The organism is Methanobrevibacter sp. AbM4 (assembly GCF_000404165.1).
GTDB classification, from domain to species: domain Archaea; phylum Methanobacteriota; class Methanobacteria; order Methanobacteriales; family Methanobacteriaceae; genus Methanarmilla; species Methanarmilla boviskoreani.
Genome location: NC_021355.1, coordinates 1,464,558 through 1,522,228 on the forward strand (window position 1 = coordinate 1,464,558; position 57,671 = coordinate 1,522,228).

The window sequence follows — 57,671 nt, forward strand, 5'->3', positions numbered from 1 at the left end:
CTACCTTCACTAAAAATTCAATCTCATCATCAATTTCATCCATTAACTCACTATTCATATAATCACTAATAAAAAAGTTTTAAGATATTTACTCAATAATTTAATTTTAATTTATTAATTAATAAACCTTATAAAATCATTATATAAAAATATTTTACAAAATTCAGATTAAGATAATATTTAAAATATATAGTGTTAAATGCTTTTTTTTATAATTTCAGGTAATTCACTTCTAAAAAAAGATATAAACAACCCATATTATAATGATTAACTAAAGCTAATAGAATATTTATGGGTAAACTAATTAAATAAATCAAATTGTAAAAAATAAGTTTAAATAAAAAAATGAAATTAAAAAACTAAAAAAAAGCAATAAAAATAATCTTATTTTAATGAATATAGATAAAAATGAGACTTTAGTATTAAAAAAGATAAAGAGTTAATAAAACTATTCTTGTTTTATTATTTTAATCAAGTTAACATTACCTCTATCTGAAAATCCCACCATGATTTTATCTTCACCAATATCTGCAACTTGGAAATTATCCTCCTCATGAACCCTTACAGGATAATCTTTACATGCAACATAAGCTTCAAATGCCCTTTTACCATTGACGTCATAATCCCTTTGAAAACTATCAAAGATTACTTGAAACTTATCAATAGAATCTATTTTAGGTATTTTATCAGATTTGATAGTTACAAAAAATACAAAGTCCCCAACATCTACAGGATAATATGCATCATCATCAAACAAACCAATAACGGTCATTGCCAAATAATGAACCTCATTGATTTCCGCTTTAAACATTGATGTTTTAAATTGGGGAATATCATATTTCTCACCAAACTCTTTAACCTTAACAGCCTCTGAAATTAATGATTCAGGCAATCCTAAATCATCATTATCCCATGCCCATGAAAACATGTCTGATTCTTTAGACAATATTCCTAAAATTTGAACTGGAAAAGTTAAATCCTCTGTAAAACTTAGATATCCCTTTTCAAGATCCAATTCACCTTGTTTATCTTCAATTAAATCAGCAAGATTTTCCTGTTTATCTAAAGCATATGCTCCAAATTTAGTAAAAATACTTTGTAAAGTATCATCCTCAGTAATTTCCAATGGTGAACTACTCATATAATCCCCTCATTAATAAAAAAAAAGTTTAGAAAGATAGTTTTGAGATTCTTTCCATAGCTTCTTTAGTGTTTTCATATGTATTAAATGCTGTAAGTCTGAAATAACCTTCTCCAGAAGGACCGAATCCGGAACCTGGAGTTCCTACAATATTTGCCTCATTTAATAATAAATCAAAGAATTCCCAGGAAGGCATATTGTTAGGAGTTTTAACCCAGATATATGGAGAGTTGATTCCTCCAGATACAGTTAAACCTAAGTCGGTTAAGCTTTCCCTAATTAATTTAGCATTTTTAAGATAATAATCAATGTTTTCCTGGATTTCTTTCTGTCCTTCTTCGGTATAAATAGCCTCTGCAGCTCTTTGAACAGGATAAGATACTCCATTAAATTTAGTAGTTTGTCTTCTATCCCATAAAGCATTTAAAGAATGTTTGTTACCTTCGGAATCTTTAACTTTAAGTGCTTTAGGAACTACACAGTAAGCACAACGAGCACCAGTAAATCCAGCGGTTTTTGAAAAACTTCTAAATTCGATTGCAACTTCTTTCGCACCATCAATTTCATAGATACTGTGAGGAATATTATCTTCAGTGATGAATCTTTCATATGCTGCATCAAATAATATTAAAGCTTCGTTTTCTCTTGCATAATCAACAAACTTAGCAAGTTGATCTCTAGTTAATGTGGAACCTGTTGGGTTATTAGGATAACATAGATAAATAATATCCACAGGTTCACTAGGAAGTTCAGGTTCAAAATCATTTTCTGCAGTACAAGGAAGATATACCAATCCTTCATACATTCCATCATCTTTCATTGGACCAGTTCTACCTGCCATTACATTAGTATCAACATATACAGTATAAACAGGATCAGTAACTGCTATTGTGTTTGAATTAGCAAATAGCTCTTGAATGTTACCGGTATCACATTTTGCTCCATCACTTACAAAGATCTCATCAATGTCCAAATCCACACCTAAAGGTTCGAAGTCGCCTTTAACAATTGCTTCCCTTAAAAATTCGTATCCATGTTCTGGACCATATCCCCTAAAAGTGTCAGCTTGACCCATTTCATCAACTGCATCTTTAAAAGCTTTTATGACAGCTTTTGGTAAAGGTTTAGTTACATCTCCAATACCCATTGCAATTACATCTTTATCAGGATGTTCATTTTCATATTTTTCAAGTCTGTTTGCCACTTCTGCAAAAAGATAATTACTTTTTAATAAAAGATAATTTTCATTTACTTTTACAACCATATTATTCCTCTTGAATCTTTATAATATTAAATTTAAGATAATATTAAAAATAACATAAATAACTAAGAAGTTATAAGGCTATTTAAAAAAATCTTCATTTTAAATAATTTAAAATTTAAGATTAAAATAAATTATACTAATAAAATATTATAGTTATAAATATATAAAACCATACTAATAAAATTTTTATAATAAAATCAAATTAAAAATAACTAATCTTAATAAATAATATATATTAATAATAATATAATTAAAAATGATTTAATTATTTTTTTATTCAAATAAATATTTAGAGGATAATATGTTATTAAAAACAACATTATTACTGATAAACATTGCTATAATCTGTGTTGTAGCCTGTTTAATAGTAAAATTATATTATAGAGACGAAGAGAAAGGTAAAATCGAAACACATGAAAATATTGAAAGGAAACTTAAAAGTAGTACCCAAGTACCAAAATTTGAAGACACCCCCAAAAATAAAAAACAGACCAATACTTTACTATCAAATAAAGATAAAATCTTAAAAACCACAAGCAAAGCAACAAGTAGAATAACAGGTACAAGAAATTCAAATAAAGTTAATGATGAAGAAGCCTTAAATAAAGAAATAGAAAGTTTAACCATTACAAGACCAAAACCGAATAATAATACTAGAAATTTAAACTCTAAAACCAATAGCATAGCTGATACCGCCAAAACCACCGAAAACAAAATAAACAAAACCCAAAACAACAACATAGCAAAAACCACCAAAAGCCAAGAAACCAGAAAAATAGCTAACACTGCCAAAACCACCGAAAACAAAATAAACAAAACCCAAAACAACAACATAGCAAAAACCACCAAAAGCCAAGAAACCAGAAAAATAGCCGACACTGCCAATACTACCGAAAACAAAATAAACAAAACCCAAAACAACAACATAGCAAAAACCACCAAAAGCCAAGAAACCAGAAAAATAGTAAATGAAAACCAGAATACCATAAAAGATAAAAATCCAAACAAAATACAAAAGCCACAGGAAACTGAAAGAAAACCAATAAGCATCAATGTAAAAAATGCCGAAATTTCAACTGATGCTGAAAATAAAAAAGAGGATAAGGTTGAACCTAAATTAAAAACAACAGCAACTGAACCTAAAACAACCATTAAAGAAACCCCAAAAGTAAAACCTATTATTAACAAAACAAGCCAAATTAAGGAAAGTCCGAAAGCTGAGGCAAATACCGTTAAAGAAGCAAAACCTATTAAAACAGAGGACAATGAAATTGAATCTACAAATGTTAAAACTAACTTAAAGACAGAACCAAGTCTTAAAGTTGAACCACCAATAAACAATATTGAAGAGGAAACCATTAAGACCAATATCCCGGAAGAAGTTAAAACTGAAACCACCGAAAAAGAAGCAAAAACAAACAAGGAGGTTAAAACTGAGACTACTGAAAAAGTTAATAAACCTGAAATTAAAACCAAACCAAGCATAAGCCAAGACATAGACATCAAACCTACCATAAAAGAAGAAACAAAACCTACAAACAAAACCATAACAGAAAAAGAAACAAAAATCAAAAAAGATGCAACAATAAATAAAGAAGCTGATGAAATCAATAAACCTGAAATTAAAACCAAACCAAGTATAAACCAAGACATAGACATCAAACCTACCATAAAAGAAGAAACAAAACCTACAAACAAAACCATAACAGAAAAAGAAACAAAAGGGGAAAATAAACCAGATGCCGAAGAGAAATCAAAACCATTCGAACTTAACATTAAAGATAATAGCTTAGCTGAAGGCATAGCAAGTAATATTACTCAAGAGCCAATTGAAGATAAACATCAAAGCATCATTGATAAAACTAGAAAAATAACAAATCCTGAACCAATAAAAACAGAACCAGCTACAATTGATGATTATGCAAAAGAAAATGAAGAAGAGAAAGACAATGAATTTGAACAATCTGCATATAATGATATTATAGATCCATTTGAAAGTGTTAAGGGTGCATTTAAGAATATTAAATCATCCATTGTAAGAGACGATAGTGAAAATGGAGAAAACTTAGGAAATACTAATGAGGCAGTTCTTGAGGAAGTTTTAAACAATAATAAAGAGAATTATGAGGATGGAATCACCTACAATGATAATGTTGTAAGTATAACACCATTACATGATCCTGAAGAAATCAAAAAATATGAAGAGAGCATTAAACCTGATTATGATACTCATGACGTATTCGATAATATAAATGGAAATACCGATGAATTAACTCCAGAGGAAATTGAATACTTTGATAATTTAGAAAAAGAATTCAATGAGGAATTAGATAAAAATGAGAAAAACAAACCAAACTATGTTGCAGATAAAACCGATGATATGAAAATCACCGTTAAAAAGTCTGATGACTTGTCCAATCTTAAACCTTCTGAAAGATTCCATAAAAAATATGGTGGAAAATCCGATGAAAAAAAATCTGCACCTAAATCATTAAGACGAAAAGAGCCTGAACAAGATTTAGTAATCAATCTCCAGGGTACAGATCACATATTAAAACGTGGAGTCAGTATTATTTACCAGTACAAAGGTGAAAAATACGGTAGTTCTATTCACAGCATTAATGGTAACAACATTAATGTCACATATAGGGGTAAAAAGATTTGGATTAAACCAGAAGATATTACTAAAGTATTTTAAATAAAAAAATAAACATTATCCTCTAATACTTTTTAATATCTTTTCTTTTAATTCTTAATTTTTATATTATAAACCAAATAGCCAAAAAAACTTATTTTAAAATCTTTATTTTATAATCAAACATGATTTAACTAGTTTCCTTAATAAACTTAAATTGAAATTAAACATGATTTTAACTAATTTTCCTTTAACAAACTTAAATGAATAGTTAAACTTAATTTAACTAGTTCCCTTAATAATGCAAAACTTATTTAAAAAATATTTTAAGTTAAATCTAAATTTAGGGATTATTTAAACTGATTTTCTTAAATAACCAAATTATTTTTAAACAAATTCAATTTAAACATTGATTTAAGTTAATTTCCATATTAAAAAAATAATAATTTTTAAAGGGATTTTAAAAAATATTTCAGATTTAAAAATTGTAATATTGACTTTATAAATAGTAGATTCCTAGTTTTAAAAATCAATTAAAAAAATACCCATTTTATAATTAATTAAAACAATAGTTTAACTAAATAGAATTGCATAAAAAAAATATCTTTTAAATATATAATTAAAATATTAAAAAAAATCAAATACAAGAAATAAAACCGGGAAAAGCTTAATTAAAATATATATGTATTGAATAAAAAAAAGAATTTTCAAATCAATTAAAAAAGGGAATTGATTTGTAAAGGGTAAAATAAAAAAAATTAATAAATCTGATTAAAACAGGTTAATGAAAAGATGAATTAAAAATAGATTATAAAAAAAGAAATACACAATAAAAATTGATTAAAAAGATAAATTATATTTATTTATGGGCATAATAAAATACTAATTTATCATCTTTAATCTCGTCAAGGCGAACAAATCCGAATCTTTCAAATTGAATTACATCATCAACCTTAAGATTCTTACAATCCTTCTCACAGAAACCTTCAACAACTGAAGCGTCATCCATTACAACCTCAGCTTTAATAGCCTCCTCTGTAGGAACAAACTGAATGATTCTAGCTTTAATTTTACGGGCATCTTCAAATGATGCACTGTTAAACTTAACGGTTCCATTATCAATATCAATATTAATTAAATCCATTAACCTGATATGTCCATCTTTAAAGTCATCCCCATCAATATAAACAGAACCATTAAAGTCCAATGTTCTGTTTCCTCTTTCAGGAAAGTCCGGATGTAATTCCTTTTCCAATGTGAAATTAGAAAATTCCTCAGGACAATCTTCAACATCTATTTTTACAGGGTTTTTAACAAAGAAATATCTATTTGCCTTATCTTCAATAATATTTCTATTTAAACCATAGATCTTTTTCCAACTTACAGCAGAATCAGACATTTTAACTCCAATTTCCACCATCAAATTCCAAATAGCCTCCGGTTGGATACCTCTTCTTGCAATAGCCCTTAAGGTTCCAAGTCTTGGATCTGTCCATGAGGAATATTTTCCGGATTCAATACCTTCTTTAGCCTTGGAGGTACTTAATGGAATATCCTCCATTTTAAGTCTTCCATAATGGATAAATTCCGGGGTGTCCCATCCCATATGTTTATATAGATATTTTTGTTTTTCACTATTTGCAAGGTGATCTTTTCCTCTTAAAACATGAGTCATGCCCATTAAATGATCATCTACAGATACGGAGAAGTTCATCATGGGATAAACTCTATATTTTTTACCTAAACGTGGATGTTCCTCATCAACAATACGGAAAGCTACCCAATCACGAATAGCAGGATTTTTATGATTAATATCAGTTTTAATTCTTAAGACTGCGGAACCTGCCTCCATTGATGGAAACTGTTCCCATAATTTTAGATTTTCTTCCACACTCTGATTTCTATGTGGACAAGGTTCACAATTATCTTTAAGCTTTTTAAATTCCCCACCGTCACAGGTACACATATATGCTGCCCCTCGTTTAATTAACTCTTCAGCATATTTATAATAGATTTCAAAACGGTCGGATTGGAAGTAAACCTCGTCAGGTTCAATTCCTAACCATTTTAAATCTTCCTGAATCATATCATAAGCAGGAGGATAGACTCTTTTAGGATCTGTATCTTCAATTCTTAAGATAAACTTTCCACCATACTTCTTAACATATTCCCCATTAGGTACTGCTGCTCTTGCATGTCCTATGTGTAATGGTCCACTTGGATTTGGTGCAAAACGCATAACAACATTATCATGAGAACCTGGTAACTCATCCAATCCCTCTTTCTTAACTTGTTTTTTCTCATGAATCTCCAAACCTAATTTATCCATTTCAGCTTGTTGTTCTTCTTTAGATAATTCATTAACTTTAGCTACAACTTTTGCACTTAATGGACCTATCTCTTTAGCACGGGATCTAAGTTCTGCTTCCTGAGACATAATAGAACCCATTACAGCTTTAGGACTAGCACTACCTTTGTGTTTTACAGCATTCATTAAAGCATGTTTATATACAACTTCTTCTAATTCATCCATTATATCACATTAAATAAGTATTCTTTTAAATTGATAAAAAACTATACTGAAAATACTAAATTAAAATAAAATAGTAATAAATACAATTAAAAAATCAGCATATTTTAAAAATAAAAATTAATATAAAATCACAGTATTATTTTTGAATCATTAAATATATAAATTTTTAATTGATAATCTAGAAAACTTTAAGGAAAAATTAAAATCATTATTTTTAAGATTTAATTCATTAATAAAAAAATAAAAATTAATATTTTATTATAATTATAAAAATAAACTAATAAATGATTTTAATTTATAAATCATATAATAATTTGAAATATTAAAGTGATAATATGACAGACAATAAGAGACATATTGAAAATCCAGAGGACATTGACTGGGCTTATTTTTGGGGTAAAAAATTAGAAAGTAAGAAAGATCGTCAGAAAAATTGGGATAAAGCAGCACCAAACTTCCATAAAAGTAATAAAAGGGATGATTATAGGAAAACCCTGTTAAACAGTTTAAAAATAACAAAAGAAGATACTGTACTGGATATTGGTTGTGGTGAAGGTTCCATCACCATTCCAATAGCTAAAAAAGCTAAAAGTGTTACAGGTCTTGATTCATCAAGCGGAATGCTTAAAATTTTAAATGAAAAATGTAAAAAAGAAGGGGTTGATAATGTAACCACTATTCAAAAACCAATAGAAGAAATATCAATTGATGAACTTGGTCACTTTGATATAATTGTCGCATCAAGATCACTTAACAGCATCATACCAATTGAAAGAGTATTGAAAACCATTAATGAAATGGCCAACAAATATGTTTATATCACCTTATTTGGACCAGATAACTGGAGAATAGAAAGGGATTTCCAGGAATCTATCGGAAATAATCCTAAGGATTTCCCTCCATACACCTACATGATTCAGATACTATACAATTTAGGTATTTATGCCAATGTTGAAAGACTTTCAATAACCTCCCACAGAGAATATAACAATATTGAGGAAGCCATGGACAATGGCAAATTTAGAGTGGACCTCTTAAGTGATGAGGAAATTGAAAAACTTAAAACCTATCTTAAAGATATACTTAAAAAAGATTCCAAAACCGGAAAATTATATAATGAAAAGGATGTTGCAGATTGGATATTATTATGGTGGAAAAAGGATGGAAAATAGGATTGATTAAAAATATAACCAGTACTTAATATTAATTTAAGAATCTAATTCCCCATCACCATATTTTTTAATTAGATTTGAAGAATAATTAGAGGCATAAATCCATCCGATTAACGCACCTGCTAATTTACCGATAACAACTCCAAACCATACACCCCATACTCCATAGCCTAAAACAATTCCAAGTAAAACAACAAAGAATGCAGGGAATATAATCTCCCTGAATATTGTAAGGCATAGGGAAGTTGGACCCTTTCCCAAACTTTGGAAGAATGAACCGGATAAAAGACCCAATGGCGTTGCAATGAAAAATAAAAAGAATACCTTTAGAAAATTGGATATTGGTTCTATGAGTACTCCTGTATTGGATGAAAAACTAAAGACCGTTGCTATCTGACTTGAAAATATAAAAACCACAGCACCAATAGCAACAGACATTATAATTCCGAGTTTCATTGAATAATTCAATACATTCTTCAATCTTCTAAATTTACCGGCACCGAAAGAGGAACCTGCAACTGCAATAGTTGCCATTGATAGACCAACAGACGGAACAATACCAAATAAAACTACTCTCATACCTGCAGTATATGCTGCTACAGCATTATTATCTGCAACCATAGTTAAAACTGAGTTTACAACACTAAGTAATGCTGCAATACACATCATTTCTAGTGCTGCTGGAATTCCAACCATTAGAATATCTTTAATTACAGAACCATTTGGTTTCAAATCCTTTTTATAAATATTCAAATAGGTATCTCTTTTAATAAGCATCCAATATAATATTACAACGGCACTGATTCCTGATGATAAAACCGTGGCATATGCAATACCTGCAACACCTAAGTTTAATCCCCAAGGTAACATAAAGACCGGATCCAATATAATATTTATTACCGCAGTTAAAGTCATGACATATAACGCTCTTTTTACATCACCTTCAGCTCTTAAAACACCAGTCAATATTGAGGTAATTATAATAAATATACATCCTGAGAATATTACGGTACTATAATACAAAGCCAAACTAAGAACTTCACCACTTGCACCAAGACCTATAAGGATTGGTCTTTGAAAAAGCAATATAAATACTGAGATAATAATCGGTATTATGATCCCTATAAGGAATGACTGACTTGCCCCTAAATCTGCCAAATCCTTCCTTTTTCCTCCAATTTTACGTGCGATAAAGGATGATGCACCTGCACCTAAACCATTTGCCAAACCATTTACAACCATAAACAGAGGGGTTACAAATCCTACCGCTGCAAGAGGTGCAGCTCCAAGGACAGATACCCAGATACCATCTATTAAATTGTAACTCATAGTAATAAGCATACTCAAAATCATTGGCCATGCCATTTTACGTACAGCAACCTTATAATCACCCATCATCATTCTAACATTTTTATTTTCCTCAACCATTTAAACACCAAAAAACAGATTATAGCAATTTGAAACTTTTTAAAGTTAAATCTTTAATTAGATTATTTAATTTGGAATCCTCAGATATTCCCATATACGTTTCCCATTCCCCATTGATTTCTTTAATTTTAGGAATAATTTCTAAGGATTTATCTGTTAATTCAATGATATTTCTACGAAAATCCTCATTATCAGTTTTACGAATAATATATCCCTCATTCTCTAGTTTTTTTAAAGACTTGGCAACAGAACCCTTGCTTAAGTTAAAGATCCTTGCTAAATCATTTTGACTTAAATCATCAAAATAATTCAATTTTACTAAGAAAAGTGATTGAATAGAATTAATATTATATTTTTCAAGTTCTTTATTAAGATATTTGATATAATTTTTAGACAAATTAGTAACTAAAGCCATAAAAGGCATTTTATCTATAGAACTACCAATTATTTCATAATTATCCATAAAAACACCAAATTAAATAATTTATTATTTAGTTATATATCCTAAAAAAATATAAAGGTTTCCATTGAAACGTTTCATTGGAAAATAAATTGCAAGAATATTTAAGAAAGTTGTAATAATTCCAATTTTTAGTTTTGAAGAGACATTCAAGAAATAAAATTGATTTTAATAAAGTTTTTCATATAATATCAGCCATTAACAGACATCCCATTTACAAATTCTATATAAAAGCAATATACGAAATACTCAATATTTATTACATCATATGAAAAAAATTGAAAGGTATAGAAAAAACCAGAAAAATATTAAGAAATATTTAAAGATGAAAAATAGCCAAAAATAATAAAAATAACTAAAAATAACTAAAAATAAAGAAAAATAGCCAAAAATAATAGAAAATAGATAAAAATAATAAAAATAACTAAAAATAACTAAAAATAAAGAGAAATAGCCAAAAATAATAGAAAATAGATAAAAATAATAAGTTTTATAATAAAGTAGAAAGAATTTTATAAATTATAAAAATATAGGAAAAAATAATTATAGAATTTAAGATTTTCTTTCAATTACAAAATCTGCTAATAAAGCAAGTGCATCTTTACTTGAAGAATCAGGTAATATATTAAGTATTTCCTTTGCTTTGTTTACATTTGAAAGAGCAACATCATGAGCATATTCAATTGAACCATATTTATTAAATAAATCAATTGCAATATCCACATCTTCTTGAGGAGATTCAGGATCAGATAAGATTTTAACCAGCTTTTCTTTATCCTCTTCATTTGCTTCGGATAAGGCTTTAACTACCATTAAAGTCATTTTACCCTCAACAATATCACTACCTACAGGTTTACCTAAATCCTTTTCATCACTAATAACATCAAGATAATCATCCTGAATTTGGAATGCTAAACCGATAAGTCTACCATATTCATACATTGCATCAATTACTTCAGAATCCGCTCCACCTACAATTGCTCCAGCCTTACAAGCCCCAGCAATAAGTGCAGCTGTTTTCTTGAAGATCATTTCCATATATTCCTCTTCCTGAACATCGAAATTACCTTCAAAACCCATATCCAAAGCTTGACCTTCACAGATTTTAACACATGCGTCTGCAACAACAGCCAAAGACTCAGCAACACGGTCTGCGGAAATGTTATCTTCTTTAGAAGTAATTACTAAACCAAATGCTTTTGAAAATAAAGTATCTCCAGCTAAAATAGCTAATGGTTCACCCCATACAGTATGTACAGAAGGCTTACCTCTCCTCATATCATCATCATCCATAATATCATCATGGATTAAGGAGAAAGTATGAATCATTTCAAAAGCCGCAGCAGTTTTAAGTGCATCTTCCCTGTTTCCACCAACTGCTTGACTTGAAAGTAAGGTTAAAGCAGGCCTTAACATTTTTCCGCCTGCCTCAGTTAAATAAACTGAAGATTTTTGTAAATCTTCAGGATCAATACTAGACAAATAATCCTCAATTACTGCCTTTACATCTTTAGAATAATCAGTTAAAATTTCAGTTACATCTGACATAAAAATCCTCCATTATAATTCATTTCCTATATTTTTCTTGATTAAAATTAATTTTGAAATTCCTCAACCAAATTATAAAAACTATGTAAACATTTATAACAATAATATATCTTTATTATATGATTAATAATCTTATCTTTTTTTAAAAATAAAATTAAAAAAATTTAATTTTAAACAATACCTCTAAGCTAATGAATTAAAATATTAACAATATTAGAATAAATAAACCTATTCCTCATCAGTATCATTAAAGACTTGTGCTTGTGCATTTCTTAAAATATGCACATTACTACCAATCCTATATCCTTCCTCTTCTGCAAGTTCCCCATATGCAGTTAACATGTGAAGATCTCCGTGAGCAGGAATGATATGTGCAGGTTTAACCATTCTTAAAAATTCCCTATGGTCTTCCCTACCTGCATGTCCGGATACATGGGCATTAGCATAGATTCTTGCACCAGATGCTTTAAGTCTTGCTTCCATTATATGCCTATTTGCAGCATTTGTTGGATTTGGAATAATTGGTGCAGAAATAATCACATTATCTCCTTTCTTAATATTAAATGGAGTCTTACCACTTGCAATTCTTGGAAGTAATGCATCGGGTTCACCTTGATGACCAGTAGTTACAAGTAAATATTTAGAACGATTTTCCTCTGCTTTTGCAAGTGCCCTATTTACTGCCTTTGGAGAACCATGAATAGATGAATTCTTAGGTAATTTCAATATTCCCAGATTCTGTGCAATTCCTAAAAATCTTTCCATAGATCTTCCAAGGAATAAAATTTCCCTATCACTTTTCTTTGCAATATCTGCAATGGTTTGAATCCTTTCAATATGTGATGAGAAAGTTGTAACAATCATACCGGTTTTTTCTTTTAAAGGTTCCCTCATTAAATCCTCAAGTATAATTCTTGGAACACGTTCTGAATAGGTTTTTACTTGTTGTGTATTTGCCGCATTTGTAGTTTCCACAATAAGTGCAAGTACTCCCTGTTTACCTAATTGTTTTAGTCTTTCATAATCAGGTGGGGGAGATACTTTCTGGTGATTATCAAATTTAAAATCAAGTGCGTAGATAATAATTCCTTCAGGAGTGTGTAAAACTGGGAAAACTGCCTGAGGAATACTGTGGGTAGTATGGACAAATTCCAAAGTAACATCCTTAGATAATTTTAATTTACTGCCTGGATTTAAAACCCTGATAGGATTGTTAACCTTAAATTTACGTTCACCTTTAATTTGCTTTTTAATAAGTGCAGCGGTATATGGTGTTCCAATTAATGGAGCATCATACCTATGTGCAAGTTTTGCAACAGCACCAATGTGATCAAGGTGTCCGTGTGAAAATACAATAGCTTTAACCTTTCCATCAACATCCTTCATTAAGGTATCATCAGGGATGACTCCCCTTTCAATTAAATCCAAACTATGCATTCTGTCAATATCCGTATCCTCATGGATATTGATCCTATCTAGATGTATTCCCATATCAAATATGATTACATCATCATTAACTTTAACGGCAGTCATGTTTTTTCCAACTTCCTCATAACCGCCAATTGCTATAATCTCAACCGTCAATATTTGACCTCCTACTATATTTCCTAGTGTTAAAACCCCTATCATTAAGCCATTCTTTAGTTTCACCCCTAATAACAAGATCAGATTCTTTTAAATCCTTAATACTTCTTGCTCCAACTAAAAACATAGCCAATTTTAAAGATTCGTTAAATTTATTCACATAATCAACAATTGCATCATGGCCTTTATATGCAGCTTTTAAAAACGGTAAAGCCATTCCAACAGCATCTGCCCCAAGAGCAATAGCTTTTGCAGCGTCCAATCCAGTACGAATACCTCCTGATGAGACAACAGGTATACTAACTGAGGAACATACCTCAACAGTACTGATTGCAGTAGGAATACCCCAATCCCAAAAAGCCTCTCCAAGTAACCTATCATTTGTACGATAGGTTTCTACAGCAGCCCAACTAGTTCCGCCGGAACCTTGAACATCTATGAAGTCAACTCCTGCTCTTTGAAGTTTTGCAGCATCCTCTGCACAGATACCTGCACCAGTCTCTTTAACCATGACCGGAACATCTACCAAATCACAGATCTCGGAAATAGATTGCACATATCCCCTAGCATCTACATCCCCACCAGGTTGAATTGATTCCTGAAGTGGGTTTAAATGAATAGCTAAAATATCTGCATCCAACATATTTACAGCATCCTCGGCATATTTCATCTGAGGAGCACCAATATTACCTAAAAGTAATGCATTAGGTGCATAATCTCTTGCAACAGTATAGGTAGATGTTAATTCAGGATTTTCGATTCCTGCTCTTTGACTTCCAAGGCCTAAAGCAATGTTATTTTCTTCTGCAGCAATGGATAATTCCTTATTGATTTTTTCTGCAAAAGGATGTCCTCCAGTAATAGCTGAAATAAATAAAGGAGAATCTAATTTTTTACCGAATGCTTTTGTTGAAATATCAATATCTGCTTTATTAATTTCTGGAAGTGCCCTATGAATTAACTCAATATCTTCAAAACCAGTTGACTTCTTATAATTAACATCATAATTTTTACAAATTGAAAGATGTTCTAATTTCCTATCTTGAATCATTAGTTTCCTCCAAAACTAAAAACATATATAGCCAATATACATTATTAATTATTAAAAAATAAGGGTGTTAATAGACAATCAGAATTTGATTACATTAAACATGCAAAATTATAAAATCTTAAAAAAGATCATTTATATAAAATTCTCCAATTAAATCTTTATAAATAAAATTATTAAAATAAGACAAGTATTTTAATAAGCTATTTTTATAATAAAAGACCCTATTAATCCTTACATAAACATAAATGTTGTTATAATTTATATTAAATTTTAAATTCCTTATTTTACCTAATATAAAAAAATAAATTCTAAAAAATCACTTATTTTTAAAAAAAAGATTGACCTCTTTAAAAATAAAATTCCCTGACCTATGATTTTTATGTTTCGACCATGTTTTTAAAGCTAAAATTAAATATTTTAACTGTATTATTTCCCTTAAATCATTTTTACATTAAATTCAACTTAATTATAAATTACTAGTTTAAACAAAAAACCATAGAGTAATCCCACATATTTAAATAATTAAGTAAAATAATAATCTAAAAATTATAACTGTGTAGTTATTTATAACTAATACTATATAATTATAATGTATTATTTTATAAAGGTATATAAAAAAAACAAAAACTAGAAAAAATAAATAATAAAAAATAAAAAAATTACTATTTCTTAGAGATTTTGGTACCTTTGACTTTCTTGTTTTGGAGTGATGCTGCGATTATACCCGGTTTATTAGCATTGACAATCTCGGAGCTAACACCAGAATATGCAAGATCTAAAAGTTCCTTAACCTTACCTACCATACCACCAGTAACATCAACATTAGTGGTGGACTCTATTTGTGTAATATCATCGATTGAATGTACATTCTCAATCAATTTAGCATCAGAATGTTTTTTAGGATTTTTATCATAAACACCATCAACATCGGTACCAAGTACCACTCTATCAAAACTCATTCTGCTTGCAAGGTTCTGAATAATCTGATCACCGGATATTACTACAAACTTCTCATTTGTATCCAATACAACATCACCATATAGTACAGGTACAAAACCCAACTCCAAATATCTTTTAATTAAATCCAGATTACAATTCGTTATTCTTTTATTAGTAGTGGTAATAAAGGAAGAAGGCGGTAAAGATACTGCAGGAATATCATGTTTCCATAATGCCTCACAGACATATGTATCCAACTTTCTTCCTGCAACCAATGTTTCTGTAAAACCAATCCTTTTTTCTGGAAGTTCCTCCTCACTAAAAGCCTGGCCAATCTTATATTTGCTTGCTGGTGGATGGGCAAATGATCCTGCACCATGAACCAGAACCAATCCATCCTCTAATTGGGGATGGATATTCTCTTCCATAAAGGATTGTTTAATCTCTTCACATACCCTATTTAAATTGTTATAATCAACTTTAGCAACAGATGAATCTTTATCTGTAATTATACTCCCACCAATCTTAAGTATTATCAAGTTATCACCTTTAAATAAAAAAATTTACACCAATTGAAAATTTCATAATTAGCTCTCTTAAAAACAATATTCCTTTCCAAATCAATAAATTTATTAAATATATAATAAAAGTTAAATCTAAGAGAAAAATAGTTTAGATAACTATTAATCATCTAATTGGCATAATCAATTAGATTATTATTAATAGTTTTTGAATTTTTCTTTTTAAATATTACCTTATTGTCTTTAATAGATATATTTGCATTTGATTTAGAGGGGTTCTTATGACTATTAACTTTTTTCCTGTTAATTTTAGGACTGTTTTTTACATGTTTATTAGGGTTAACCTTAACGGCAATATCCTTGTTATTTATTACATCACCGTGTTTATTACTTTGTTTATGATTATGGTTTTTTAGATTATTACCTTTATAGGATTTATCCCTCCTGTTTCTAGAGATAACCTTAGAACTTACACCTTTTCTAGAAAATCTAAGTTGAACTGTGGAATCATATACTCCAATGGCATTAGAAACCTGTTCCACCTTATTAGGACATAAAGCTACAATACTTCCACCACCACCAGCACCGGTGATTTTAGAACCGATAGCTCCAGCACCTCTTGCAATATAAACCATACGAGATAATTCCTTAGTATTGACACTGATAGAATCCAATAAACCTTGATTAATATTCATTAATTCTCCCATTTTATTAACATTGCCTTCCTCAATAGCCTTCTTAGCCTCATCAGTTAATACACCCATAGTCTTTATGATTGGATCCATAATTGAGGGATATTTAGTCTTTAAATTCTTTACATTCCTAACCATACGACTAGTACTACCATATTTAGATGTAACACCAATAACAAATGGCGCATTGATATTTGAATTGATTCTTTGAAGTTTTTTATTACGACTTAAATAGATTAAACCACCATAAGTAGATACCAATGTATCCAAAGGACTTGCCTCACCCTGTACCTTAAACTCTACTTGATGGGCTTTCTCTGCAAGACCTTTTTTGTTAAAGTAAATATTGTGATACCTGTATAAAGCCGCAAGTGTTGCAACTGTTACAGCAGCTGAGGAACCTAAACCAGAACCAATTGGAATATCAATTGACAAATCAATCTCAATTGGTGAATGATCATGAACCATATATAAGGCTTCTAAAATATATCTAATAATTCCGGGTTTACCTTTCTTCAACACATATTTCTTATTTTTAGTATCTAATTCAGCTTCAAATCCTAGATCTTTGGATTTTAAAATAGTTTTATCCGTACTGCTATCTTTAATACGAACAGTAGCCCTTTTATTTACTGCTGTTGCAATTGCAGGTTCACTATAAACAACAGAATGTTCTCCAAACAAAATCGTTTTACCTGGAGCAGATGCTTTTACTTCCATTTTCAAACTCCCTTACATTTATAAAACAATTTAAAAATAAGAGTTAAAAAGATAAAAAATTCTATTACTAGTTTATTTCTATATTCCTTAAATAAAATGGAATAGCCTTAAATAAATTAAATTAAAACATAATTAAATAATTCAAATAATAGAGTGTTTATTTTCAAGAAATATTATTAAAAATAATTTAATAAATCTTAGACCGATTATATTCCCCAATAATCAGTTAAAAACCATTCCATAATAAATACAGTCAAAGATATACGCAAATACCCAATCATTCAATACAAATAACAAATATTATAAATATTTCAATTAATCTTTTAAACTTGTTTATTTTTAAATCCATAATGATTAATCTAAAATTTATCCATTTTATTCATCCGGTTTTCTTTAAACTCAATCTAGATTAATCTTTTAAATTAAATAATATCTATAGAAAAGATACCATTATAATTTTATTCCTAAGATAACTATTTTCTTAAAAATTTTATAATCAATTAATTTAAGAAAAATAATCAATCAACTTATGTTTTGTTTTTTTAAAAATTTATAGTATTCTATTTTCTTATAAAAATCTTAGACAAATTAAAGATTAAAAAATAGAATATAGGTTAAAAATATATGACACCATTAAAAGGATTCCATTTCTAATAAATTAAAAACAGATACTGAATATTATTTAAATCTTTAAATTCAAGGCCCTCAGTACCTATAAAAAAAATATAGCATATTAAAACTTAATAAAAAATTAAAAAATATAATTAAGTGGATATGATTAGATTAAAAGATATCTAGTGAAACTAATCAGATTTAAACACGCCGGCACCATATCCTACTACAGAACTATAATCCCCACTAACATCACCACTGGTTTGATGTTTTAGAATATCCGCTTTACTAACACCACATTCTTTAGAATATATAATGTTAGAGGCAACAGTTCCATAACCGCACATGGTTATGTTATATTTAGATACATCATCAAGTAATTTTTCATGGTTCATGTTTGCAATATCATTTAAAACTATTTCATCTTTAATTAAAGTTGTATCTTGACTAAGAAAATGTGATAAATCAGTACTTGAAATCAATAATATTGACGAAGATATTTCTTCCACAGATTCCCTAATACTATCTGCAATATCAAGTGATGTTTGAAGATTTTGAACATTTATACATATGGGAAGTATTTTGAAATCGTCTGAAAAATACTGGAGAAATGGAAGTTCAACCTCAATACTATGTTCCCTGTAATGGGCCTGATAATCCACATCTGCATATTTGGAATTCTTAATAAAGATATCTGCTAAATCACTGTCCACCTCAACATTACCTAATGGGGTCTCCCACATACCCTCGTCAAAAACTGAAACATAACCACTACCGAAACCAGTGTGGTTTGGACACAATATTATAAAAGTATCTGGAAAACCATTTTCTACAAGCTTGCTGAAACTATAAGATGCAACTGGTCCTGAATAAATATATCCTGCATGAGGAACCATAATACCTTTTAGATTTGAGTTAAAAGATTTATTTAACTTTGGAATGGAACCTACACCAGATTCACATAAAAATGAATACTCAATACTTTCCTCCAAATCTCCAGGATTTGAATAATAAAAAGATCCTGCAACTGCCGGTTTTCTTAACATGTTTTTATCCTCCCAATATCATTTAATTAAATAAAAATAGTATATTTCAAACTAATAAAATTTAGTAATTTTTTCATATTAACTTTAAGGACATAGAATAAAGAGGTATTTTAAAAAAATAAGTAAAAAAAGTGACAAATAAGAAAAATCAAAAAACAAGCTTAAAAAATATGCAAAGAACCAGAAAACAACAAAAAAAACGAAGAAAACAGAAAAATCCCGAAAAAACCTAAAACAAAAAAAACGAAGAAAATATAAAAAACAATACAATGAAAAAGTCGATGGTACAAAAACAGGGGATAATCTAAAAAGTAGATAAATAGTTAAAAATAAGGAAAACGGAAAATATACTAAAAAGCCAATTAAATTATAAAAACAAAAAAATAGAAGAATAAAAAATTAAAAACTTAGTTTTTAACTTTTAATTCGAAGTCAGATGGTTCTAAATCGATTTCACCATCTTCAGGAATGACTCCTTTTTCCCTTAAGATTTGTCTTGCAAGTAACCAGTAAACTAAAGCAATAGCTTTTTTACCTTTGTTATTTACAGGAATACATAAATCAATGTAACTGAGTAAGTTCTCAGTATCACATAAACCTACTACAGGAATTCCATTTTGTTTAGCTTCTAAAATAGCCTGATTATCAGATCTAGGATCAGTTACAACAATAACTTTAGGTTCAATAAATTTATGATATTGTGGATTTGTTAAGGTTCCAGGAATAAATCTTCCAGGAATAGTTTTACATCCAATAACTTCTCCGAATTTTTTAACAGGAGCTTGACCATATAATCTGGTAGATACAACTAAGATATCCTGTGGATCATATTGAGCTAAAAATTTAGCTACTTTTTGGATTCTTTCATCGGTTTTTCTAATATCTAATACATGTAAACCGTCTGATCTTACACGGAATATGTATTTTTCCATATCACTAGTTTTTTGTTGAGTTCCAATATGTAAACCTGCTGCTAAGTAATTATCTAATTGTATTAAAAGTTCTGACACTTTATCACCTTTATTTTATTATATGTAATTTTAATATCTTTTATCAAATTCATAATTGATAAGCTAAATTTGACTATTATTAACGAGTTTGTGTGAAGTTAATCATTATCAATAACTTCTATTGATTCCTCAGGACACACATCCATACATACTTCACATAAGCTACATTCTTCGGGATTAACAACTGTAACTTTATCGCCGTCAAGTAATAAAATTTCCATTGGACAAATATCAATACATTCTGCACATTCAGAACCTTGACATTTATCATAATCAATAGTTATTATAATCATATTATCCCTACTCATAATAATTATAATTAATTAAAAAAATTTAAAGAATCATCTAAATATCTAATTGAAACTTGCCATTTTAGGGTCAGATAATTCTTCCTCAATACGGATGAGTTCATTAAGTTTTGCGATTCTTTCACCACTAACTGCTCCGGTTTTAATAATAGGAGCTCCCCATGCAACAGCTAAGTGTGCAATAGTTTCATCAGTAGTTTCTCCAGACCTGTGAGAAACAACAGGAACAACATTGTTTTCTTTAGCTAATTTTACAGTAGCATAAGTTTCAGTTAATGAACCAATTTGATTAGGTTTAATAATAATAGCATTAGCAGCATTCTGAGCAATACCTTTAGCTAAATACTCTTTATTAGTTACAAATAAATCGTCTCCACAGATAAGACATTTATCCCCTACCTCAGAGGTTAATTGTGAGAAACCATCAAAATCATTTTCATCAAATGGATCTTCTACATAGAACATTCCATAAGTATTGATAATATCTTTAACATATTCTACTTGTTCACCGGTATCTCTTTCAATACCGTCTTGTTCATAGACATATTTACCTTTGTCTGCATCCCAGAATTCAGATGATGCAAAGTCAAGGGAAGGTCTGATTTCAAAACCAAGTTCATTGCTTACTTCCTCACAAGCTTGAGCTTGAATTTCTAATGCGGTATCATTAGTTACATTAGGAATCCATCCACCTTCATCACCTTTTCCACCAGTGAAAGCAGAATCTTTTTTTGCTATTAGTTCTTTAAGCTTTTTATGAATTGCAACATTACCAAATACTGCTTGTTCAATACTTTTAGCACCTACAGGTACTACCAAAAATTCTTGAATATCCGGAGCATTTACACCAGCATGAGCTCCACCATTCATCATATTTCCAAGTGGATATGGAAGTTCATTTTTCATATTTCCACCTAAGAATTTGTATAATGGTAAGTTGTATGATGCTGCTGCAGCTTTAGCCGCCGCCATAGATACAGCTACAGAAGTATTACCTCCAATAGCAGACATATTATCTGTTCCATCGATTTCTTTTAAAACTAAATCGATGTCAGATAAATATTCAGCATCCATTCCAATAAGTTCAGAAGAAATTACATCTTCTACTTCGCCAATAACCTTATCTACTCCACCTTCAGGGAAAGATTTAACTTCCCTAGAACCGGTACTAGCCCCACTAGGTGCAGCAGCTCTACCAAAACCGTTCCAAGTAATAATATCTACTTCAACAGTTGGATTACCTCTACTGTCCAATATTTTTCTAACACGGACATCTTCAATAATACTATCCAAAAAAACACCTCAAGTGCATGTTCAATTTATTACCCTAATATCTATAATGAGATTACAATGTAATCATTAAAAAAATAGTATTTTCTTTTATAGATTCTTATGATATTTTTTATTTATTTTTTTAAGTGATTATTTTTTATAAAAAATAATCGAAAAACGATTAAATTGAAAGAATTTCAAATAATCTAATATAATATTAATACACCTAATATTTAAATTAATTGATTTATTTAAATATTTCACAATTAAAATATTAGTTTACTAATTTTCAATAAAAGTTAAAACTTTTAATTAAAGTAAGAATATGATAAATAAAATTAATTATTTATTCATCATCTCTAACTACATCTAAAGGTAAGACATTAGCTTCTAATTCTTGATAAGCTATATCAATAGGATCTAATGAATCTTCAACTTCAACCTGTGGTTCTGCACCCATTGAAAGTTGAATAGCTCTTGCACCTAAGATTCTAGCTTTTTCAAATCTTGTTAAATCTTTTCTAGTCATTTTTTATCTCCTAACTAATAGGCATAAAAAAATAATGTCTATTAAATATAAAAGAATTGAAATAAAGATTTATAAAAAATCTTCCTATGATTTTTATAAAAATCTTACTAACTATTTAAATATTTAAATTTAAACTAAAACCTAAATATTTTAGAATATTCTAAGTTAATAAAAACTACTAAATGACAATAAATAAACCCATTAAAAATGTGGTCTGTCTATTTATTCCCAAGTTTCAACATGTGAAATCAACATTCTTCTACAACAGTATCTAGTCAAACCAAGATCATCTAAGATATCTTTAGAATCTTCCCCATTTTCTAATCTTCTGTTATACTCATCAAAGTAAGCAGATACTGGTTTTCCGCAACTAATACATCTTATAGGAATCATTTTAAATCATCATTTCCACTTTTTTATTTAAATAATTAAAGAATAAAACTATAAATCTACCTGTAACTTTTTTGTTTACGAGCTCTAGCTCCAGGACCACCGTATTTCTTAGGTTCTGATCTTCTAGGATCCCCTACAAGCATAGTCCTATCATAATGATTGTATTTTTCTTTTAAATCCATATCATTAGTGTATTGAACTAAACCTTTTGCAATAACCATACGAGCAGCTTCAGCTTGACCCATAACTCCTCCACCTCTAACTCTTACAGTGATATCTACATCGTTAACGATATCTCCTGCAATGTCTAAAGGTTCTTGTAATTTTAATCTTGCAAGTTCAGGAGAGTAAAGTTCTAAAGGTTGTTTATTGATTCTTACTCTACCGGTACCCTCTTTTACAGTACCTCTTGCAATAGCAGTTTTACGTTTTCCACTAGTATGAACAACTTTCATAATTACACTTCCATTACAATCTAGAATTTAGCTCCTAATAATCTTGAGATTTCGCCTAATTCTATACCTTTTTTAACGTTTTCATATTCTGCTGCAGGAACTTCAGTTACCTCACTATCAGCAAATTCAGCAGGTACACCTACATAAGCTTTTAATCCTTTGTAAGCATTTCTACCTTTTGTTTTCTTAATAGGTAACATTCCTCTAACAGTTCTTCTAAATATATCATCTGGTCTATGAGGATATTTAGGACCTAATGTCCTAGGGTTTGAAATACTTTTTCTGTCTACTCGTTGTTTATATTTTGCATAAGCCCAATCCTTATTACCAGTAATCATAATTTTTTCAGCATTAAGTACAACAACTTCCTCACCTTCAAGAAGTGCTTTACTTACTACACTAGCAAGTCTACCTAAAATGCATCCTTCACCATTAACAATCATAATTAACACCTACATTCCCGATTATTGCATAATCCTAATATTGCTTCCCTTAGGATTTTGTTCAAGAATTTCACTAATAGTAAGGCATTCTCCACCAGCATTTTCAATTTTTTCCTGAGCTTTACTAGAGAAGTTTAATGCTGCTACAGTAACTTTTTTGTCTAAATTACCATTAGATAAAACTTTACCTGGAACTAATACTACTTCATTTTCATTAGCATATCTGTTAATTGAAGATACATTAACTTCAGCAGTGCTTCTGTTAGATCCTTCAAGTTTAGATGCAACATCTTTCCATATAGCTACGTCTTCTTGATTAGATTTAATTTTGAGAGTTCTAATAAGTTTAAAAAGGTTAGGATTTGTTTTTATAACTTTTTTAGCCATATTATTTTCCTCCTTTACTAAATTCAATTAGCTCATCTGCTTTATCCGCTAAAACATCACAAGCTTTTAATAAGACCTCTTTTGGAGGCATTGATCCATCAGTTTCTATTTTAAAAATAAAATTATTTTCTTCATATCCAACATGAATATAATCATTGACACATGCTCTTACACAGCTTTTACACATTGCACAGTTTTCAATATCTAAAACTTTAATTTTCTTAGATCTGCGATCTGCTTTTAATATACCTCTAGGACATGCAGAAGCACAATCATAATCGATTTCCACATCATCATTAAAGGTAATCTTAGGATATTGTTTGTATGCACAAACTGTAGTCGGCATCCATTTAGCATGATCTTTACCGAAGCCAAGTTTTGCTACAGCTTCAAGTTCGATTTCTTCATTTTCTTTAAGTTTTACTAAAGGAATTGTGTCATATACAGGTTTAATTTTAGGGTCAGAAGAGACTAAATCTTTAGAATAGACAACTCCTGGGCCTTTTTTATTTAATGTAAATGAAACACTGCATTTTGGGCAGTAGTCATCACAGTCACATTCATCAGGAAGAACTAGGCCTTCGATAGATTCCAAGTCAGAAACTAAAGGAGTTAAACCTAATCTATGTGCGAGTACCTCATCAAACATCGCAGATTCATTCTTAACAATGTTGACATCTTCAATTGCTAATTTAGGAACTCCCATCATAGCAATTCTTCTAATTGCATTAACAAAAGGTACTTCTGCATCACGGATAATGAATACAATTTCATCATCTTTTTGACTTTTGACTTCAATCTCCATTTAAAAAACCTTCCATATTTATACTCTTCTACCTCTTTTACCACCAGGACGTCCTGTACCATCATGAGGAATTGGAGTTATATCTTCAATTTTACCAATTTTAATACCAGCTCTTGCTAAAGCACGGATAGTTGCTTGTGCACCAGGACCTGGACTTCTAGGTCCGTTACCACCAGGTGCTCTGACTTTGATATGTAAACCAACAAATCCTTTTTCTTTAATATCTTCTGCTACACGAGTAGCTGCTTCCATAGCTGCGAAAGGAGAAGCTTCTTGTCTATCAGAACGTACAACTTTACCACCAGACCATTGAGTAATGGTTTCAGCACCGGTTATATCAGTAACAGTAATAATAGTATTGTTGAATGATGAATAAATATTTGCTATTCCCCATTTTTCATCTTTTGCCATAAATAACACCTTTTTCTATTCTGATTCTTCTTCAACTTTATTTGCTTTGTTATTGTTATAATCTTCAATTTGTTTAGCTACAGATGAATTACCATAGAAACCAATTAAATCATCTTCCCCTCTTTTAACCATGTAACTTGGAGAATCGATTTTTTTACCATTTAATGCAATGTGTCCATGAACAATAAACATTCTAGCTTCTTTAGCTGTACGTGCTAAACCTTTACGATAAACAACAGTTTGTAATCTTCTTCTAAGAACATCTTCAACATTTAAGTTAAGAATATCTTCAAGACGAGCATTTTCTGATAAAACACCTATTCTAATTAAGTGTCCTAATAATTCATTCTTATCCTCGACAGCTTGATCTTGAGCAAAACCAAGTAAATACCTTGCTTCCCTACTGTATTTTCTAACTAAAGTATCAGCTTTCCAAATTTCTTTTTTGTTTTTTAAACCATATTTAACCATTAATTTGTTTTCTGATTTAATTCTTTCAGCATTCCAAGGATGTGGAGGAGTAGTATATTTCTTTCTTGCTTTACGTGGATGTCCCATAATCACATCTCCTATATAAAATTAATTTATTAAAAAATTCAACTAATTAATCCAAAAAAAGTCAACTATAACCCAGTATTTCTGGTACGACTAACTCCTACAGAAGAACCATGTCTAAATGTAGCTTTAGTCCTTTGACCTCTAACAGGTAAACCAAGTTCGTGTCTTCTTCCTTTGTAACTTCTGGTCTTTTTCATTCTGTTTAAATCATCTCTTAAAGTCATGTCAAGATCAGATTCAATTAAATGAGTAGTTTCACCAGTAGTATAATCGTTTCTTCTGTTTAACATCCAATAAGGGATGCCAAATTTTTGTGGATTTTCTAAAAGTTCTTCGATTTTTAAAACATCTTCGTCTTTTATGTATCCAATTTTAGCATTTAAGTCGAAACCTAAAGTAAGACCGATAGTTCTTGATAAAGATAATCCAATACCTTTAATATCTGTTAAAGCGTATTCGAAAGTTTTATTACCATCTACGTCCTTTCTTGAAATACGTACTAAATGTTTAAATTCTTCGTCTGCCATTTATATAACCTCCATTTATCAGAGCGAATCTACGAGACGAGAAGTAGTAGATTCGAATATTTTGTAAATGTAAATTTTTAAAAAAAAGTTTTACAAAACACAGTTTTTTCAACAATCAAAACTTAGAACCAGGTTCTAAGCACAAATTATTGGTTAATAGTCAATATTTTAAGATAAACTTAATTAAGAAAGTAAAATTCATAAAAAAAATTAAATTAAAAAATTGAATAATTACCAATAAACGCCGAGACTGGGATTTGAACCCAGGCGGAGAGAACCTCCACAAGATTTCCAGTCTTGCGCCTTACCAGGCTAGACTATCTCGGCATCAAGATATCATAACCAACTAGTACATACTAAAAGGTAAAATACCAATAAAAAAAATAAGTTAATAAACTTATATCCATTATATCAACAAGCAATATAATAAGATATAATAATATTTTAAATTTATCATATATAAATGTTTGCTTATTTACATATAATATACTCAATATATAAAAAAATTTTTCAAGATTAAAATTAATCTATTTATAAATTTAATCAATGAAATCTATTTATAACATTATAAAATTGTATCTTCTAAGATAAAAAGCTTGTTATTTTTTATATAAAATTAGTTAATCTAGGAAATAATTGAAAAACTAAATATCTAAAAGAAATATTAGAAGATATTTAAAAATTAAAAGAAATGTTCAAAATCATTTCCATGAAATTGGATAAAGATTCTCATCCATGAAAACATGATTAGTATTTACAATAATGCCATTTTCAGCATCTAAAATATCCTGAGAGGAATAACGGCTAATACCGGAACCTACTAATTCACCTTTTAAAGTCATTATTGCAACGGTATCCCCTGGACGAATGTCATCAGATAATATTGAGATTCCCCCTGCAGCAAGATCTGCACCATGAGTAATTGCGGCAACAGTAGAATCCTTAATATATATCTTAGGCAAATGACTAGCAGCCTCCTCCATTGGCATAATGGATTCCCTTAAATATTTCTCATTACCCTCATGTTTATAATAATAATATGCATCAGTAATGTCCTGTAAGGTAACAAGATTATTATCCTCAGAAAAGGATCCTACCTGTGTCCTTCTAAGTTCAGCCATATGTGCTCCACAGCCCAAAGCCTCACCAATATCATGACAATAAGTTCTAACATAGGTACCTGCTTGACAACCTATTCTAAATAATACGAATCTATCTTCAATCTCGGAAATATTTGCATAATAAACTTCCCTTGCCCTTATTTCCCTTTTAACTGCAGACTTAACAGGGGGCATCTGAAATATTTTACCTGTAAACTCATCAAAAACCTCTCTGATTATATCCTCATCCAAGCTTTCATGAATATTCATGAGACAAACATATTCTTTTGATGCTAATGACAAAAGTTGCATGGAACGTGTTGCGGAATTAATGCCCATTGGCAAGATTCCTGTAACCTTAGGATCCAATGTTCCACCATGCCCCGTTTTATCAGCTTCCAAAATTCTTAAAACCCAGGAATCAACTTCATGAGAAGTAGGTCCAGAAGGTTTATCTAAATTAATAACACCTTTATTTAAATACTCCTCAATTGTCCTTTCTTCAGGTACACAGCCATATTTAAAATCTGTTTCAAAACGAGATTTTTCCAATAATTCACTCATAATTCCCACTGAATAATTAATTAAATAAATTAAATAATAAATTAAATTAAAATATTTTATAAATTCTTAAATATAATTAAAGAATATTTTAAATAATAAAGCTTATTTTACAAATATACTTATAGTAATTATGATTATGCATATGTTAACTATAAAAAAATAGAATTTATTAAAATAAATATTAATTTATATCTAAATCCATAAGTAAAAATACTTTATTATTCTATTTATAAAAAGATTTCTAGACTTTAAAAAACAAAACCCAATAATAAAAACATGACTACAAAATACCATAAGAAACATTAAAAAATAAAACTCCACATTAAAAAAAATAATTTTAAAAAAAATATGTTTTAAAAAATAGAAAATTAAGATTCTACTTTTCTAAATAAAGATGAGCTGATTATATCATCATTTAAAAGAGTAATGGAACCTGTAATGTTTTCATCATCAATTCTATACTCATCATTTAAACCATGAATATCAAATGACTCAGGATTTGAATCCAAAATATTATCAATAAAATCTTTTAACAAAACATCATAATCTACTTTGGCTAAAGTTTCACCACCAGACTTTATGGCATTAGGTATATAACTTTCTACTATCTTATCATGATAATTTTTATATAAATTGCTATCATGGAATAATTCAACACCTACCAGTTTACCATTGATGAAAATAATAGAACCCGTCTGATTTTCCTGAATAGGAAAGTGACTTTTATATTCCTCAAACCTATTTTTATTTATAGTATACATATCCCTTAGTGCTGATGTATCTGATTTAACATCAAGGGAATAGATTTCGTCGTTGATCTCGCTCCAAACTCTGGATTGATTAGGAGATCTTGTTCCATCCCTATTAAGGGACTTATAAATCTCTTCGGACTTAGCCCTTCTAACTGATGAAGATGCAAAATGGTCGGAATATTTAAAGTCACTGAAAGAAGAACTCCACCTACCTTCCTCGGTACATGAAACCTCTATATCCATCATAGTCTTTGCAGGTATAATATAAGTATTGTTTGCAATTCTATTCTGCTTAGCCCCCATTAACTCCTCACCATCAAGAATAATCAATGGAGTTACAGCATTATTTTTAACAGATACCCTATTGACACTAGGACCGTCCTCACATTCTGAAATTGTAACAAGGCCCAAATCCAAACCCTTCTTTAATGGTAATAAATCAGCGATTTTATCATTAGATGTAACAGTTTTAACACCAATTATTGAAATATTCTTAAAAGATTGAACATCCAAATATGAAAGATTACTAAAATAATCATTTAAAGTCTTATCCATTTAATTTCCCCCTCTAATTAAAATTTAACAATTTAGATTAAATAAAATTCACGTCACTTTCTGGATTAGATTTCTCAGTATCCAACTCCTCTGTAGTTAATAACTTACAAATTATTACATTATCGAAAATGAATTTTACAACACCATAATCCTCTTCTAAAATCTTATCATAAAGTCTTCCAGAACTCATTGTTCCTTTAACAACCGTCTTCACACTATTTGCAACATATGCTGAAGGACCGGCATATCTTAATTCAGCCCTAATTGCTTCCAGATCATAGGTGTTCTCATAATCTTTTACAAGTTTAACAATAGAACCTATCCTGAAAGGTTTTACACCATGAAACATGTTTAAAGCTGTTAGTGTAAAATAAATTTCATCATCCATAATAAACCCCCTAAATATTTTATTAAATAAGGATTAGAAATAATAAATATATAAATCTTTTTATTTAGCAAAATACTAAAAATAATAAAATATTTTCATTAATTTACAATATAATTATAAAAAATATAATTCATTTAAAATTGTAAAAATTGATTAATAAAAATAAAATAGACAGCCAGAGGTTTTAAGAAAAACAAAAACCTAAATTCTTAAAAAAAAATCATAAAACAGAAATCTAAAGATATAGTTTAAAACGTCCTAAAAGACAAATCGGGAAAAAATCAAGAAAGACATAAGTCTAAAAAAATAGTGAAATCAATTAATTAAAAAATTTTCAAAGATAAAAAATGTAAATTAATAGAATTTATAAAACAATTATAAAATTGTTCTATAAAGATTCTAAAGCTTTTTTAACTGCTTCAACATCATCAGAAACTTCAACAGTATCTGCAGTTGGTTCTAAGTGGCTAATGTTACAACGTCTATTTTTGACATTTCCGCCAACTACTTCTACGAAGTTTTCATCAATAACATCTACAATTACACATTTTTCGCCAGCTTCTCTACCAGCGGTTTTTACACATACTCTACCTACTTCTATTGATGCCATTATATCACCTTTAATATATCTGTAATAATTTGGGAAATACTTTCAGGATTAAATGAATCTGAATTAATAACTACATCATAAATATTATAATCATAAAGATCTATGTTATGTATTTCCTTATATCTTGAAGCTTCACTTTCTTCTCGTATTTTAATTTCGTGTACCGCTTGTTCGATTGATTTATTTTCTCTATCATGAACCCTTTTAGCACGTACATCTAATGGGGCCGTTAACCAAATTTTAAGATCCGCCTCAATAAAGTAAGCTGATAATCTACCTTCAACAACAATGTCTCCAGCTTCATAAGCAAGTTCAGCTTGTCTTCTATCAATTTCTTTATCGATGTCAGTATTATTTTCAGCAAATTTACTGAATTCCAGCACACTCATCCCTTTCTCCTTTGCCATATCCCTAAATATGGAACCTGTAGATAGATAAGGAATGTTTAAATTTTCAGATAATACCTTTGCTGCAGTAGTAGTTCCACTACCAGCAGGACCACCGATTGTAATTATCATTATTTTCTAGCCTCATTTTTAAAATGTTTACGAGCACATTTAGGACATAAATATCCACCATATGGACGATTAGGTCTTTTTTGTGATTTGGATAATTTATTTATTTCATAAGGACGACCATTAGGAACAGCATGAAGAGGTGCACCACATTCAGCACATACATGTTTACTAGGTCGTTTCTTTTTGTATCTTAATACATTTTCTCCACCAGGAGTTCTTTTATTCATTCTTTTGTATGAACGAGATCTAAACCTATTTGCAGGCATTATATCACCTAATTAATTTGATTTGTAATTCATAAATTCTAATAAAATAATTAAAATAATTTATCTAAATTCAAATTTAGATTATAAAAAATTATTAATTAATTATATATTGTTTTTCGTTATTTATAAATATGAGTTTTTTAGAAGTATTTACCTTAAAAAAAATAATTTTTAAAAAAAATTAAATAAAATAATATTTAAAAATATTATTTAATGTTTTAAGGTCCCCATCTATTATTATATCATAATAATAAATTGATTTTAGGATTAGAAACCTTGTTCAAATCCCATAAATTTCCTAATAACTTGAGACATTAATAAGGTACAAAGGAAGTACCATAATAACCAACCAATTGACCATGGAAGTGCATGTGGATTAGCTGCACCATAACCTGGAATTAATGGTCCAATAGTATGCCAGATTGGAGTTAATGAACAATAATAAACAAGAGGAGGTAAAATGACTACTGTATTTTTAATAGTTGATGCACTCATCCACCAAAATACTAAAAGGATAGGAACCATAGTAGCAATCATAGGTTTAAACTGTTCAGTCATCATTTTACTTTGTTTTTGCATCATTTCCACTTGCTCAGCCTGAAGCTTTGCCATTGCTTTTTGATCTCCACTTTTTTGAACTTCTTTAACTCTTTCCTGGAACTCTCTCATTTCTTTTTGAGTCTTATTCATTTCATCCTGATTAACTAAATATTTATTAGCAACAGTTGTAATGAGTGAAACAATGAAAGATATAACAAATACAGTTAAGATTGGATTATTAGGAGTTGGATCCAATGATAAAAGGGGATTAAAAATATAATTTAAAAAAGATATTATAATATCTGCCATAATATTCCTCTTTAAAATTAAATCATGAGATATTTAAATTTATTCTAAAAGATTTACCATCTTTTTAATAGTGGAAGGTAAATGATTATCATGATTTTTAATTATTTTAACGGTAGCTCCAGTTAAAGTAGCATAGGCCATAGAAGCTGCCCTGTTCATTTCTTGATGTAATTGAATATCTTTAGCCTTTTCAATATCCCTTTCTCTACTGTCATCATTTAATCTCCTATAAATGATCTCATCAGGATCTGCTTCAATTAAAATGAATAAATCAGGATTCAATTCTTCAAGAACCCATTTTGGAAGTCCAGGTAAAAAACCTTTAGGAGTACTTATAGTACAATGAGTATCTACTATAACATTTCCATCCTGAGCTTGTTCACTAATTTTTGCAGCAGCAAGTTTTTGAATTTCCTTCTGAGTATCAGGAGATAATTTTCTTAACTGATCCCTATTTTCAACAATACCTTCATCAAGAGCAATTTGAGTCATGACATCCCCATAATTTAAATGAAGATAATCGACTTTTTCTAATGTTTTATTAAGTATTGTAGTACTTCCAGAACCTGGAATACCAGTTAAAACTACTAATGTCATTTTTCTAGCCTCAATTTATTTTTTTATTGTCCTAAGAATTTTCTTAATGCTGGGTGCATGTCCATAAGTTGTTCTTGTGCAATCTCTTCATAAAGCCTGTATACAATACCAACTGTAAGTAATACACCAGTACCTCCACCAAGAGCACCTGTAAGATCAGCACCGAATGCAAGTATACCTACAAACAATCCACCTAAAACTGTTAGAGCAGGTATATATTTTTTCATAATTTTATATAATTGTCTTTTACTACTTCTAAAACCAGGAATTTGAATACCTGATTGATATAATTTTTTAGAAACTTCTTTAGCATTTAATCCACTAATTTCAACCCATAACCATGAGAATAATATACAACAAGCTAAGAAGAAAATCGCATAAATAATAACTCTTATTGGATTAGTATAAATCAAACTTAATTGATTAGGAGTTGATAAATATAATGCTGCTCCACTAACCGCTCTTCCTCCTTCAACTTTACCCAATATAGGCCATCCTAACTTTTGGAACATACTAGCCAATAATGAAACATTAACTAAAAGAGCACTAGTTAAAATAACCGGCATATTACTTGCATAGATAAATTTTAAAGGGTATTTTCCAACAGCACCTCTAACTCTTCCATGTCCTCTAACCTGACCTTGGGATATAGGTATTTCCACTCTCATACTTTCCCCATATACTGCAACTAAAAATACACCTATTGTTGCAATCAATGGTATTAAAACTGAGAAATCAGGACTACCAGTAACTAAACCCTGTATGAAACCAGGAATAATACCTGGAAGGGCACCACTTGCCCCAGGAATAAAGTTAAAAGTACCGACCATAATCTGTTCAGCAACTCCAGCTGCAATGAATAAACCAATACCACTACCAAAACCCCATTTTGATACTACCTCATCAAGATATAAGATCAAGATAGCACCAATTAGAAGTTGTAAAAATATAACCCCTAAGTAAGAATTATCTATTGGAGTTAAACTGCCAGTGAATACAAGTACAGCTGCCTCAAAAATTGTAAAGATAATTGCTAAAATTTTCTGTGTACTTTGGAAAAGTGCTTTGTCATGGTGAGTAGATAAATCTAGATTCAATAATTTTGCACCTACTAATAATTGGAGTACAATTGAAGCGGTAATAATAGGTCCAATACCTAAAGTAAGAATAGAACCAAAACTACCTGCCATAACTGCTCTTAACTGAGCAAATTGATCTACAGCACCTGAACTTAAACCATATAACGGTATTAAAGAAAGTACATAATACAAAACCAAAACGACAATAGTCCATTTTGCTTTTTCCCTAAAATCTTGTCTATGTATAGGCGCTTTAACTTCAGGCAAAAATTTAAAAATTGGAGTTAATGCATCTAAACTACTCATACTTTACCTCTTTAAATAGAATAATTGGTTGTCAATTATTTAAAGAAAAATAAAAAATAATAATATAAAAATATTATAATTCTACTACTTCTCCACCAGCTTCTTCTATTTTAGATTTAGCTGATTCTGAGAATTTAGGAGATTTAATGATGAACTTCTTAGTAATTTCACCTTTAGCTAAAACCTTGTCATAACCTAAATCAGTGACGTCAATTACAATTGCATCTCCTTCTTTAGTAGCTAAACCTTTCTCCAATAAACTTTCAGATTGTTCTTCCAAATAACTAACGTTAACAGGACGAACTTTCTTAATCATTTTTTGAGGTCTTTTGAAACCATGTTTACCAAAGTAATTTTTATTTTCAATAACAGTTCTAGTCCAATGTTGTTTACCAGCACCTGCATTACCTCTTCCACCACGGTTACCATAACCTCTTCGGTTTTTAACAACTCCTCCACCATTAGTTCTGGTACCTCGTTGTTTAGTAATTTTACGTTTTTGTCTAATCATATAATCACCTAATTATGCCATCCTAATAGCAAGATCATTAATATCTTCACCACGGTATCCTAAATCTCCACCTTCAGTAATAGGTTTTCTGATAGATTTATATCCTTTTCTAGGAGGATGGAAACGGAATACTGGTTTCATTCCAACATCTTGAGCTTTAATTTCACCTTTAATTAAAGCGTTAGCTAATTCTTCAATAGATTTATAATCAGTATTTTCCTTAAGGTATTCGTCAGTTACATGGACATCTCCAACTAATCTACCTCTTTTAGAGATAATTTTAGTTAAAGTCTCAGTATTGATTTCACCCCAAGTAATATAATCTTTACCTTTTTGGAGCATACCTTTGTAACTGTCAGTTTCATCAATTAAAACTGCATGGCTGATTCTATTGAGTCTTAACATATCTAAAGTATCAGAGATACCTTTTTTAACACCTGTTCTTCCTCTAATTCTAATAACTAAAAACATAAAATCACCATTTATTTGGAAATAACTCCCATAGCCTTGAGATCATTATTACTAGCTTTAACTTTACATACTTGTTTTAATGCATCGAATACTGCATTAGCAAAGTTAATAGTAGTTTGAGTTTGACCACTAGTTTGAGACCATACATCTTCAATACCTGCTAAAGACATGATAGTTTTACCTACATCACCAATAGCAAGTCCTACACCTGCAGGAGCAGGCATGAGGGTAACGTTTACACTACTAGCCTTTCCAGTAACTTTGAAAGGTACTGTGTGTTGTCTTCCACAAACACAACCCCAATCTCCACAGCCTCTTCTAACTTTGATAATATTATATTTAGCATTATCAACAGCTTTTCTGATTGCAGGACCTACTTCTCTAGATTTTCCTTGTCCTAATCCAACATAACCATCTTTGTTACCTACAGCAACAATAACTCTAAAGTTAACCTTTCTACCAGATTTATGCATTCTTTGAACTAAGTTAACATCCATAACTTCTTCTTCTAAATCAGGAAGTAAAGCATCAACGATTTCTAATTCCATTATTGAGAGACCTTTTTCAAAAATTTCATCAATATCGGTAATGGTTCCGTCTTTAACCATTTTACCAACATTAGTTTTAGGTTCCCATTCTTCCATATTAAAACTCATAGTTATACCTCAGCCTCATCAATTTTATTTTTAATTTCTTCAAAATGATTAGGTAAATCTACAGGTTGAAGACCTCTTGCAAGATATTGTGAGAAATGTTTATTTAATTCTTCTTCATCTAAAGAAGCAGCATAGTCCGCTACGGATTGACCATTAATACGGTCTTCTTGAGGAATAACAGATTCACCATAAGGTACTTCTAAACCTGCATCAACTGCACCTTTAAGACCTGCAAATATTTTTGAACCTTTAATAGGTGATCTTAAACCAATATCTAAAATAGCGTTTTCAACACCAGCATTTAATGCTTTTTTACCACATAAGTAACCAGTTAAGTATACTGCACTAGTATTACTAGAGCCTCCTAACCAACCTAATTTTCTTAGTTCCTTACTGTGTGCTGATACAATGGTTTCATCACCCTCAGGACGAATATTAATAATTTGAACAATAACATTAGCATTTGAAACTCTAACAACTAATCTTGATTTATTTAAATCTGCCATTCTAAATCTAGCTGCATAATCAGTTTTTCCTTCTCTTCTTCTTCTAAATGCTACTTTATAATTTGATCCATGTGCCATTCTATCCACTCCTAGTTTTTAAGCATGTCATGGTCACGAGCATAGTTTTTCATATAAGATTTACTTCTAAATGCTCCACCTTTAGCCATCTTGTATAATTTTCTGTAGGTTGTAGGATCGATTTCACCAGAATCACGCATATCTCTTAAATCAGTTCTTAAAGCTCTGATTGTAGACATCCATGCTTGTTTTTTAGGAGTTCTAGCGTATTTTGCTCCTTTAACACTACCTTTTCCTTTTCGTCTACCTTTTTTCTTTTGGGCTGCAATTTTTTTAGATCTATAACTACTAATACCAGTTTGAGGTTTAGCCTTTATAGCTCCTTGATCGATTAACTGCCTAACTCCGTCTCTTGTAATAGCCCTTGATACTTCTTCAATTTGTTCTGGATCAATCCATACACGGTTGAGTCCTACTTTGAGAATATCCGCAGCTAATCTTCTTTGAGTAGTAAGATTCATTTTAATAAACCTCCATTCGATTAATACTACTTAAATACTTAATTTAAGTCCCCTTTATAATAAAATAAAATTTATAATAAAAGATAATAATTATTTATTTAAAACTTTAATACCAAGTTCTGATGCTTTTTCTAACATCATGACTTTTTTATGATTACCAATAGAAGAACTTATTCTAGCAGCTTCGGTAGCCGGATCTAAGTTTTCTAATTCTTTCATGTTATGAACAAGAACGTCTTTATAACCTGAAGGATGTAAATTCCTAGAAGCTTTAGGAGATCCATAACCTATAGCAGGCATATCTGGTTTTCCTGCTTCATATCTTCTCATCTTACTAGTTCTTCCTCTAGGTTTTCTCCATTTGTCTCCAAGTTTTTTATATCTAGCATATTCCTGTCTTTTAAATTTTCTATCCATAGAAATCACCTATTCTTTACTAACTAAATATATTCCATCTTGGAATACTCTAGGATCTTTTCCTTTAATTTTAGTTGCTTGTTCTAAGTTAGCCATAGTTTGACCAACATGTTCCTTATTAATTCCAGTTATAGTAACTTCGTCCCCTTTAACTGTAACTTTTGTTTGGTCACCTACAATTTTAGAAGTCCTTGGGTGTTGTTCACCAACAAAATTATCAATGGTTACAGTTTGTCCCTTAACTTTTACAGTCATTGGAAAGTGTGCAAATACAATTTTCATATGATAGGTGAAACCATCAGTTACACCAATAATCATGTTAGAAATATGAGCTTTAATTGTTCCAAGCATTGATTTATCTTTGTTTCTTGGAAAATCAGTAACTAAAATAACTTTACCATCTTCTTCGGAAATTTTAACATTAGGATAGTTAAAATTCCTGTTTAATTCACCTTGAGGTCCTTTAACAGTAACCCCATTGTCTAATTTAACTTCAACGCCTTCAGGAATTTCAATTTCTTCCCTTAAAGCTGCAGCTAATACCATCTATAATCACCTAATACATGTAAGCCAACAATCTTCCACCGATACCTTTAGCTTTAGCTTCTTTGTGAGTCATGATTCCTTCAGGAGTAGTGACTATAAGAATACCAAAGTTTTTTGCTGGCAAATATCTTTTTTCAAATTTTTCGTATTCATCTTTTTTAACAGCATGACGAGGTTTAATTACACCACATTGATTGATGTTACCATCTAATTCAACTTCGAATTTACCTGCTTTATTATCATCAACATATTCAAAATTACTAATATAATTCTCTTTTTTCATAACACTTAAAACATGACCAATTAATTTGGAAGCAGGAGAAATAGTACAAGTAGAATTTACTTGTAACTCATTATTCCTAATATTAGTTAAAGCATCTGAAAGAGGGTCCATAAGAGTCATAATTACACCTCTAATTGTATTTTTTAAATCCTATTTTAGGAGCGACTTCTCTAAAACATTGTCTGCAAAGATTAAGTCCATATCTACTAATCATAGCAGAATGATCCCCACATCTTGAACATTTTTTAGAACCTTTACCATATTTTCTTGCCATAGTAACCACCTATTCTAAATCAACATAATTTACATTAAAATTATCTTTCATATATTTCATAGTTTCTTCTTTAGTAATTCTATGTCTTTGAGGAATCCTTTTATTTTGGATTTTTCTTTTGTGTATTCTGTAACCAGGTTTCTCAAATGTTACTGAAACATTCATACCAAAGATACCAATGTCCGGATTGTATTTAACTCCCGGAATATCAATATGTTCTGCAATACCAAAAGAGAGGTTACCTTGACTATCAAACTGGCTTGATTTAATATTATTGTTAATACCTTCTAAAACCATTTTAATAGCATGGTCTGCTTTTTCACCACGTAAGGTTACTTTACAACCAATAGGTTGTCTTTTTCTAATACCAAATTCTGGGTTAGTAGTTTTGGAAAAAGTTCTTACAGGTTTTTGACCAAACATTTCTTCTACTAAATTAAGTGCTCTGGATAATTGTTCACCAGCTTCACCTACACCAATACTAACAGTAGCTTTAGATATAATAACTTCATTCATTGGATTCATTGGTTAACCTCCAATAAAGAAATAACTGGTTCATCATTTCCAACAACAAAAGCATAATCTTTTAAGGTCAAGAATTGATCTTTGCTTGCGTTTTCAATAATAACAGTATTTGGTTTTGAAGAATCATTAATAATGATTTCTTTAACGGTACCTATTTCACCAGTATGTTTACCACCAGTAACAAGAACAGTAGATTCTTCTGCAAATGGATAAGATTCAACAATTTCTTGACTAGGTACATTGATTTTTAATACATCTCCAACTTTGTATTCATCTTCAACAAGGATGTTTCTACCGTCATGGAGATTTAATTGAGTTTTTCCACCTTTAATAGTGGTTTTATTAACAATTTTAGATAATTTAAATTCACCATCATCAATAGGGCTTAAAGTTAATCTTTTCTTATTATCTAAAAGAACCCTATAGGATTCACCTGTTTTAGGAATGGAAATAACATCCATGAATCCAACAGGATATTTGTAATCTTTTCTAACCTTACCATCTATTAAAACATTACCTGAGTTAATAACCCTTTTAGCTTCTCTGGAATTATCACCAAGAGCTAAAATATCTCTGACAACTACCATTAAAGTTAAAGAATCTTCAATAGCATGAGGTCCAGCTTGAGGTTTAACAGTCCAAGTATGTTCTTTTGGATGAATAGGCCATGATTTAGGTGCTTTAAAAGTTTTTAAATGTTTTCTAGATCCCATTTTTGCCATTATTCTTCCTCACTTAATTTGCTTCTTCTTTCATCATCTAAATCCACATCAACAATCATTAAATTTGATGGATGTACTGGGAGAAATATTGTAGTCCCATCAGCTTTATTTAAGGTTACACCTTCAACATTAACTGTGTATTTTTTATAGTTAACTGCTTCAATTTTACCTTCTTGGTCTTTGAAGTCACCACGAAGTACTTTGACTTTGTCCCCTACTTTTACAGGTAAAGATCTTCTACCTAAATCTTGTCTTAAATCTTTACTTAAGGTAGCAGCCATACGAGTATTACGTTTGTGTAAAGGTGCATCATAATTTGCTTTTCTTTCTTTTCTTGGTTGTATTGACATATAATCACCTATACTAATATACTAGCAGCACTACCTACACCAGGCCATCTGTCAGCTGCTTCTTTTGCTACTGGTCCTCTGATTTCAGATCCTTTTAATAATCCTTCAGGAGTAATAATTACAGCAGCATTATCTTCGAATTTAACACGAAGACCATCTACACGTCTGTATTCTTTTTTCTGCCTTACTACAACTGCTTGTACAATTTCTCTTCTCATATCAGCAGTACCTTTTTTAACAGAAGCAATGACTAAATCTCCAACACCAGCAGCATCAATTCGTCTACGGACACCTTTAAATCCTTTAACGGAAATAATTTCAATTTCACGTGCACCAGTATTATCAACACATTGAAGTCTTGCACCAATAGGTAATGCTTTAGTAACATTTGATGTAATTGCTTTCATGGTTCTATTCTCCTTTAACTTCAACTATAACAAAATGTTTAGTTTTACTTAATGGTCTGCATTCTGCTATTTTAACTTCGTCTCCAACATTTACATCAATGCAGTCAGGTTTATGAACATTGATTCTGGATTTCCTTTTTTCATATCTTTCATATTTACGAATGAATTTATAATAACTACGTTCTACAGTAACTGTTCTTTCAGCTTTGTTAGTAGTAACAGTTCCTTCAAGAACTTGTCCTCTTACAGGTAAATCACCATGAAAAGGACAGTTAGGATCATTACATTCTCTTTCTGGTTCTTGAACATTAAGACCTACCATATTATCACCAATTAAATTTTTTTATATCTCTTCTTTATCCGATCTTCTGGACGACTTAACAAAATCCTTCCATCAACCTCAACCCAAGTTCCGTCAGGGATTTTAAATTGAAATATTGAAACATCTTTAGGTAATAATTTTTCACAATTATCCGAAGTTTCAATAGTTAATGTTTTTTTTGTTTCGTCAATCACTTTCCCATTTAGTCCAATTAAGGATTTAGTAGAACTATAGCTAACTTCAACATGTAAACCAATTAACTCATGATATACTAAATTCTTTGAAGTTATCATTTTCCCTTGCCTACTTTTAAAAATCTAATCAGACTTAATGTCTTCTATTATTTCGCTTTTTATTCTTTTTAGAATCTCTAATTTCAATAGTGTCTGAAGAGAATCCCATATCAGATAAAACTTCCTTAACCTTAACCTTATGATCACCTTGAAGCTCTATTTGACCATTTTTGGAAGTTCCTCCACAAGCACATTTAGCTTTCAAAGTTTTGGTAAGCTCTTTGATATCAATATCATGTTCATCAATACCCTCAACAATAGTCATGAGTTTACCAAATCTACGTCTTACAGTATAAACTTTTACAGTTTGAACTTCTCTAGCAATTTCCTCGCATACACAAAGTTCCTCAGGAAGACCGCATACTTCACAGATTTTAGACATTTAATTCTCCTTCTCCTTTTCATTCATAATTGTAAGAACACGAGCAATAGTTCTTTTAAGTTCTCTTATTTGACCAGGGTTATCAATAACACCGGAAGCAGAACTTTTAGAAATATTTTTAGCTAATTCTGATTTGAGTTCTAATAATTTATCCTCAATCTCTTCATTTTCCATTTCCCAAATTTCTTTACTTCTTAAGATTGCCATTTTAAAAACCCTCTATTTAGTCTTGAGTAGTATTTTCAACCTCAGATTCCTCTTCAGAAATTTCTTCCAATTCTTCTAAGTTTTCGATTTCTTCAGATTCTTCTAAAGATTCAACTTCTTCAACTTCTACTGATTCCTCTACTTCTTCAGCAGGAGTTTCTTCAATGTCTTCTTCAATATCTTTAACTACAGGAGCGATGATTTCAACTTTATCAGGTAAAACAGCTTCAGGAGGCATAATTCTAACAAATACACCTAATACACCAGGTTTTAAATGTACGGTAGCGAAACCTTCTTTAATAAATTTAGTTGCAGGTTCACCACATTTTTTAATATAACCTTCTGAGAATTTAGCAACTGCTGATCTTGAACCTCTGATTTTTCCAGAGATGGTGATTTCTACACCTTGAGCTCCAGCTCCCATAATTCTACGGATGTTAGAATATGCAACTCTTCTGAAATGCATACCTCTTTGTAAATTATTAGCTATTTTAGAAGCCATAATTTTTGGATTAAGTTCTGGAACATCAACCTCTTTAACTTCAACTTGAGGATTATCTAATCCAAAGTTGTTTTTAAGAGTTTGGGTAATAGCTCTTACAGTTTTTCCACCTCTACCAATAACCATTCCTGGTCTTTCAGCATATACTACAATCATAGTTCCAAGAGGAGTAACTTGAACTTCCATTCCGCCGTAACCTGCTCTTTCGAGTTCAGATGATAAAAATTCATCAATTTTTGTTCTTTTGAGACCTTCGGTAACAAAATCTTTTTCTATCATAGACTTAAGCCTCCATTAAAACTATTTGTATGTGAGTTGTAGGTGTATTAAATGGAGTTACTCTACCAAATGCTCTTGGGATTGCTCCTCTAATAACCATTCCTCTATGACTGGATATATGTTCAATTTTAAGATTTTCAATATCCATTCCTTTATATTCTGCATTAGCTTCAGCATTTTCTAAAACTCTTAATACTGCAGCAGCAGCTTTTACAGGATATCTACCTGCAGACCAGCCTTTCATACCTTTTCTGTGACCAACTTTTTTGTTGTGTTTTTTGAAAGGAACTGCCTGTTTCATGTCAATAACATCATTTAAGTATTTTTTAGCTTTTTGAACATCCATTCCTCTAATTGCACTGCAAATATCAACACAATGTTTTGGAGAAACTTTAAGAGATCTAGCCATAGCACGTGCTGTTTGTTTATCTTCACTTTCTTCTTTATTATAAGCATATTTTTTAGCCATGTTAAAAATCTCCTTATTTCAATGGTACAAACATAGATGATCTTGTAGCTCCCATACCTGGGTCACCATGTTGAACTCTTTGTCTTGTAGGTGCAAATTCACCAAAGTAACAGCCAATCATTTCTGGCATAATAGTTACTTCTTCAAAAGTTTGACCATTATAAATTCCGAAGGTAGTACCGACCATTTCAGGAAGTACAATCATATCTCTACAATGAGTTTTGATTACAACAGGTCTACCATCTTTATTTTCTTTATTACTAAATTTTCTCATTTTATCTAAGACAGCTTGTTGTCTTGGTAAAAATCCTCTTTTTAAAGATCTTCTTTGTCTTGCTGGTAATAATTCCATGAAATCTTCTAAAGACATATCTTGTAATTCTTCTAAAGTATATCCACGATATTTATATATTTTTCGAGCCAAGATTACACCTCCTATCTATCGTCTTTTACCTGTACGTTTAGCAGCAATTGAACCAACTTTTCTACCAGGGGATGCATGTCTTGAAATAGTAGTAGGACGTCCTGGGTGTTGTCTGTTACCTCCACCATGAGGGTGATCTACAGCGTTCATTGCAACTCCTCTAACGGTCATCATCTTCTTACCTTTAGCCTTAGTAGCATGCCATCTGTTACCTGCTTTAAGGTATGGTTTTTCTTTTCTTCCTCCGCCTGCAACAATTCCAATACTTGCACGGCATTGAGGGTTGAAAGTTTTTAATTCACCGGATGGTAATTCAATTACGGCTTTATCAGCATCATGAGTAATTAAAGAAGCATAAGTTCCAGAAGATCTTACGAAACGTCCACCGTCTCCAGGTCTGTTCTCAATATTATATACTGGAGTACCTTCAGGAATTTCTGCAAGGGGTAAGGTATTACCAAAACTGATAGGTGCTGAAATACCACATTCAATTTCATCATTAATTTGAATACTTTCTGGAGCTAATATGAATTTTTTCTCTCCATTTTCAAATTTAACTTTAGCAATAGGTGCAGATCTAGCAGGGTCATGTACAATATCAGTAACAATTCCTTTTAAGCTACCTTCTTTTTCGATATCATCATAAGTTCTGTATTGAATTTTATCTTTGAACCTGTGAGAAGCTACACGATGAGGAGGATTTCCTCTACCTCTTCTTTGATGTATTAATCGTTTTCCCATTCAACTTCCTCCTTAGAATACTCCTATTTTAACAGCAATATCTTCTGCTTTTTCTTCTTCAACAAGTTTAATGTAAGCTAATTTTAAACCTTTAGGACTGATATGAGTGTTGACTCTTTCAACTTTCTCTTCAAATAAGGTTTCAAAAGCTTTTTTAATATCTGCTTTAGAAGAATTCCTTGATACAACAAAAGTAAGTTCATTATTAAAATCAATTGCATTCATAGTTTTCTCAGTAACATGAGGTTTAACAATAACTGCGTATGGATCCATTTTATCAACCTTCTTTATCTACAATAAATTCTTTTGAATTTATTGGAATAATCCTCCTAATTTTTCAACAGCAGATTTTGTAAAAATAGTTAATCTTCCTGGATGAGTACCTGGAGCTAATAATTCAGCATTTAAATTTTCAACAGATACAACATCTACACCAGCATGATTTCTAGCACCTAAACTGATACCTTTATCATCACCGACAACTACTAAAGGTCCTTTGGATTTTTTGTATTTTCTACCTCTAGTTTTTCCTCTACCTGCTCTAATCTTTTTACCGTTTTTAGCACGGATTACATCATCATAAACACCTAAGTTTTTGAAGATTTCACGAGTTTCTTTAGCTTTTTTAACTGCTTCAAGATCATCTTCAACAACTAATGGAAATGCAGGAACATTTTCAATTTGGTGTCCTCTTTTTTCAACTAAATCTTTATTTGCAGTTGCAGCAACAGCAGATCTAATTGCAAATCTTCTTTCCTTATTATTGATTTTTTCATGATGTACTTTTTCAACTCTTAATGGGTGAGCTTTTCTTCCACCAATAGCTTGTGGAACGAAACCAGCTTTTGCACCATTTTTAATCCTTGGTACCATAGCTGCACCTCTACCTGAACCCCAAGATTCAGCAGAAGTTCTTTTACCTGCCATAGGATCATTTCCCATAGGTTGAATTCTAGCAGTCTGAGAAGAAATAACTGCCCTTTTGATTAAATCTGGTCTGTAAACTTCATTAAAAATAGCTGGAAGTTCTACTTCACCAGAAACTTCTCCTTCAATAGAATAAACATTAACCTTCATATTTAGACCCCTTGTTTAGATTTAGTACTAATAAAGTTTACTTGAGGAGCTGATTCATCAGTAGATTTAGGTCTGATAGCTTTCCTTAAGATAACTAACCTTTTAGTTGGACCTGGAAGAGATCCTTTTACTAATACATAATTGTTTTTAACTAATCCATATTTAATAAATCCACCATCTGGGTTTACTTCATTAACATCAGATTTTGAGCCAATTTTAATGATTTTCTTATTGAATTCTGTTCTTTTATGGTATCCCATTTGACCTGCTTGAGCAACAGTCCACATAGTTCTGTTAGGAGTCCATGGACCAATAGAACCAACGTGTCTCTTTTTACTACTACGAGCAGCTTTACCATATTGAATTCTAATATTCCATCTTTTAATAACACCTTGGAATCCTTTTCCTTTGGTGGTTGCAATAGCATCTACATATTGTCCTTCATTAAATACATCACTAACATTTACTTCATTACCTAATAATTCAAGTGCAGTGTTAAGTTTTTCTTCAACGGAAGCTCCACCAATACCACATTCAAATATTTCAGGTTTTTTCTTAGGTGTACTTACCATTTTAGGATTAGTATGTACTAAAACTTTAATCTCATCAGTGTGGTCTAAAGCATCTTGTATTTTTGCAATAGCATCAGATTTATTATAATTTTTAGGAAGTGTAATCTTCCTAGATAATTCTTCATCTAAATTATCTGCAAGAACCTCGGTAATAGCTTTAAATCCACGATTTGTTTTTTCATATGATCTAATTCCCATTACAACAACTGGTGGGACTTCTAATACAGTTACAGGAGTGGATACTTCCATACCATTAGTTGGGGAGTTTTTACGATTATCCACAACTGTTGCATGAGTCATACCAACTTTATAACCAGCGATTGCAAGTAATTTAGATTCATCACTTACAGGCCATGATTTAATTCTAGGAGTTTCTTTTGCTACTCTTTTTCTAGGACTAAATGCAACAGACCCTTTTCTTGGTTGATGATGTCTAACCATTTAATTTAACCTCCATTATTATTATAATTGCTTAATTAATTATTGTAAATTAATTTAGATTATTAAACAAAAAATTAGATTTTCTAATTAATTGTATGAGATAAGAATTATAAGACAAGCCAATAATTCTAAAATAAATAACAAAATCATCCATAAGGTAGATTAAGTTATATAAAATTTAAATAAAAGTATTAAATTCGACATAAGTCAAACTCAATTTTAAGTTTATTAAAGAAACAGAAAACTGTCGAAAATAAACATTTTACAGCAAGTTAACTATTAATAAATTAAATTCTTAAAAAATACAATCTAAGTTAAGCTAAGAGTAAATTGAATAAAGATAAAGTAGCAACAACTGCTTCTTCAGTTCTTACTGTTTTAGTTCCCTGATTAGGAATGGTATTTACTTCAATAGATTCCCATTTAGGATCTGAGTAATTACCCTCAACAGAAGAATAAGGACCACCAAATACAATAGCAATATTATTAACATTATTCACTTTATACCTTAATTCATCAAAAATAGAATTTATTGTATCGGCATATCTTGTTGTTATAACAACAAAATCAGGATTTTGCTTATTCAAGCTTTTTTTAAGACCATCATTATCATAGACAGTCTTGTATCCCCAATAAATGTCCTCTGGTTCATCAGGTGTGACTAATATCTCTTTAGCAATTTTAGTAATCTTAAAACTAAAAATTTTATTAACTGTTAATTGCTCTTTACAAAAAGCTAATTTATCCATACCAATATCTACAAAAGTTCCTTTTTTATTTCTCTTTACAGTGAAACCCTGTCTAAAATCTCCTTTCTTTGGAGAGTCATTAGTAGGATGATGTGGAGTTCTTAAAGGTGGTAAAATTCCTACATGTTTTAAATCTTCCTGAATAGGGAACGCTCTTTTTCTCAAATATTGAGGAGTGTTCATATAACTTAAAACATCATAGATAAATTTAGCGTCTTTACTTCCTCTTTCATCATTGAAAGAACTATCATTGTAGATTATAACCTTATTCACACGAAAAACAGCTAACGCTCTACCGATAATACCTACTTTATAGGTTTTTAACTTCAAGTCGTTAGTTTCTGCTAGAAATGAATTAGGTATAAATAAATTAATATTTTGCATTATAGTTAATTTGTAAAAAATAATATATAAATGTATGCCAAACTTCGATAGTTATCACTAATAAACTTATCAATCAGTATTATATCAACTATAATACCTGTAGATCAACTACACAAATAATTATACTCTCATGAATATAATGTATTTATATATTATTTTAATAGTATATAAAGATATGGTTTTTTAATATATTTTTAGGATAAAAAACAGTTTAATCTAAAAAAGAATAAGAATTTATATATAAAACCATGGAAAAATAAGTTTAAAATATTTAGAAATAATATGAAAATCAGATAGGAAATATAAAAATTAATAAAGAATTAAAAAGTTTCAACTCTAAAAACAATTACCCCAACATTCCTAGATTCCTGAGTGTGAAATTTATAAATCTTTTTTAAAGGAAAATTATAGTAAAATTCATGGGTAATCTTAGCACCTAAATCCTCAAAATAATTCACTATGAAATCATGAGTGCTGGCCATATGAAATGAATATATTACCTCCGAGTTTTCACATGCAAAATCTATAAACCTTCTATCAGCACCATTTTTAGCCTTTTCTTGGGAACCAAACGGAGGGTTCTGAATTAGTGTATCTACTTTATCGTTGGAAAATCCGGAAATGTCCAAATCTTTAATTTTCTTAAGATTATTAACATTGCCCTGAAAAAAATGTAAACTATCCATTTTTTCAGTACTTATACCTATATGTTTTGATACATTTTGAGCCATTTCTAAGGACTCATCATCAATATCTATTCCAAGTACTGAATTTGCACCTAAAAATATAGATCCTATTGAAAAAATTCCAGTACCACATCCCAAATCTACAATATTCATATTATAAATATCACCTAAGGTATATGCATTCCATAAAACATCAGAGGCAATACTTGAAGGAGTGGAATATTGTTCAAATTCCACCTTAGGATTGGGGTGAGAGGGGATATTTTGAAGAATCATCTCCAAATGTTTTTTCTTAGTAATTTTTCTCATAAAACCATTTTAATAAAATTAATTTAAGAATTTCAAATACACACAATATATATTATCATATTAATTATTTAATTATTTAATAAATTTGAGAAATAGACTATTAATTTAAATCTTATAAATCAATTACATTTAAAAATTAGATTTTTACTTTAGATTATTTTAAAAATTGGCATAACTTGATTTTACATTAAAAAAAAATATGTTTTAAATTATTTTAAAGTAAATTTAAAAACTAGCATGATTTGATTCTACTTTAAAGACTAGATTTTTATAAAAATAAAAAAAAGAATATGTAGACTAGTCTAAAAGTCTACATCGTCCAGATACCACTTTAACCAAAGTATGATCTGCTTTTTCAATGACTAAAGCTCCTTCTTGGTCAATACCAACAGCATAACCATTAATGACTTTACCTAAAGGTTGTTGTATTTCAACAAATTTACCAATGGTATGATTGTATTTTCTCCATTCATCAAATATGAAACCAATATCCCCCTCTAAGAATTTATTATATATAAATTCAAATTCTTTGAAGAAATATGCAGTACCTTTTTCTGGATTAATATCTCCGTCAACTACATCACTAAGAGCAATACTACAGTCCCTTATCTCCTCAGGGAATTCATTAATATCTATTTCAGAATTTATTCCAACACCAATAATAACACTTTCCAGATTGTTGAACCTAGCTATTGATTCTGTTAAAATACCGCATACCTTTTTATCATGGATTAATATATCGTTTGGCCATTTAATCTCTGCATGAATGTTAAAATGATCCAATGTACGAGTAACTGCAACAGCAGTTGCAAGAGTCAAAAGAGGTGCTTTTGAGGGAGTGACATCTGGTTTTAATATTATGGATAACCAGATTCCCCCTTTTGGAGATTGATATTCTGTACCTTTTCTACCTCTTCCTCTTGTTTGTGTCTCGGACAATATAACCGTTCCATTTGAAACGTTACGAGATAGGAATTTAGCAACAGTGTTAGTTGATTTTACAGATTTAAATAAATACATTTCCCTGCCAATATCATCGGTTTCAAGGTATGAATCACATTTATCTTTTGAGAAGAAATCTGATGGTTCATTACCTAATTCCTTAACTGCAGTTGTAATATCATTAATACCTAGTTGAAGAATCTCCTCAGCACTCTTATTTTTAAAATCATATTTGTTGGATATAAGTTCAAGAATTTCCTTATTCATATTATCCCATTTTTTAATTTTTCCATTATTTAAAATATTATAAATTTCTAATTTATTTGCCTTTTATTACTTTCAGTTAAATAAGAACCTACCGCTGCAGATATTGCAGCAATTTTTTGTTGTGGAATAAATGTTGATTTAAGACGGTTTACATTTTCTACATCCTCGGCAATTACATTCTCCATTTCCTCATATATCAATTTTTTATTTTCATCAATAAAGTGTGTGTTCAAGTCTCCAGATAGGAAGTTAGGATTTCTGATAATAGCCTTATGGAATGGAATTGTAGTTTTTACACCAAGTACAATATATTCACTTAATGCCCTTTTCATTCTACTAATTGCCTCTTCCCTTGTACGGCCAAATGTAATTAATTTTGAAATCATTGAATCATAAAAACTTGGAATTGTATAATTCCTATATACACCACCGTCCAAACGTACCCCCGGACCACCTGGTGAACGATATGCAGTAATTCTTCCAGGGTTAGGTGCAAAGTTCCTTAAAGGATCTTCTGCATTAATACGGCATTCAATTGCATGACCATTTACTGTAATATCATCTTGACTGAAACTTAAATCTAATCCAGAAGCTACCTTAATTTGTTCCTTAACAATATCCACATTGGTTACAGCTTCAGTAATAGGGTGTTCTACCTGAACACGAGTATTCATTTCAAGGAAATAATAGTTTCCCTTATCATATAGGTATTCAATAGTACCTGCACTACTATAACCTATATATTCTGCTGCCTTAACAGTACTCTCTCCCATTTGCTCCCTAAGTTCATCGGTCATGATTGGAGAAGGTGCCTCCTCAAGTAATTTTTGGTGTCTTCTTTGAATTGAACACTCACGATCAGCTAAATGGATAACGTTTCCATTTTCATCAGCCAATACCTGGAATTCTATATGTCTAGGCTTTTCCAAATACTTTTCAATAAATACAGTAGAATCCCCGAAGTTAGTTTTTGCAACAGATTGAGTTGATTCAATGGCACGCACTAATTCATCCTCTTCATATACAGTACGCATACCTATTCCTCCACCTCCAGCTGATGCTTTAATGATAACAGGATAACCTATCTTTTCAGCTATTTTTATAGCCTCATCGATATTAGTTACACCTTTATCAGTACCTTCAATTACAGGAACCCCTGCTTTTCTCATGATTTGTTTTGATGTTATTTTATCTCCCATCTTATTAATAACATCTCCACTAGGCCCAATAAGTTTAATACCATTTTTTTCACATTCTTTACCAAACTCAGGGTTTTCAGCTAAAAATCCATAACCAGGGTGTATTGCATCTGCACCTGATTTTAAAGCAATATCAATAATTTTATCAATATTTAAATATGATTTTTGAGGACTTGGATTTCCTAATGGGTATTTTTCATCTGCATAATTTGTATATAAGGAATTTTTATCTGCATCAGAATAGATTGCAACACTTTTAACGTCTAAATCACGACATGCTCTCATTATTCTAATTGCAATTTCTCCCCTATTTGCAATCAGTATCTTATCAAACATTTGAAACCTCTCTTTTTAAATTATTTAATATCTTAATTTAAAATTAAGTGGTATATTAAATATGATTTTTTATAGAATCTATATAATTTAATTATATATATTATATATCTATTTATTAATTAAAATATTAATTTTTTATTATTTATTTAAAAATAGATTTTATTCTTCTTTGGAAAAAATGATTTTTTGCCTCGTTATTTTAAAAACTCTTTTATAATTTGTACTTGATTACTTTTTTATAAAACAATTAATGATTTAAACTGTAAACCATATCTTTTTTATAAATATAAAAAACATGAAGTAATAATGATTTAAACTGTAAATTAATCTTCTTTTAATAAAATCAAAAGATATAAAAGAAACCGATTAATAAACAATTATTCCTCATTATAAATAATTTTTCTAGACGTATCCTCATCAGCACAAACCTTAATTAATGTTTTAAAAGACTTATCAATTCTATTAAATATCTCGGATATTTCAAGCTTGTCTGAGTCATTAGCAGACAAATCAAATCTTATAGTAACAGATGCGCCAGGCATAGACACTGCAGGAATTGTAATAATATGTTCCTCCTTAAGTAAAATCATACTCCATAAAAATGATAGATCAGTTAAAGATAGATTACAGTCATCAGTTTTTGATTTAACTTCTTCTGTTAAGGACTCTTTTGAAACCATCACCCCTGTTGGAGTTGTCTCAAACATATTATAAGATTTATCTAAAAGATCAAATAGCTCATCTCTTTTTGAAATAGAAGCCCTGAGATTTTCAGGATCATAGTCTTCTAAAGCATTAATCATTGCAAGAATAATTGGAGCCTGAGCTTCAAGTCCAAACTCATTTGATTTGGCTTTAACCTTGTTTATTAAATCTTCACGACCTGCCATTAATCCACCACGAGGTCCCTTCATCAATTTATCAGTACTTGTAATAGCCAGATCCGCTCCTAAATCACATGCTGGTTTTTGATTAAAAATAGCTGTACGGAGCCTTGCACCACTAGCATCATCTACAAATACAGGAATATTCCTCTCATGTGCAGCATTAATAATTATTTTAAAACTTTCCTCATCCAAAACTTGATGGTCCATAGTGGAACCCGTAATAATTACAAGGGAAGTATTCTGAGGTATATTAAATTCATCAAGATCTATATATTCTGAATAGTTTGCACCTACTAAATCACATGCCCTTATAATGGACGGATGTGCAGGATGACTTTTAAGAAAGTGTACAACATTATCTCCTTTTTTAACAAGTGCAAGTATAGTTGCAAGAATTCCGGAACTGGTCCTATTAAGTGGACAGATTTTCTCTCCACCCATATGTTTTTTACCTATCTCTTGAATTTTATCCTCAAAAATAGCTGGACCAATATAAGTTTGAAGTAAATTTAACTCATCCCCACTTGCAAGAAAACCTCCGGAAAGTCCAGTTAAATCATATAATGGATCTTCACCCTTAGATTCAATATTATCTTTAATAATTTTATAAGCAGCTTCTCTTTTTTTAAGTTCATCTAAAGAATTTTCTACAATCATATTATCACAGAACATTAAAAATTAATCACATCTAATTATATAAAATCTAAAATATAATTCTTTTTAAGATTATTAAAATTAAAACAACACTTTAAATATATTAAGTAAATTTTAATTAAATAGATTATCTTAAGTGTAGATTTAAAACTTGAAAATTAGAAAATAAACAATCCATATACCAATCAATAGTAAATAAACAAGGAGATAAAAGAACTGGAACATCAAAAAACCAATGATTAAAAGAATAAATCAGGAAAATAAGAAACTAAAAAAATCAAAAACAACAATCTAAAAAAATAAGACAAAGTAAGAAAAAACTAAAAAAAATACAAAAACAATGACCAAAAGAATACAAAATACGAAAAAACAGAAATAATGGTTTCAAATAAATAAAAGTCCATCTAATAAACAATATAGAAAGAAAAATTATAGAAAAAGATTTTGAAAGATCTATTGATCATCTTCTTCCACTATTTCAAATTCAAAATCCTTAAAAGCTTCTACCAAAACTTTTAAATCCTTTCTAGGAACATCAACGGATTCAAATTTTTCTCCTTCATTATAAGAATACTCAGCATCAACAACAGTTCCATCCACATCACAGTAAAAGAGGAAACTATCTGCTAGTTCATCCGGATTTTTAGTAGGTAAAAATACTTCAAATGAAGCTCCTAATTGATTAAAAAATTTATCTTTTTCTTCATCACTCTTTACAACTTTTCTAAACTTTCTCATTCTAGATTTGTACTTTTTTTCTGCAGCTGCTTTAATATCCTCTGCCATATTATCACCCTAATTAAATGAAAAATTTTCTTATAATAATATTATTCTAATATAATTTTCTTTATATATATAAAGTTTATCTAAAAAATTATTAACTTAAACTTAAAAAATATTTTGTTTATATTGAAATTGATTTAATTAAAAACTAATTAAACTTTATTAACCAAATCAGATAATCTAAGTTAAAAAATAAAAATTTCTTTATAAATAAAAAAAAGTAGTGGAGATAATTAAAAATTTAATCGTATAATGATTTGCCCTGAGAGTCCATAGCTACTATTAAAGGTCCAAATGAATCTACTTTTAACTCCCACATTGCTTCAGGCACACCTAAATCCAACCAGGTTACACTATCTACTTCCCTTACAGCATCAACATATAATGCAGCACATCCCCCAGTTGCAACGACATATACCGCATTGTTATCTTTTAAAGCCTGACGAACATTATCGTCCATACCGCCCTTACCAATAACAACTCTTACACCCTTGTCGATTACATCAGCCTCATAGGGATTCATTCTCATAGAGGTAGTAGGTCCGATTGCTACAACTTCATAGGTACCATCATCTTTTTTATTTATAATAGGACCTGCATGGAATAAGACCTTTCCATCCAAATCAAAAGGCTCACCATCTTCAACTATACGCCTGTGAGCTTGATCTCTTGCAGTGTATATTGTTCCGGTAATGGTGATAACATCCCCTACTTTTAAATCCTTTACATCATCTGAGTGTAATGGAGTTTTTAAATCTATCATTAAATCACCTTAATATACTTTAAATAAATTAATTCATATGAATTTTAAATAAAAACTCTAATTATAAAATTAGTAAATTTAAAAATTTGAATTCCAACAAACTATAATATTATAAGAATTACTTACTATATAAAAATTTATTAATTAAATTAACAAAATGTTAAATAACAAAATTTTTATTAAGAAATTAATTAATTAGATAGTTAGAATATATAAATGAAAAATTTAAATGACATATATTTCTAGAAATCAGATTAATGAATAATAAATAGAATTTTAATAACAAACAATTATTTGAGGAAAAAAACATGTCTAGTATGAGTAGTGTAGCAGGTCTTTCAAAATATATTACTACACTTCCCAATATTAAATTTTCAGTAAAAGCCACAATAACTATTACATTTATTTTAGGTTTATTAATTTCAATTATTAGACCTTATCCCACTAACATTCTGCTTGGAATAATTATTGGTGGTATAATATCATTTATAATATATGGATTAAGTGGTATAATTAGTGGATTTATAAATCAAAATCTTATTAGTTCATTTAATGGAATAAATCTAAAAATCAAACATTCAATGTTTCTATCTTTTATAAATTCCACAATACTTTCAGTTATTACGTTAATCGGATCTATAATCTCCAGCAATCCTAATTTTGTAATAAATTTTATTGAATTTGGATATATTCTAATATTTGCTTTCAGCTTTCTGGTTTTCTGGGGAGCAACCCAAGTAAATATGAAAAAATCAAGTTTAGTTGCATTAATTCAACCAGTGATAAGTATTTTTTTATTGCTTGCAGTTAATTTCATTGGACTTAATGTATACAGTGTATCTTTCAGTATATATCTAGTTGTTAAAATGCTTATAGGCTGTCTTATCTTTCTTATTGCAATATATCTATTTGTTAAAACAATTAACTCACCAATGAAAACAAACATGGGTATTGATGGATTGCAACTATTAAGCTTATTTATAACACATATGAATGAAGGTTCCCATGATTTAGAAGAGTTATTCGTTAAATCAGGAGCGGATATCGACACCGTTGTAAGTATTGTTAGTTTTAAAACGAAAGAGAAAATCAAAGCATTATTTATTAGTCCGGCAGTTCATCCGGGACCTTTAGGAAATATCGGTGGAGGAAATATGCCTACAAATCTTGCAAATAGATTTAAACCATTTACCATGATTGCCCATGGACCTTCAACCCATGATTTTAATCCTGCAAGCATTAAGGAATTAGATAAAATAGAAGACAGTATTAGAAAAGGATTATACAAGATGGAATATTCTAAAAGTGCAAGTAAATTTGTAAGATATACAAACAAATCCGCAAAAATAGGTGTCCAATCTTTTAACGATGGAATTGTACTGTTAAATACCTTTGCACCACTTGGTAGTGATGACATTGAATTTAGTGTAGGCCTTACCATGATGGTTCAGGCAAATAAAACATTTGAAAATAAATCAACGGTTATAGTAGATTGTCATAATTCTTTCTCAGAGGAATCTGGTCAAGTATTGCCCGGCGATCCACAGGTATTTGAATTAATTGACGGAATAAGTAAAATTAAACTAGGCAAGAAATATTCAAATATCAAGGTAGGATGTAGTCAAAATCTAATGGATGGACTAGGAAAAGAGGAAGGTGTTGGAGACAGTGGTGTAAAAACCATGATCGTAGATGTTGAAGGTCAAAAAACAGCATACATACTTTTCGATTCCAACAATATGGAAGTCGGCTTTAGACAGGAGATTTTAGACTTTGTATACAAATGTGGTATTGATGAGGCAGAGGTTATGACCACAGATACACATAGCGTAAATACAATCTCAAGAGGATATAACCCAATTGGATTGAGTAACAGGGCCCAAATCATTGATTATGTAAAGGAAACAATTGAGGAAGCCCTTGAAGATCTTGAAGAGGTTGAAGTTGGATGCAGTACAGAAAAAATAGAGAATCTAAAAACATTCGGACCTAACAGATCTACAGAATTAATCTCAACAATAAGTTCAATAGTTCAAGTAGGAAAGATTATAGGTCCGGTGATATTTGTTTTTGCTTTCATACTTACATTTATCTGGTTATTTTTATTATAATAACCAAATTAACTTTTTTAAGATTTTCATTACTTAATTTTTTTAGATTAATACCGTCTAACCTTTTTATTTCTTTAATTGATGCCATTACTTGATTACATCCCTATTCTTTTTTTATAGAAACTTGACAAATATCGTCCTTATTCTTTCTTTATGATATAACTGTGAATAAATTCATGAATTTAATGTAATATATGATTTAATAAAGTATTTTACTGATTTTTATATTAAACACTACTAGAAATAGCTAAATAAGCGGGATATTAAAATATAAACTAACCAAGTATAAAAAAAAAAATAAAGAGTATATAAAAAGATAATTTAGCCTATAAAACCTAAAAATTTAAAAAACCCAATAAAAATAGTTAATAAAAAGCAATAATTAAAAATAGAAAAAAAACTTAAGATAAATATCTATTTATCTTATAAAAATGGAATAAATTTAGCATAGCTTAAGAATAATACCCACACTGAGAACCATCCAAAAACAAATGGAATAATTCCCATCATAAACCATTGTTTAAAACCGTCAATAGAATCTGCATATTGCTTTTGACAGTAATTACCAATGAAATATAAAACAATAAAACCTATTACAGATGCAAGAATCTCATTTTTAAACCCAAAGGTTCCATATGAAAACATTGCAGAGAAAACACCTACAATTAAACCTGGTATTAAATGGATTGCCGCAATCTTTTGTACATCATCCATGTTTATCCTCCAAAATTAAAAAATTATAATAAAATAATATGAAAAGTTATATAAATAAATATACATTTATAATTTATACTTACTAATAAATATACATAATGATTTTATTAAAGAAATAATAATTATTTACATGAAAACTGAAAGTTAGATAAAAAACATAACCAAATAAAAAGTATGTTAAAAAACTTTTAACATATTTTAAAGAACAGACTATATTTAATCAAAAAAATCTAATTAAATCAAGATATAAATTTACTATTAGAATATTAATCTAAAATACTATTTAAAATTATATACAGATAATATAACTATAAAAGAAAAACAATTATTTTATCAACCATTAATATATTTCATGAATTATAATTTTAAAAATTAAGGAAATTAAGTAAATAGAGGAATTTTAATGAAAACAATGACTAATGTGGATATTTTTACAATATCCCATGAATTAAACAAGTTACTTGAAGGTTCAAGAGTAGATAAATCATTTCAGCCAACAAAAGACATCATCGTTATGAGATTCCATAAAGCAGGATATGGAAGAATAGATTTAGTTATGGAAGCTGGAAAAAGAGTACATACAAGTAGATATCCTCTTGAAAACCCTACAAAACCACCTTCATTTCCAATGTTACTTAGAAAAAGACTTAGAGGTGCTAACGTAGTTAGCATTGAACAGTATAATTTCGATCGTATAATCGAAATCAAGATGAAAAAGGATCAGGTTTATACATTAGTTATTGAGCTATTTTCAAAAGGCAATATCATTCTTTTAGATGAGGATAAAAATATCATAATGCCTCTTAAAAGGAAATCATGGAGCAATAGGGATATCAGTGCTAAAAAGGAATATGTCTATCCGCCGAAAAATGGAATCAATCCATTAACAATTACAGAGGATGAATTGAATATTCTTTTTACCAATTCCGAGGATGACATCATA

At 29.9% G+C, this 57,671-nt stretch carries 69 protein-coding genes and 1 tRNA gene (2 of these 70 cut by a window edge); 4 read left to right on the forward strand and 66 right to left on the reverse strand.

Annotated elements, in window-relative coordinates; translation table 11 throughout:
- The 3 genes from ABM4_RS06060 to ABM4_RS06070 form a co-directional block, all read right to left on the reverse strand.
- Positions 1-58, reverse strand: partial view of a DUF6891 domain-containing protein gene (locus tag ABM4_RS06060; protein WP_016358800.1) — the start only. It extends 563 nt beyond the left edge of the window; 58 of the gene's 621 nt are visible here — the first part of the coding sequence; its start codon is at positions 56-58; its stop codon lies beyond the left edge, outside the window.
- A gap of 390 nt (positions 59-448) precedes the next feature.
- Entirely contained in the window at positions 449-1,141 is a 693-nt protein-coding gene (locus ABM4_RS06065) for a DUF6882 domain-containing protein (protein ID WP_016358801.1), read from the reverse strand.
- A gap of 28 nt (positions 1,142-1,169) precedes the next feature.
- Positions 1,170-2,405, reverse strand: coding sequence for an LL-diaminopimelate aminotransferase (locus ABM4_RS06070; protein ID WP_016358802.1), 1,236 nt, complete (start codon positions 2,403-2,405; stop codon positions 1,170-1,172).
- A 301-nt stretch (positions 2,406-2,706) separates the two neighbouring features.
- Between ABM4_RS06070 and ABM4_RS06075 the strand changes: the two genes are divergently transcribed.
- On the forward strand, positions 2,707-5,103 hold the full coding sequence (locus ABM4_RS06075) for a hypothetical protein (RefSeq protein ID WP_016358803.1): 2,397 nt from the start codon (positions 2,707-2,709) through the stop codon (positions 5,101-5,103).
- 796 nt (positions 5,104-5,899) lie between these two features.
- On the opposite strand, the gene ABM4_RS06080 is transcribed toward ABM4_RS06075, so the two are convergent.
- Positions 5,900-7,573 carry a glutamate--tRNA ligase gene (locus ABM4_RS06080; RefSeq protein WP_016358804.1) on the reverse strand — a complete coding sequence of 558 codons (1,674 nt, stop codon included), beginning with the start codon at positions 7,571-7,573 and terminating at the stop codon, positions 5,900-5,902.
- Between the two features lie 335 nt (positions 7,574-7,908).
- Between ABM4_RS06080 and ABM4_RS06085 the strand changes: the two genes are divergently transcribed.
- Entirely contained in the window at positions 7,909-8,745 is an 837-nt protein-coding gene (locus tag ABM4_RS06085) for a class I SAM-dependent methyltransferase (RefSeq protein ID WP_016358805.1), read from the forward strand.
- Positions 8,746-8,781: 36 nt separating this feature from the next.
- Here the strand turns inward: ABM4_RS06085 and ABM4_RS06090 are convergent, their stop codons facing one another.
- The 61 genes from ABM4_RS06090 to ABM4_RS06390 form a co-directional block, all read right to left on the reverse strand.
- Complete coding sequence (locus ABM4_RS06090) at positions 8,782-10,173, reverse strand: MATE family efflux transporter (RefSeq protein WP_016358806.1); 1,392 nt, start codon at positions 10,171-10,173, stop codon at positions 8,782-8,784.
- A 19-nt stretch (positions 10,174-10,192) separates the two neighbouring features.
- The gene (locus ABM4_RS06095; RefSeq protein ID WP_016358807.1) at positions 10,193-10,636 is read right to left on the reverse strand and encodes a MarR family winged helix-turn-helix transcriptional regulator; all 444 of its coding nucleotides are present in this window, start codon (positions 10,634-10,636) and stop codon (positions 10,193-10,195) included.
- 549 nt (positions 10,637-11,185) lie between these two features.
- The gene (idsA, locus tag ABM4_RS06100) at positions 11,186-12,181 is read right to left on the reverse strand and encodes a short chain isoprenyl diphosphate synthase IdsA (protein WP_016358808.1); all 996 of its coding nucleotides are present in this window, start codon (positions 12,179-12,181) and stop codon (positions 11,186-11,188) included.
- Positions 12,182-12,409: 228 nt separating this feature from the next.
- The gene (locus ABM4_RS06105) at positions 12,410-13,765 is read right to left on the reverse strand and encodes an RNase J family beta-CASP ribonuclease (RefSeq protein ID WP_016358809.1); all 1,356 of its coding nucleotides are present in this window, start codon (positions 13,763-13,765) and stop codon (positions 12,410-12,412) included.
- Positions 13,755-14,816, reverse strand: a complete 1,062-nt coding sequence (gene fni, locus ABM4_RS06110) for a type 2 isopentenyl-diphosphate Delta-isomerase (protein WP_016358810.1) — start codon at positions 14,814-14,816, stop codon at positions 13,755-13,757. The genes ABM4_RS06105 and fni overlap by 11 nt, the downstream gene beginning before the upstream one ends.
- A 662-nt stretch (positions 14,817-15,478) precedes the next feature.
- Complete coding sequence (locus ABM4_RS06115; RefSeq protein ID WP_016358811.1) at positions 15,479-16,294, reverse strand: isopentenyl phosphate kinase; 816 nt, start codon at positions 16,292-16,294, stop codon at positions 15,479-15,481.
- 152 nt (positions 16,295-16,446) lie between these two features.
- On the reverse strand, positions 16,447-17,688 hold the full coding sequence (gene mvk / locus ABM4_RS06120; RefSeq protein ID WP_016358812.1) for a mevalonate kinase: 1,242 nt from the start codon (positions 17,686-17,688) through the stop codon (positions 16,447-16,449).
- A gap of 803 nt (positions 17,689-18,491) precedes the next feature.
- Positions 18,492-19,346 carry an AmmeMemoRadiSam system protein B gene (gene amrB, locus ABM4_RS06125; RefSeq protein WP_016358813.1) on the reverse strand — a complete coding sequence of 285 codons (855 nt, stop codon included), beginning with the start codon at positions 19,344-19,346 and terminating at the stop codon, positions 18,492-18,494.
- 407 nt (positions 19,347-19,753) lie between these two features.
- Positions 19,754-20,356, reverse strand: coding sequence for a 30S ribosomal protein S2 (gene rpsB / locus ABM4_RS06130; protein ID WP_016358814.1), 603 nt, complete (start codon positions 20,354-20,356; stop codon positions 19,754-19,756).
- 98 nt (positions 20,357-20,454) lie between these two features.
- Positions 20,455-20,649, reverse strand: a complete 195-nt coding sequence (locus ABM4_RS06135; RefSeq protein WP_016358815.1) for a 4Fe-4S dicluster domain-containing protein — start codon at positions 20,647-20,649, stop codon at positions 20,455-20,457.
- Positions 20,650-20,709: 60 nt separating this feature from the next.
- Entirely contained in the window at positions 20,710-21,957 is a 1,248-nt protein-coding gene (gene eno / locus ABM4_RS06140; RefSeq protein WP_016358816.1) for a phosphopyruvate hydratase, read from the reverse strand.
- A 325-nt stretch (positions 21,958-22,282) separates the two neighbouring features.
- Complete coding sequence (locus ABM4_RS06145) at positions 22,283-22,465, reverse strand: DNA-directed RNA polymerase subunit K (RefSeq protein ID WP_016358817.1); 183 nt, start codon at positions 22,463-22,465, stop codon at positions 22,283-22,285.
- Positions 22,466-22,687: 222 nt separating this feature from the next.
- Positions 22,688-22,858, reverse strand: coding sequence for a DNA-directed RNA polymerase subunit N (locus tag ABM4_RS06150; protein WP_016358818.1), 171 nt, complete (start codon positions 22,856-22,858; stop codon positions 22,688-22,690).
- Positions 22,859-22,914: 56 nt separating this feature from the next.
- Positions 22,915-23,316 (reverse strand): 30S ribosomal protein S9, encoded by a 402-nt coding sequence (locus ABM4_RS06155; RefSeq protein ID WP_040681605.1) that lies wholly within the window; start codon positions 23,314-23,316, stop codon positions 22,915-22,917.
- A 17-nt stretch (positions 23,317-23,333) separates the two neighbouring features.
- Complete coding sequence (locus ABM4_RS06160; RefSeq protein ID WP_016358820.1) at positions 23,334-23,756, reverse strand: 50S ribosomal protein L13; 423 nt, start codon at positions 23,754-23,756, stop codon at positions 23,334-23,336.
- Positions 23,757-23,777: 21 nt separating this feature from the next.
- A complete protein-coding gene (locus tag ABM4_RS06165) occupies positions 23,778-24,143 on the reverse strand; it encodes a 50S ribosomal protein L18e (protein ID WP_016358821.1) in 366 nt (121 codons plus the stop codon).
- 1 nt (position 24,144) lies between these two features.
- Positions 24,145-24,948, reverse strand: a complete 804-nt coding sequence (locus tag ABM4_RS06170) for a DNA-directed RNA polymerase subunit D (protein ID WP_016358822.1) — start codon at positions 24,946-24,948, stop codon at positions 24,145-24,147.
- Positions 24,949-24,966: 18 nt separating this feature from the next.
- Complete coding sequence (locus ABM4_RS09005) at positions 24,967-25,359, reverse strand: 30S ribosomal protein S11 (protein WP_016358823.1); 393 nt, start codon at positions 25,357-25,359, stop codon at positions 24,967-24,969.
- A 15-nt stretch (positions 25,360-25,374) separates the two neighbouring features.
- Positions 25,375-25,917, reverse strand: coding sequence for a 30S ribosomal protein S4 (locus ABM4_RS09010; RefSeq protein WP_016358824.1), 543 nt, complete (start codon positions 25,915-25,917; stop codon positions 25,375-25,377).
- 65 nt (positions 25,918-25,982) lie between these two features.
- Positions 25,983-26,444, reverse strand: coding sequence for a 30S ribosomal protein S13 (locus ABM4_RS06185; protein WP_016358825.1), 462 nt, complete (start codon positions 26,442-26,444; stop codon positions 25,983-25,985).
- A 242-nt stretch (positions 26,445-26,686) separates the two neighbouring features.
- A tRNA-Ser gene (locus ABM4_RS06190) sits at positions 26,687-26,771 on the reverse strand.
- A 374-nt stretch (positions 26,772-27,145) separates the two neighbouring features.
- Positions 27,146-28,108 carry an RNA-guided pseudouridylation complex pseudouridine synthase subunit Cbf5 gene (locus ABM4_RS06195; RefSeq protein ID WP_016358826.1) on the reverse strand — a complete coding sequence of 321 codons (963 nt, stop codon included), beginning with the start codon at positions 28,106-28,108 and terminating at the stop codon, positions 27,146-27,148.
- 368 nt (positions 28,109-28,476) lie between these two features.
- Entirely contained in the window at positions 28,477-29,415 is a 939-nt protein-coding gene (locus ABM4_RS06200) for an ARPP-1 family domain-containing protein (protein WP_016358827.1), read from the reverse strand.
- Positions 29,416-29,452: 37 nt separating this feature from the next.
- Positions 29,453-29,803 (reverse strand): hypothetical protein, encoded by a 351-nt coding sequence (locus ABM4_RS06205; RefSeq protein WP_016358828.1) that lies wholly within the window; start codon positions 29,801-29,803, stop codon positions 29,453-29,455.
- Between the two features lie 388 nt (positions 29,804-30,191).
- Positions 30,192-30,413: a 50S ribosomal protein L14e gene (locus ABM4_RS06210; RefSeq protein ID WP_016358829.1), complete on the reverse strand. Its 222-nt coding sequence runs from the start codon at positions 30,411-30,413 to the stop codon at positions 30,192-30,194.
- Complete coding sequence (cmk, locus tag ABM4_RS06215; RefSeq protein ID WP_016358830.1) at positions 30,413-30,931, reverse strand: (d)CMP kinase; 519 nt, start codon at positions 30,929-30,931, stop codon at positions 30,413-30,415. The genes ABM4_RS06210 and cmk overlap by 1 nt, the downstream gene beginning before the upstream one ends.
- Positions 30,931-31,197, reverse strand: coding sequence for a 50S ribosomal protein L34e (locus ABM4_RS06220; RefSeq protein WP_016358831.1), 267 nt, complete (start codon positions 31,195-31,197; stop codon positions 30,931-30,933). The genes cmk and ABM4_RS06220 overlap by 1 nt, the downstream gene beginning before the upstream one ends.
- Positions 31,198-31,464: 267 nt before the next feature.
- On the reverse strand, positions 31,465-32,046 hold the full coding sequence (locus ABM4_RS06225; RefSeq protein WP_016358832.1) for a DUF106 domain-containing protein: 582 nt from the start codon (positions 32,044-32,046) through the stop codon (positions 31,465-31,467).
- A 39-nt stretch (positions 32,047-32,085) separates the two neighbouring features.
- Complete coding sequence (locus tag ABM4_RS06230) at positions 32,086-32,643, reverse strand: adenylate kinase (protein WP_016358833.1); 558 nt, start codon at positions 32,641-32,643, stop codon at positions 32,086-32,088.
- Between the two features lie 23 nt (positions 32,644-32,666).
- Positions 32,667-34,028, reverse strand: a complete 1,362-nt coding sequence (secY, locus tag ABM4_RS06235; protein WP_016358834.1) for a preprotein translocase subunit SecY — start codon at positions 34,026-34,028, stop codon at positions 32,667-32,669.
- 73 nt (positions 34,029-34,101) lie between these two features.
- Complete coding sequence (locus ABM4_RS06240) at positions 34,102-34,539, reverse strand: uL15m family ribosomal protein (protein WP_016358835.1); 438 nt, start codon at positions 34,537-34,539, stop codon at positions 34,102-34,104.
- Positions 34,540-34,551: 12 nt separating this feature from the next.
- Entirely contained in the window at positions 34,552-35,010 is a 459-nt protein-coding gene (locus tag ABM4_RS06245; RefSeq protein ID WP_016358836.1) for a 50S ribosomal protein L30, read from the reverse strand.
- Positions 35,011-35,021: 11 nt separating this feature from the next.
- Positions 35,022-35,666: a 30S ribosomal protein S5 gene (gene rpsE / locus ABM4_RS06250; protein WP_016358837.1), complete on the reverse strand. Its 645-nt coding sequence runs from the start codon at positions 35,664-35,666 to the stop codon at positions 35,022-35,024.
- A gap of 2 nt (positions 35,667-35,668) precedes the next feature.
- Complete coding sequence (locus ABM4_RS06255) at positions 35,669-36,250, reverse strand: 50S ribosomal protein L18 (protein WP_016358838.1); 582 nt, start codon at positions 36,248-36,250, stop codon at positions 35,669-35,671.
- 11 nt (positions 36,251-36,261) lie between these two features.
- Positions 36,262-36,711: a 50S ribosomal protein L19e gene (locus ABM4_RS06260; protein WP_016358839.1), complete on the reverse strand. Its 450-nt coding sequence runs from the start codon at positions 36,709-36,711 to the stop codon at positions 36,262-36,264.
- Between the two features lie 90 nt (positions 36,712-36,801).
- Entirely contained in the window at positions 36,802-37,128 is a 327-nt protein-coding gene (locus tag ABM4_RS06265; protein WP_016358840.1) for a 50S ribosomal protein L32e, read from the reverse strand.
- 9 nt (positions 37,129-37,137) lie between these two features.
- Entirely contained in the window at positions 37,138-37,674 is a 537-nt protein-coding gene (locus ABM4_RS06270) for a 50S ribosomal protein L6 (protein ID WP_016358841.1), read from the reverse strand.
- A gap of 10 nt (positions 37,675-37,684) precedes the next feature.
- Positions 37,685-38,077 (reverse strand): 30S ribosomal protein S8, encoded by a 393-nt coding sequence (locus ABM4_RS06275; protein ID WP_016358842.1) that lies wholly within the window; start codon positions 38,075-38,077, stop codon positions 37,685-37,687.
- Between the two features lie 10 nt (positions 38,078-38,087).
- Complete coding sequence (locus ABM4_RS06280; protein WP_016358843.1) at positions 38,088-38,231, reverse strand: 30S ribosomal protein S14; 144 nt, start codon at positions 38,229-38,231, stop codon at positions 38,088-38,090.
- 9 nt (positions 38,232-38,240) lie between these two features.
- On the reverse strand, positions 38,241-38,756 hold the full coding sequence (locus ABM4_RS06285) for a 50S ribosomal protein L5 (protein ID WP_016358844.1): 516 nt from the start codon (positions 38,754-38,756) through the stop codon (positions 38,241-38,243).
- Entirely contained in the window at positions 38,753-39,478 is a 726-nt protein-coding gene (locus ABM4_RS06290) for a 30S ribosomal protein S4e (protein WP_016358845.1), read from the reverse strand. Before ABM4_RS06290 ends, ABM4_RS06285 begins: the two co-directional genes overlap by 4 nt.
- Positions 39,478-39,828, reverse strand: a complete 351-nt coding sequence (gene rplX / locus ABM4_RS06295; RefSeq protein ID WP_016358846.1) for a 50S ribosomal protein L24 — start codon at positions 39,826-39,828, stop codon at positions 39,478-39,480. Before rplX ends, ABM4_RS06290 begins: the two co-directional genes overlap by 1 nt.
- Before the next feature lie 8 nt (positions 39,829-39,836).
- On the reverse strand, positions 39,837-40,235 hold the full coding sequence (locus ABM4_RS06300) for a 50S ribosomal protein L14 (RefSeq protein ID WP_016358847.1): 399 nt from the start codon (positions 40,233-40,235) through the stop codon (positions 39,837-39,839).
- A 4-nt stretch (positions 40,236-40,239) separates the two neighbouring features.
- Complete coding sequence (locus ABM4_RS06305; RefSeq protein WP_016358848.1) at positions 40,240-40,557, reverse strand: 30S ribosomal protein S17; 318 nt, start codon at positions 40,555-40,557, stop codon at positions 40,240-40,242.
- An 11-nt stretch (positions 40,558-40,568) separates the two neighbouring features.
- Positions 40,569-40,850, reverse strand: a complete 282-nt coding sequence (gene rnp1, locus ABM4_RS06310) for a ribonuclease P protein component 1 (RefSeq protein ID WP_016358849.1) — start codon at positions 40,848-40,850, stop codon at positions 40,569-40,571.
- A 34-nt stretch (positions 40,851-40,884) separates the two neighbouring features.
- Positions 40,885-41,232: a stress response translation initiation inhibitor YciH gene (yciH, locus tag ABM4_RS06315; protein ID WP_016358850.1), complete on the reverse strand. Its 348-nt coding sequence runs from the start codon at positions 41,230-41,232 to the stop codon at positions 40,885-40,887.
- Complete coding sequence (gene rpmC / locus ABM4_RS06320) at positions 41,233-41,439, reverse strand: 50S ribosomal protein L29 (RefSeq protein ID WP_016358851.1); 207 nt, start codon at positions 41,437-41,439, stop codon at positions 41,233-41,235. It lies immediately after the preceding gene.
- 16 nt (positions 41,440-41,455) lie between these two features.
- The gene (locus ABM4_RS06325; protein ID WP_016358852.1) at positions 41,456-42,220 is read right to left on the reverse strand and encodes a 30S ribosomal protein S3; all 765 of its coding nucleotides are present in this window, start codon (positions 42,218-42,220) and stop codon (positions 41,456-41,458) included.
- A 4-nt stretch (positions 42,221-42,224) separates the two neighbouring features.
- A complete protein-coding gene (locus ABM4_RS06330) occupies positions 42,225-42,689 on the reverse strand; it encodes a 50S ribosomal protein L22 (protein ID WP_016358853.1) in 465 nt (154 codons plus the stop codon).
- A 13-nt stretch (positions 42,690-42,702) separates the two neighbouring features.
- A complete protein-coding gene (locus tag ABM4_RS06335) occupies positions 42,703-43,113 on the reverse strand; it encodes a 30S ribosomal protein S19 (RefSeq protein WP_016358854.1) in 411 nt (136 codons plus the stop codon).
- A 15-nt stretch (positions 43,114-43,128) separates the two neighbouring features.
- Positions 43,129-43,854 (reverse strand): 50S ribosomal protein L2, encoded by a 726-nt coding sequence (locus ABM4_RS06340; RefSeq protein ID WP_016358855.1) that lies wholly within the window; start codon positions 43,852-43,854, stop codon positions 43,129-43,131.
- 12 nt (positions 43,855-43,866) lie between these two features.
- The gene (locus ABM4_RS06345; protein ID WP_016358856.1) at positions 43,867-44,127 is read right to left on the reverse strand and encodes a 50S ribosomal protein L23; all 261 of its coding nucleotides are present in this window, start codon (positions 44,125-44,127) and stop codon (positions 43,867-43,869) included.
- A 39-nt stretch (positions 44,128-44,166) separates the two neighbouring features.
- Positions 44,167-44,931, reverse strand: a complete 765-nt coding sequence (gene rpl4p / locus ABM4_RS06350; RefSeq protein WP_016358857.1) for a 50S ribosomal protein L4 — start codon at positions 44,929-44,931, stop codon at positions 44,167-44,169.
- Positions 44,932-44,933: 2 nt separating this feature from the next.
- Positions 44,934-45,944: a 50S ribosomal protein L3 gene (gene rpl3p / locus ABM4_RS06355; protein WP_016358858.1), complete on the reverse strand. Its 1,011-nt coding sequence runs from the start codon at positions 45,942-45,944 to the stop codon at positions 44,934-44,936.
- A gap of 314 nt (positions 45,945-46,258) precedes the next feature.
- Positions 46,259-47,077 (reverse strand): putative RNA uridine N3 methyltransferase, encoded by an 819-nt coding sequence (locus ABM4_RS06360; RefSeq protein ID WP_016358859.1) that lies wholly within the window; start codon positions 47,075-47,077, stop codon positions 46,259-46,261.
- 320 nt (positions 47,078-47,397) lie between these two features.
- Positions 47,398-48,072, reverse strand: coding sequence for an METTL5 family protein (locus tag ABM4_RS06365; RefSeq protein ID WP_016358860.1), 675 nt, complete (start codon positions 48,070-48,072; stop codon positions 47,398-47,400).
- Between the two features lie 297 nt (positions 48,073-48,369).
- Positions 48,370-49,281 carry a biotin--[acetyl-CoA-carboxylase] ligase gene (locus tag ABM4_RS06370; protein WP_016358861.1) on the reverse strand — a complete coding sequence of 304 codons (912 nt, stop codon included), beginning with the start codon at positions 49,279-49,281 and terminating at the stop codon, positions 48,370-48,372.
- A 47-nt stretch (positions 49,282-49,328) separates the two neighbouring features.
- The gene (locus ABM4_RS06375) at positions 49,329-50,816 is read right to left on the reverse strand and encodes an acetyl-CoA carboxylase biotin carboxylase subunit (RefSeq protein ID WP_016358862.1); all 1,488 of its coding nucleotides are present in this window, start codon (positions 50,814-50,816) and stop codon (positions 49,329-49,331) included.
- 377 nt (positions 50,817-51,193) lie between these two features.
- The gene (locus ABM4_RS06380) at positions 51,194-52,360 is read right to left on the reverse strand and encodes a TIGR03576 family pyridoxal phosphate-dependent enzyme (RefSeq protein WP_040681592.1); all 1,167 of its coding nucleotides are present in this window, start codon (positions 52,358-52,360) and stop codon (positions 51,194-51,196) included.
- A 450-nt stretch (positions 52,361-52,810) separates the two neighbouring features.
- Positions 52,811-53,143, reverse strand: a complete 333-nt coding sequence (locus ABM4_RS06385; protein ID WP_016358864.1) for a hypothetical protein — start codon at positions 53,141-53,143, stop codon at positions 52,811-52,813.
- 238 nt (positions 53,144-53,381) lie between these two features.
- Positions 53,382-53,903 carry a FumA C-terminus/TtdB family hydratase beta subunit gene (locus tag ABM4_RS06390; RefSeq protein ID WP_016358865.1) on the reverse strand — a complete coding sequence of 174 codons (522 nt, stop codon included), beginning with the start codon at positions 53,901-53,903 and terminating at the stop codon, positions 53,382-53,384.
- 308 nt (positions 53,904-54,211) lie between these two features.
- On the opposite strand from ABM4_RS06390, the gene ABM4_RS06395 reads away from it, so the two are divergent.
- The gene (locus ABM4_RS06395; protein ID WP_016358866.1) at positions 54,212-56,014 is read left to right on the forward strand and encodes a DUF2070 family protein; all 1,803 of its coding nucleotides are present in this window, start codon (positions 54,212-54,214) and stop codon (positions 56,012-56,014) included.
- A gap of 423 nt (positions 56,015-56,437) precedes the next feature.
- On the opposite strand, the gene ABM4_RS06400 is transcribed toward ABM4_RS06395, so the two are convergent.
- On the reverse strand, positions 56,438-56,728 hold the full coding sequence (locus ABM4_RS06400) for a hypothetical protein (protein WP_016358867.1): 291 nt from the start codon (positions 56,726-56,728) through the stop codon (positions 56,438-56,440).
- A 403-nt stretch (positions 56,729-57,131) separates the two neighbouring features.
- Here ABM4_RS06400 and rqcH point away from each other — a divergent pair, with 403 nt between their 5' ends.
- Positions 57,132-57,671, forward strand: partial view of a ribosome rescue protein RqcH gene (gene rqcH / locus ABM4_RS06405; protein WP_016358868.1) — the 5' portion only. Its footprint extends 1,455 nt past the window's final position; 540 of the gene's 1,995 nt are visible here — the first part of the coding sequence; it begins with the start codon at positions 57,132-57,134; its stop codon lies off the right edge, out of view.

Coding starts and splice junctions, on each gene's coding strand:
- ABM4_RS06065 (WP_016358801.1), bottom strand. CDS start 1,141: ATGAGTAGTTCACCATTGGAAATTACTGAGGATGATACTTTACAAAGT.
- ABM4_RS06070 (WP_016358802.1), bottom strand. CDS start 2,405: ATGGTTGTAAAAGTAAATGAAAATTATCTTTTATTAAAAAGTAATTAT.
- ABM4_RS06075 (WP_016358803.1), top strand. CDS start 2,707: ATGTTATTAAAAACAACATTATTACTGATAAACATTGCTATAATCTGT.
- ABM4_RS06080 (WP_016358804.1), bottom strand. CDS start 7,573: ATGGATGAATTAGAAGAAGTTGTATATAAACATGCTTTAATGAATGCT.
- ABM4_RS06085 (WP_016358805.1), top strand. CDS start 7,909: ATGACAGACAATAAGAGACATATTGAAAATCCAGAGGACATTGACTGG.
- ABM4_RS06090 (WP_016358806.1), bottom strand. CDS start 10,173: ATGGTTGAGGAAAATAAAAATGTTAGAATGATGATGGGTGATTATAAG.
- ABM4_RS06095 (WP_016358807.1), bottom strand. CDS start 10,636: ATGGATAATTATGAAATAATTGGTAGTTCTATAGATAAAATGCCTTTT.
- idsA (WP_016358808.1), bottom strand. CDS start 12,181: ATGTCAGATGTAACTGAAATTTTAACTGATTATTCTAAAGATGTAAAG.
- fni (WP_016358810.1), bottom strand. CDS start 14,816: ATGATTCAAGATAGGAAATTAGAACATCTTTCAATTTGTAAAAATTAT.
- mvk (WP_016358812.1), bottom strand. CDS start 17,688: ATGGAAGTAAAAGCATCTGCTCCAGGTAAAACGATTTTGTTTGGAGAA.
- amrB (WP_016358813.1), bottom strand. CDS start 19,346: ATGTTAAGAAAACCGGCAGTTGCAGGATCTTTTTATTATTCAAATCCT.
- ABM4_RS06135 (WP_016358815.1), bottom strand. CDS start 20,649: ATGATTATAATAACTATTGATTATGATAAATGTCAAGGTTCTGAATGT.
- ABM4_RS06145 (WP_016358817.1), bottom strand. CDS start 22,465: ATGACTAGAAAAGATTTAACAAGATTTGAAAAAGCTAGAATCTTAGGT.
- ABM4_RS06150 (WP_016358818.1), bottom strand. CDS start 22,858: ATGATTCCTATAAGATGTATTAGTTGCGGAAAACCAGTATCTGCTTAC.
- ABM4_RS06160 (WP_016358820.1), bottom strand. CDS start 23,756: ATGATTGTTAATGGTGAAGGATGCATTTTAGGTAGACTTGCTAGTGTA.
- ABM4_RS06165 (WP_016358821.1), bottom strand. CDS start 24,143: ATGGCTAAAAAAGTTATAAAAACAAATCCTAACCTTTTTAAACTTATT.
- ABM4_RS06170 (WP_016358822.1), bottom strand. CDS start 24,948: ATGGAGATTGAAGTCAAAAGTCAAAAAGATGATGAAATTGTATTCATT.
- ABM4_RS09005 (WP_016358823.1), bottom strand. CDS start 25,359: ATGGCAAAAGATGAAAAATGGGGAATAGCAAATATTTATTCATCATTC.
- ABM4_RS09010 (WP_016358824.1), bottom strand. CDS start 25,917: ATGGGACATCCACGTAAAGCAAGAAAGAAATATACTACTCCTCCACAT.
- ABM4_RS06185 (WP_016358825.1), bottom strand. CDS start 26,444: ATGGCAGACGAAGAATTTAAACATTTAGTACGTATTTCAAGAAAGGAC.
- ABM4_RS06195 (WP_016358826.1), bottom strand. CDS start 28,108: ATGAGTGAATTATTGGAAAAATCTCGTTTTGAAACAGATTTTAAATAT.
- ABM4_RS06200 (WP_016358827.1), bottom strand. CDS start 29,415: ATGGATAAGACTTTAAATGATTATTTTAGTAATCTTTCATATTTGGAT.
- ABM4_RS06205 (WP_016358828.1), bottom strand. CDS start 29,803: ATGGATGATGAAATTTATTTTACACTAACAGCTTTAAACATGTTTCAT.
- ABM4_RS06210 (WP_016358829.1), bottom strand. CDS start 30,413: ATGGCATCAATAGAAGTAGGTAGAGTATGTGTAAAAACCGCTGGTAGA.
- cmk (WP_016358830.1), bottom strand. CDS start 30,931: ATGATAATTACAATCGGTGGTCCTGCTGGTAGTGGAACTACTACTGCA.
- ABM4_RS06220 (WP_016358831.1), bottom strand. CDS start 31,197: ATGCCTGCAAATAGGTTTAGATCTCGTTCATACAAAAGAATGAATAAA.
- ABM4_RS06225 (WP_016358832.1), bottom strand. CDS start 32,046: ATGGCAGATATTATAATATCTTTTTTAAATTATATTTTTAATCCCCTT.
- ABM4_RS06230 (WP_016358833.1), bottom strand. CDS start 32,643: ATGACATTAGTAGTTTTAACTGGTATTCCAGGTTCTGGAAGTACTACA.
- secY (WP_016358834.1), bottom strand. CDS start 34,028: ATGAGTAGTTTAGATGCATTAACTCCAATTTTTAAATTTTTGCCTGAA.
- ABM4_RS06240 (WP_016358835.1), bottom strand. CDS start 34,539: ATGATTAGACAAAAACGTAAAATTACTAAACAACGAGGTACCAGAACT.
- ABM4_RS06245 (WP_016358836.1), bottom strand. CDS start 35,010: ATGTTTTTAGTTATTAGAATTAGAGGAAGAACAGGTGTTAAAAAAGGT.
- rpsE (WP_016358837.1), bottom strand. CDS start 35,666: ATGAGTTTTAATATGGAAGAATGGGAACCTAAAACTAATGTTGGTAAA.
- ABM4_RS06255 (WP_016358838.1), bottom strand. CDS start 36,250: ATGGCACATGGATCAAATTATAAAGTAGCATTTAGAAGAAGAAGAGAA.
- ABM4_RS06260 (WP_016358839.1), bottom strand. CDS start 36,711: ATGAATCTTACTACTCAAAGAAGATTAGCTGCGGATATTCTCAAAGTA.
- ABM4_RS06265 (WP_016358840.1), bottom strand. CDS start 37,128: ATGGATAGAAAATTTAAAAGACAGGAATATGCTAGATATAAAAAACTT.
- ABM4_RS06270 (WP_016358841.1), bottom strand. CDS start 37,674: ATGGTATTAGCTGCAGCTTTAAGGGAAGAAATTGAAATTCCTGAAGGC.
- ABM4_RS06275 (WP_016358842.1), bottom strand. CDS start 38,077: ATGACTCTTATGGACCCTCTTTCAGATGCTTTAACTAATATTAGGAAT.
- ABM4_RS06280 (WP_016358843.1), bottom strand. CDS start 38,231: ATGGCAAGAAAATATGGTAAAGGTTCTAAAAAATGTTCAAGATGTGGG.
- ABM4_RS06285 (WP_016358844.1), bottom strand. CDS start 38,756: ATGAATCCAATGAATGAAGTTATTATATCTAAAGCTACTGTTAGTATT.
- ABM4_RS06290 (WP_016358845.1), bottom strand. CDS start 39,478: ATGGCAAAAATGGGATCTAGAAAACATTTAAAAACTTTTAAAGCACCT.
- rplX (WP_016358846.1), bottom strand. CDS start 39,828: ATGTCAATACAACCAAGAAAAGAAAGAAAAGCAAATTATGATGCACCT.
- ABM4_RS06300 (WP_016358847.1), bottom strand. CDS start 40,235: ATGAAAGCAATTACATCAAATGTTACTAAAGCATTACCTATTGGTGCA.
- ABM4_RS06305 (WP_016358848.1), bottom strand. CDS start 40,557: ATGGTAGGTCTTAATGTTCAAGAACCAGAAAGAGAATGTAATGATCCT.
- rnp1 (WP_016358849.1), bottom strand. CDS start 40,850: ATGATAACTTCAAAGAATTTAGTATATCATGAGTTAATTGGTTTACAT.
- yciH (WP_016358850.1), bottom strand. CDS start 41,232: ATGTCTAAAATCTGTGAAGTATGCGGTCTTCCTGAGGAACTTTGTGTA.
- rpmC (WP_016358851.1), bottom strand. CDS start 41,439: ATGGCAATCTTAAGAAGTAAAGAAATTTGGGAAATGGAAAATGAAGAG.
- ABM4_RS06325 (WP_016358852.1), bottom strand. CDS start 42,220: ATGATAGAAAAAGATTTTGTTACCGAAGGTCTCAAAAGAACAAAAATT.
- ABM4_RS06330 (WP_016358853.1), bottom strand. CDS start 42,689: ATGGCTAAAAAATATGCTTATAATAAAGAAGAAAGTGAAGATAAACAA.
- ABM4_RS06340 (WP_016358855.1), bottom strand. CDS start 43,854: ATGGGAAAACGATTAATACATCAAAGAAGAGGTAGAGGAAATCCTCCT.
- ABM4_RS06345 (WP_016358856.1), bottom strand. CDS start 44,127: ATGGATCCATACGCAGTTATTGTTAAACCTCATGTTACTGAGAAAACT.
- rpl4p (WP_016358857.1), bottom strand. CDS start 44,931: ATGAAGGTTAATGTTTATTCTATTGAAGGAGAAGTTTCTGGTGAAGTA.
- rpl3p (WP_016358858.1), bottom strand. CDS start 45,944: ATGGTTAGACATCATCAACCAAGAAAAGGGTCTGTTGCATTTAGTCCT.
- ABM4_RS06360 (WP_016358859.1), bottom strand. CDS start 47,077: ATGCAAAATATTAATTTATTTATACCTAATTCATTTCTAGCAGAAACT.
- ABM4_RS06365 (WP_016358860.1), bottom strand. CDS start 48,072: ATGAGAAAAATTACTAAGAAAAAACATTTGGAGATGATTCTTCAAAAT.
- ABM4_RS06370 (WP_016358861.1), bottom strand. CDS start 49,281: ATGAATAAGGAAATTCTTGAACTTATATCCAACAAATATGATTTTAAA.
- ABM4_RS06375 (WP_016358862.1), bottom strand. CDS start 50,816: ATGTTTGATAAGATACTGATTGCAAATAGGGGAGAAATTGCAATTAGA.
- ABM4_RS06380 (WP_040681592.1), bottom strand. CDS start 52,360: ATGATTGTAGAAAATTCTTTAGATGAACTTAAAAAAAGAGAAGCTGCT.
- ABM4_RS06385 (WP_016358864.1), bottom strand. CDS start 53,143: ATGGCAGAGGATATTAAAGCAGCTGCAGAAAAAAAGTACAAATCTAGA.
- ABM4_RS06390 (WP_016358865.1), bottom strand. CDS start 53,903: ATGATAGATTTAAAAACTCCATTACACTCAGATGATGTAAAGGATTTA.
- ABM4_RS06395 (WP_016358866.1), top strand. CDS start 54,212: ATGTCTAGTATGAGTAGTGTAGCAGGTCTTTCAAAATATATTACTACA.
- ABM4_RS06400 (WP_016358867.1), bottom strand. CDS start 56,728: ATGGATGATGTACAAAAGATTGCGGCAATCCATTTAATACCAGGTTTA.